This window comes from Spirosoma harenae, assembly GCF_054776975.1.
Window position 1 is genome coordinate 57,672 of record NZ_BAAHBD010000011.1, and the last position, 57,671, is coordinate 115,342.

57 protein-coding genes, 1 tRNA gene and 1 pseudogene (2 of these 59 cut by a window edge) are annotated in these 57,671 nt (G+C 45.7%); 30 read left to right on the forward strand and 29 right to left on the reverse strand.

Annotated features, from left to right (window positions below; translation table 11 throughout):
- From ACYVE4_RS16955 to ACYVE4_RS16990, 8 genes are all read right to left on the reverse strand, one after another.
- Positions 1-375 carry the start of an FAD:protein FMN transferase gene (locus ACYVE4_RS16955; protein WP_461041363.1) on the reverse strand. The gene continues 579 nt to the left of window position 1, outside the view, so 375 of the gene's 954 nt are visible here — the first part of the coding sequence; it begins with the start codon at positions 373-375; the stop codon falls past the left edge of the window.
- Entirely contained in the window at positions 372-809 is a 438-nt protein-coding gene (locus ACYVE4_RS16960) for a thioredoxin family protein (protein WP_461041364.1), read from the reverse strand. Before ACYVE4_RS16960 ends, ACYVE4_RS16955 begins: the two co-directional genes overlap by 4 nt.
- A gap of 21 nt (positions 810-830) precedes the next feature.
- Entirely contained in the window at positions 831-1,346 is a 516-nt protein-coding gene (locus ACYVE4_RS16965; protein ID WP_461041365.1) for a Rieske 2Fe-2S domain-containing protein, read from the reverse strand.
- Positions 1,347-1,420: 74 nt separating this feature from the next.
- Positions 1,421-1,849 carry a hypothetical protein gene (locus ACYVE4_RS16970; RefSeq protein ID WP_461041366.1) on the reverse strand — a complete coding sequence of 143 codons (429 nt, stop codon included), beginning with the start codon at positions 1,847-1,849 and terminating at the stop codon, positions 1,421-1,423.
- 15 nt (positions 1,850-1,864) lie between these two features.
- On the reverse strand, positions 1,865-2,578 hold the full coding sequence (locus tag ACYVE4_RS16975) for a VIT1/CCC1 transporter family protein (protein WP_461041367.1): 714 nt from the start codon (positions 2,576-2,578) through the stop codon (positions 1,865-1,867).
- 1 nt (position 2,579) lies between these two features.
- Positions 2,580-6,950: a CusA/CzcA family heavy metal efflux RND transporter gene (locus tag ACYVE4_RS16980; RefSeq protein ID WP_461041536.1), complete on the reverse strand. Its 4,371-nt coding sequence runs from the start codon at positions 6,948-6,950 to the stop codon at positions 2,580-2,582.
- A gap of 188 nt (positions 6,951-7,138) precedes the next feature.
- Entirely contained in the window at positions 7,139-7,525 is a 387-nt protein-coding gene (locus ACYVE4_RS16985) for a hypothetical protein (protein WP_461041368.1), read from the reverse strand.
- A gap of 355 nt (positions 7,526-7,880) precedes the next feature.
- A complete protein-coding gene (locus ACYVE4_RS16990) occupies positions 7,881-8,111 on the reverse strand; it encodes a hypothetical protein (protein WP_461041369.1) in 231 nt (76 codons plus the stop codon).
- Between the two features lie 500 nt (positions 8,112-8,611).
- On the opposite strand from ACYVE4_RS16990, the gene ACYVE4_RS16995 reads away from it, so the two are divergent.
- Complete coding sequence (locus tag ACYVE4_RS16995; RefSeq protein WP_461041370.1) at positions 8,612-10,225, forward strand: sensor histidine kinase; 1,614 nt, start codon at positions 8,612-8,614, stop codon at positions 10,223-10,225.
- A 90-nt stretch (positions 10,226-10,315) separates the two neighbouring features.
- On the opposite strand, the gene ACYVE4_RS17000 is transcribed toward ACYVE4_RS16995, so the two are convergent.
- The 8 genes from ACYVE4_RS17000 to ACYVE4_RS17035 all read right to left on the reverse strand — a co-directional run bounded on the left by ACYVE4_RS17000 (position 10,316) and on the right by ACYVE4_RS17035 (position 18,875).
- Entirely contained in the window at positions 10,316-10,741 is a 426-nt protein-coding gene (locus ACYVE4_RS17000) for a response regulator (RefSeq protein ID WP_461041371.1), read from the reverse strand.
- A gap of 919 nt (positions 10,742-11,660) precedes the next feature.
- Positions 11,661-11,731: transfer RNA gene (locus tag ACYVE4_RS17005), tRNA-Cys, on the reverse strand.
- Positions 11,732-11,870: 139 nt separating this feature from the next.
- Positions 11,871-13,658 carry a 30S ribosomal protein S1 gene (gene rpsA / locus ACYVE4_RS17010; RefSeq protein WP_461041373.1) on the reverse strand — a complete coding sequence of 596 codons (1,788 nt, stop codon included), beginning with the start codon at positions 13,656-13,658 and terminating at the stop codon, positions 11,871-11,873.
- Between the two features lie 248 nt (positions 13,659-13,906).
- Entirely contained in the window at positions 13,907-14,422 is a 516-nt protein-coding gene (locus ACYVE4_RS17015; RefSeq protein ID WP_461041374.1) for an HNH endonuclease, read from the reverse strand.
- A gap of 196 nt (positions 14,423-14,618) precedes the next feature.
- Entirely contained in the window at positions 14,619-15,080 is a 462-nt protein-coding gene (gene smpB / locus ACYVE4_RS17020; protein ID WP_461041375.1) for an SsrA-binding protein SmpB, read from the reverse strand.
- 236 nt (positions 15,081-15,316) lie between these two features.
- Positions 15,317-15,919, reverse strand: a complete 603-nt coding sequence (locus ACYVE4_RS17025) for an OmpH/Skp family outer membrane protein (protein ID WP_461041376.1) — start codon at positions 15,917-15,919, stop codon at positions 15,317-15,319.
- A gap of 60 nt (positions 15,920-15,979) precedes the next feature.
- Positions 15,980-16,342, reverse strand: coding sequence for a hypothetical protein (locus ACYVE4_RS17030; protein WP_461041377.1), 363 nt, complete (start codon positions 16,340-16,342; stop codon positions 15,980-15,982).
- Positions 16,343-16,433: 91 nt separating this feature from the next.
- Positions 16,434-18,875 (reverse strand): penicillin acylase family protein, encoded by a 2,442-nt coding sequence (locus tag ACYVE4_RS17035; protein WP_461041378.1) that lies wholly within the window; start codon positions 18,873-18,875, stop codon positions 16,434-16,436.
- A gap of 255 nt (positions 18,876-19,130) precedes the next feature.
- On the opposite strand from ACYVE4_RS17035, the gene ACYVE4_RS17040 reads away from it, so the two are divergent.
- From ACYVE4_RS17040 to ACYVE4_RS17050, 3 genes are all read left to right on the forward strand, one after another.
- Complete coding sequence (locus ACYVE4_RS17040) at positions 19,131-19,445, forward strand: sigma factor-like helix-turn-helix DNA-binding protein (RefSeq protein ID WP_461041379.1); 315 nt, start codon at positions 19,131-19,133, stop codon at positions 19,443-19,445.
- A gap of 185 nt (positions 19,446-19,630) precedes the next feature.
- A complete protein-coding gene (locus tag ACYVE4_RS17045) occupies positions 19,631-20,536 on the forward strand; it encodes a glycerophosphodiester phosphodiesterase family protein (RefSeq protein WP_461041380.1) in 906 nt (301 codons plus the stop codon).
- A gap of 71 nt (positions 20,537-20,607) precedes the next feature.
- Complete coding sequence (locus ACYVE4_RS17050; protein ID WP_461041381.1) at positions 20,608-22,131, forward strand: GH3 auxin-responsive promoter family protein; 1,524 nt, start codon at positions 20,608-20,610, stop codon at positions 22,129-22,131.
- Between the two features lie 3 nt (positions 22,132-22,134).
- On the opposite strand, the gene ACYVE4_RS17055 is transcribed toward ACYVE4_RS17050, so the two are convergent.
- Positions 22,135-23,406, reverse strand: a complete 1,272-nt coding sequence (locus ACYVE4_RS17055; protein ID WP_461041382.1) for a hypothetical protein — start codon at positions 23,404-23,406, stop codon at positions 22,135-22,137.
- Between the two features lie 202 nt (positions 23,407-23,608).
- On the opposite strand from ACYVE4_RS17055, the gene ACYVE4_RS17060 reads away from it, so the two are divergent.
- Positions 23,609-24,838, forward strand: coding sequence for a 4-hydroxy-3-methylbut-2-enyl diphosphate reductase (locus ACYVE4_RS17060; RefSeq protein WP_461041383.1), 1,230 nt, complete (start codon positions 23,609-23,611; stop codon positions 24,836-24,838).
- A gap of 2 nt (positions 24,839-24,840) precedes the next feature.
- Here ACYVE4_RS17060 and ACYVE4_RS17065 read toward each other — a convergent pair whose 3' ends face one another.
- A complete protein-coding gene (locus ACYVE4_RS17065; RefSeq protein ID WP_461041384.1) occupies positions 24,841-26,544 on the reverse strand; it encodes a glycoside hydrolase family 10 protein in 1,704 nt (567 codons plus the stop codon).
- A gap of 343 nt (positions 26,545-26,887) precedes the next feature.
- Here ACYVE4_RS17065 and ACYVE4_RS17070 point away from each other — a divergent pair, with 343 nt between their 5' ends.
- Entirely contained in the window at positions 26,888-27,358 is a 471-nt protein-coding gene (locus ACYVE4_RS17070) for an Lrp/AsnC family transcriptional regulator (protein ID WP_461041385.1), read from the forward strand.
- A gap of 97 nt (positions 27,359-27,455) precedes the next feature.
- Here ACYVE4_RS17070 and ACYVE4_RS17075 read toward each other — a convergent pair whose 3' ends face one another.
- Positions 27,456-28,670, reverse strand: coding sequence for a tetratricopeptide repeat protein (locus tag ACYVE4_RS17075; RefSeq protein ID WP_461041386.1), 1,215 nt, complete (start codon positions 28,668-28,670; stop codon positions 27,456-27,458).
- Between the two features lie 131 nt (positions 28,671-28,801).
- Between ACYVE4_RS17075 and hpt the strand changes: the two genes are divergently transcribed.
- On the forward strand, positions 28,802-29,332 hold the full coding sequence (gene hpt, locus ACYVE4_RS17080) for a hypoxanthine phosphoribosyltransferase (RefSeq protein ID WP_461041537.1): 531 nt from the start codon (positions 28,802-28,804) through the stop codon (positions 29,330-29,332).
- 165 nt (positions 29,333-29,497) lie between these two features.
- On the opposite strand, the gene ACYVE4_RS17085 is transcribed toward hpt, so the two are convergent.
- Positions 29,498-30,718, reverse strand: a complete 1,221-nt coding sequence (locus tag ACYVE4_RS17085; protein WP_461041387.1) for an NADH-quinone oxidoreductase subunit D — start codon at positions 30,716-30,718, stop codon at positions 29,498-29,500.
- A 192-nt stretch (positions 30,719-30,910) separates the two neighbouring features.
- Here ACYVE4_RS17085 and rpmG point away from each other — a divergent pair, with 192 nt between their 5' ends.
- From rpmG to rimO, 6 genes are all read left to right on the forward strand, one after another.
- Positions 30,911-31,096: a 50S ribosomal protein L33 gene (gene rpmG / locus ACYVE4_RS17090; protein WP_111346404.1), complete on the forward strand. Its 186-nt coding sequence runs from the start codon at positions 30,911-30,913 to the stop codon at positions 31,094-31,096.
- A 74-nt stretch (positions 31,097-31,170) separates the two neighbouring features.
- Complete coding sequence (locus tag ACYVE4_RS17095) at positions 31,171-31,326, forward strand: DUF4295 domain-containing protein (RefSeq protein WP_461041388.1); 156 nt, start codon at positions 31,171-31,173, stop codon at positions 31,324-31,326.
- 211 nt (positions 31,327-31,537) lie between these two features.
- The gene (gene ftsY / locus ACYVE4_RS17100; protein WP_461041389.1) at positions 31,538-32,494 is read left to right on the forward strand and encodes a signal recognition particle-docking protein FtsY; all 957 of its coding nucleotides are present in this window, start codon (positions 31,538-31,540) and stop codon (positions 32,492-32,494) included.
- A complete protein-coding gene (locus ACYVE4_RS17105) occupies positions 32,491-32,988 on the forward strand; it encodes a hypothetical protein (protein WP_461041390.1) in 498 nt (165 codons plus the stop codon). The genes ftsY and ACYVE4_RS17105 overlap by 4 nt, the downstream gene beginning before the upstream one ends.
- A gap of 5 nt (positions 32,989-32,993) precedes the next feature.
- Complete coding sequence (locus ACYVE4_RS17110; RefSeq protein WP_461041391.1) at positions 32,994-33,665, forward strand: hypothetical protein; 672 nt, start codon at positions 32,994-32,996, stop codon at positions 33,663-33,665.
- A 43-nt stretch (positions 33,666-33,708) separates the two neighbouring features.
- Positions 33,709-35,016 carry a 30S ribosomal protein S12 methylthiotransferase RimO gene (rimO, locus tag ACYVE4_RS17115; RefSeq protein ID WP_461041392.1) on the forward strand — a complete coding sequence of 436 codons (1,308 nt, stop codon included), beginning with the start codon at positions 33,709-33,711 and terminating at the stop codon, positions 35,014-35,016.
- Positions 35,017-35,044: 28 nt separating this feature from the next.
- Here rimO and ACYVE4_RS17120 read toward each other — a convergent pair whose 3' ends face one another.
- A complete protein-coding gene (locus tag ACYVE4_RS17120; protein WP_461041393.1) occupies positions 35,045-35,455 on the reverse strand; it encodes a hypothetical protein in 411 nt (136 codons plus the stop codon).
- A 499-nt stretch (positions 35,456-35,954) separates the two neighbouring features.
- Here ACYVE4_RS17120 and ACYVE4_RS17125 point away from each other — a divergent pair, with 499 nt between their 5' ends.
- Positions 35,955-36,506 (forward strand): RNA polymerase sigma factor, encoded by a 552-nt coding sequence (locus ACYVE4_RS17125; RefSeq protein ID WP_461041394.1) that lies wholly within the window; start codon positions 35,955-35,957, stop codon positions 36,504-36,506.
- A gap of 496 nt (positions 36,507-37,002) precedes the next feature.
- Here ACYVE4_RS17125 and ACYVE4_RS17130 read toward each other — a convergent pair whose 3' ends face one another.
- Positions 37,003-37,389, reverse strand: coding sequence for a LytR/AlgR family response regulator transcription factor (locus ACYVE4_RS17130; RefSeq protein ID WP_461041395.1), 387 nt, complete (start codon positions 37,387-37,389; stop codon positions 37,003-37,005).
- 418 nt (positions 37,390-37,807) lie between these two features.
- Here ACYVE4_RS17130 and ACYVE4_RS17135 point away from each other — a divergent pair, with 418 nt between their 5' ends.
- A complete protein-coding gene (locus tag ACYVE4_RS17135; RefSeq protein WP_461041396.1) occupies positions 37,808-39,199 on the forward strand; it encodes a cystathionine beta-synthase in 1,392 nt (463 codons plus the stop codon).
- Between the two features lie 53 nt (positions 39,200-39,252).
- On the opposite strand, the gene rsgA is transcribed toward ACYVE4_RS17135, so the two are convergent.
- The gene (rsgA, locus tag ACYVE4_RS17140) at positions 39,253-40,179 is read right to left on the reverse strand and encodes a ribosome small subunit-dependent GTPase A (RefSeq protein WP_461041398.1); all 927 of its coding nucleotides are present in this window, start codon (positions 40,177-40,179) and stop codon (positions 39,253-39,255) included.
- 83 nt (positions 40,180-40,262) lie between these two features.
- Positions 40,263-41,507, reverse strand: coding sequence for a 3-deoxy-D-manno-octulosonic acid transferase (locus ACYVE4_RS17145; RefSeq protein ID WP_461041399.1), 1,245 nt, complete (start codon positions 41,505-41,507; stop codon positions 40,263-40,265).
- A 60-nt stretch (positions 41,508-41,567) separates the two neighbouring features.
- Here ACYVE4_RS17145 and ACYVE4_RS17150 point away from each other — a divergent pair, with 60 nt between their 5' ends.
- Both ACYVE4_RS17150 and ytxJ read left to right on the forward strand, forming a co-directional pair.
- A complete protein-coding gene (locus tag ACYVE4_RS17150; protein ID WP_461041400.1) occupies positions 41,568-41,876 on the forward strand; it encodes a phosphoribosylpyrophosphate synthetase in 309 nt (102 codons plus the stop codon).
- Positions 41,877-41,930: 54 nt separating this feature from the next.
- On the forward strand, positions 41,931-42,260 hold the full coding sequence (gene ytxJ / locus ACYVE4_RS17155; protein ID WP_461041538.1) for a bacillithiol system redox-active protein YtxJ: 330 nt from the start codon (positions 41,931-41,933) through the stop codon (positions 42,258-42,260).
- A gap of 55 nt (positions 42,261-42,315) precedes the next feature.
- Here ytxJ and folB read toward each other — a convergent pair whose 3' ends face one another.
- From folB to ACYVE4_RS17170, 3 genes are all read right to left on the reverse strand, one after another.
- Entirely contained in the window at positions 42,316-42,666 is a 351-nt protein-coding gene (gene folB, locus ACYVE4_RS17160) for a dihydroneopterin aldolase (protein WP_461041401.1), read from the reverse strand.
- Positions 42,667-42,729: 63 nt separating this feature from the next.
- Complete coding sequence (locus tag ACYVE4_RS17165; RefSeq protein ID WP_461041402.1) at positions 42,730-43,656, reverse strand: DivIVA domain-containing protein; 927 nt, start codon at positions 43,654-43,656, stop codon at positions 42,730-42,732.
- A gap of 117 nt (positions 43,657-43,773) precedes the next feature.
- Positions 43,774-44,673 (reverse strand): WD40 repeat domain-containing protein, encoded by a 900-nt coding sequence (locus tag ACYVE4_RS17170; protein WP_461041403.1) that lies wholly within the window; start codon positions 44,671-44,673, stop codon positions 43,774-43,776.
- Positions 44,674-44,818: 145 nt separating this feature from the next.
- Here ACYVE4_RS17170 and ACYVE4_RS17175 point away from each other — a divergent pair, with 145 nt between their 5' ends.
- Positions 44,819-45,445 carry a 4'-phosphopantetheinyl transferase family protein gene (locus tag ACYVE4_RS17175; protein ID WP_461041404.1) on the forward strand — a complete coding sequence of 209 codons (627 nt, stop codon included), beginning with the start codon at positions 44,819-44,821 and terminating at the stop codon, positions 45,443-45,445.
- A 38-nt stretch (positions 45,446-45,483) separates the two neighbouring features.
- On the opposite strand, the gene ACYVE4_RS17180 is transcribed toward ACYVE4_RS17175, so the two are convergent.
- Complete coding sequence (locus ACYVE4_RS17180; protein WP_461041405.1) at positions 45,484-46,356, reverse strand: transglutaminase-like domain-containing protein; 873 nt, start codon at positions 46,354-46,356, stop codon at positions 45,484-45,486.
- A 130-nt stretch (positions 46,357-46,486) separates the two neighbouring features.
- Here ACYVE4_RS17180 and galE point away from each other — a divergent pair, with 130 nt between their 5' ends.
- The 7 genes from galE to ACYVE4_RS17215 all read left to right on the forward strand — a co-directional run bounded on the left by galE (position 46,487) and on the right by ACYVE4_RS17215 (position 52,746).
- Complete coding sequence (gene galE / locus ACYVE4_RS17185; protein WP_461041406.1) at positions 46,487-47,536, forward strand: UDP-glucose 4-epimerase GalE; 1,050 nt, start codon at positions 46,487-46,489, stop codon at positions 47,534-47,536.
- A gap of 82 nt (positions 47,537-47,618) precedes the next feature.
- Complete coding sequence (gene rfbB, locus ACYVE4_RS17190; protein ID WP_461041407.1) at positions 47,619-48,686, forward strand: dTDP-glucose 4,6-dehydratase; 1,068 nt, start codon at positions 47,619-47,621, stop codon at positions 48,684-48,686.
- A 104-nt stretch (positions 48,687-48,790) separates the two neighbouring features.
- On the forward strand, positions 48,791-49,651 hold the full coding sequence (gene rfbA / locus ACYVE4_RS17195; RefSeq protein ID WP_461041408.1) for a glucose-1-phosphate thymidylyltransferase RfbA: 861 nt from the start codon (positions 48,791-48,793) through the stop codon (positions 49,649-49,651).
- Positions 49,652-50,024: 373 nt separating this feature from the next.
- Complete coding sequence (locus tag ACYVE4_RS17200) at positions 50,025-50,435, forward strand: hypothetical protein (RefSeq protein ID WP_461041409.1); 411 nt, start codon at positions 50,025-50,027, stop codon at positions 50,433-50,435.
- Positions 50,436-50,458: 23 nt separating this feature from the next.
- The gene (locus tag ACYVE4_RS17205) at positions 50,459-51,115 is read left to right on the forward strand and encodes a hypothetical protein (RefSeq protein ID WP_461041410.1); all 657 of its coding nucleotides are present in this window, start codon (positions 50,459-50,461) and stop codon (positions 51,113-51,115) included.
- Positions 51,116-51,222: 107 nt separating this feature from the next.
- Complete coding sequence (locus ACYVE4_RS17210) at positions 51,223-52,023, forward strand: sensor histidine kinase (protein ID WP_461041411.1); 801 nt, start codon at positions 51,223-51,225, stop codon at positions 52,021-52,023.
- Between the two features lie 63 nt (positions 52,024-52,086).
- Positions 52,087-52,746: a response regulator transcription factor gene (locus tag ACYVE4_RS17215; protein WP_461041412.1), complete on the forward strand. Its 660-nt coding sequence runs from the start codon at positions 52,087-52,089 to the stop codon at positions 52,744-52,746.
- Positions 52,747-52,859: 113 nt separating this feature from the next.
- Here ACYVE4_RS17215 and ACYVE4_RS17220 read toward each other — a convergent pair whose 3' ends face one another.
- A complete protein-coding gene (locus ACYVE4_RS17220; protein WP_461041413.1) occupies positions 52,860-53,648 on the reverse strand; it encodes an SDR family oxidoreductase in 789 nt (262 codons plus the stop codon).
- Between the two features lie 239 nt (positions 53,649-53,887).
- On the opposite strand from ACYVE4_RS17220, the gene ACYVE4_RS17225 reads away from it, so the two are divergent.
- The 5 genes and pseudogenes from ACYVE4_RS17225 to ACYVE4_RS17245 form a co-directional block, all read left to right on the forward strand.
- Positions 53,888-54,469 (forward strand): LemA family protein, encoded by a 582-nt coding sequence (locus tag ACYVE4_RS17225; protein ID WP_461041414.1) that lies wholly within the window; start codon positions 53,888-53,890, stop codon positions 54,467-54,469.
- 72 nt (positions 54,470-54,541) lie between these two features.
- Positions 54,542-54,976, forward strand: a complete 435-nt coding sequence (locus tag ACYVE4_RS17230; protein ID WP_461041415.1) for a TPM domain-containing protein — start codon at positions 54,542-54,544, stop codon at positions 54,974-54,976.
- Positions 54,977-54,983: 7 nt separating this feature from the next.
- On the forward strand, positions 54,984-55,811 hold the full coding sequence (locus tag ACYVE4_RS17235) for a TPM domain-containing protein (RefSeq protein ID WP_461041416.1): 828 nt from the start codon (positions 54,984-54,986) through the stop codon (positions 55,809-55,811).
- A gap of 411 nt (positions 55,812-56,222) precedes the next feature.
- A pseudogene (locus tag ACYVE4_RS17240) lies at positions 56,223-56,585 on the forward strand (carbohydrate binding family 9 domain-containing protein); the annotation flags it as partial.
- A gap of 123 nt (positions 56,586-56,708) precedes the next feature.
- Positions 56,709-57,671 carry the 5' portion of a DUF5916 domain-containing protein gene (locus ACYVE4_RS17245; RefSeq protein WP_461041539.1) on the forward strand. It continues 600 nt past the right edge of the window, so 963 of the gene's 1,563 nt are visible here — the first part of the coding sequence; the start codon lies at positions 56,709-56,711; the stop codon falls past the right edge of the window.

Below are 57,671 nucleotides of genomic sequence, written 5' to 3' on the forward strand. Positions count from 1 at the left end.
AACTAATCGCTTCGCCGTTTCCCGACTTGGCAAGGTGGTCATGGACGTATCGAAATTCCAGAACCGTTTATCGATGGAGCCATACGTAATATCGAAAGCTCCCTGCGTCAGCGCCGATAACCGAAGTGACCGTTCGATCAGGGCAAACACTTCCTGATCTACTTTTACAGGACAAACGCCCGCACAGGCGTTAATCTGTGCGGTCTGACTATCATTTCGATACGTTGTCAGTACTTGCTCGATTCGGCTGATTTCAGCAACGGCTTTATCCAAACAACTATTCGCCCAAACCTCATCAGAACCCACAACGCTTAATTCGAAGCGGTTACCCATCAGCCGCTGAACGCGCTGGTAAATGCGAAGCGATGAACTCATTTAGACCCTACTACCGATTGAATCGATTCGATAAAAGCCGAAGTCGTCAGCGATGGCTTATAGCCGTCCCACTCTTTGAGCACCTTCCCGTCGGCACTCAGCAGCACCGTAAATGGGAACTTACCCTGGCGGTTGTATTTCTCGGCCAAGGCTTCATTGTGAGCGACCTGTTGCGCGTCGAGTTGATTTTTGGCCAGACGAGGAAAATCAGCACGCACCAGCACTAAACGGTCCTGCGCAAACTGGGTAAATTCCTCAGATTCGAAAATATCTTTCTTCAATTTTATGCAAGGAGCACACCAGTCGGAACCCGAAAAATTTAAGAGAATAAACTTGTGGGTTTGTAAGGCTTCGGTTTTAGCCTGATCAAAATTGAGTTCCCACTTGGGCGTAATGAACATCAGGGAGATGATCCCAGTTAAGAGCGTTTTCATGATTAGTTTTTAATAGGTTGGTTAGCTGTAAACGACAAGTGTTGTGCCATCGGTGGCTGTTTTATACACGGCAATTCCTTTGCTGCCAAAGCTGTTTTTTCCTTTACCCGTCAGATCGAATCGGGCGCCATGAACGGTACAGTAAAATTCCGTTTTATTAAAAATGATGTTTTTCTTGGGCTCGTGGCTACAGGTTTGTGTTACCGCTACGTAGACACCTGCGCTTACCTGCGCTACCACAATTCCACTCTGAACCAGATATCCACCAACTGCTTTTAAGGCTGAGGCAGCCGCTGATGTCAAATCAATTGTCAATAATCGATTGGTAATTTTACTCAAATCAACACTTGTCGATGTAGTGTTAGTTGTAGGCGTCGACGTTGTACCAGTCGTAGGGGTCGTCGTAGTACCACCCTGCGTTCCAGATAGTGTCAAGGCGTTTACTACTGTATCTTCTTTATGGATACAGGATGTCATAGCCGCCATAAGCGCTGCCCCTGTAAAACCGATTGATTTTAAAAAATCGTAACGAGTCATCTGAATCAGACTATTTTGTCATTAAGTATTTATACTAGCTTACGCTGGATCTCCTCAAAACGTGGACTTATTAATTATTTTTTAATTTCTTCCTCAAATCCTGCCGGATAGACTTCCTTGAAGTACGTTTCTATTGTGTTAGGGTCGAGGAACTGGACAACTCGTTTGGATGGACTAATCGCGACCTGTAACTGGCGAAACAGACTATCCGGTTTTTTCCAATCGGAAGGCTGTAGTAGAAATGGTTTGATCAGTAAATAAAGATGCTCAAAGATGGCCCCATCGGCGTAAACCTCCCCGTCGATCTGAAGCTGATACGTTGGTTTTAGTCGATTTAGCTTGGTCTGCACTACGTCTAAAATGGGCACGGGAATCCGGCGTCGCTTCGTCAGTAACGACCGGCGCACGGGCCATACTGTCTGGCTTTCCTGAAGCAGCCTGATATAGTCTCCCAAATTATACCAGACCGTGTCCTGATGCCGAAAAAAACGAATGGGTTTCATCTTGTACCGTTTGAACTAACTGAAAAATCGAGCCACGCTAAACGCAGCCAGTGCCGCCAATGCGCCGATAAGCATTACTTTAAAAGCACCCTTTAATGGAGGTTGCCCAGTTACCTTGCTTTTGAAAAACCCGAACAGAAACAGGCAGATCAGGGTCAAACCGCAGGAAAAAAGCAGTGCCGACCGGGGCGGATCAACAAAGAAATAGGGGGCCAGCGGCAGCAATCCACCCACTACGTACGCCAGTCCAATCGTCAGGGCGCTCCGGCTGGCCCGATTCGGGTCGGGTTCGTCAAGCCCCAATTCGTATTTCATCATAAAATCCACCCACTTCACCTTGTCTTTGGCGAGTTCGTCGGCAATGGCGATTTGCAGGGCGGGCGATAAACCCATATTGGCAAATACATCCCGCACTTCTTCTTTTTCCCGTTCGGGCACTGTTTCTACTTCGTTGATTTCGCGCCGACGCTCTGATTCATAGTGGTCTACTTCGGTTCGTCCTGCCAGATAACCGCCCAGTCCCATAGCAATCGAACCGGCCACGATTTCAGCAATACCTGCCGTTACTACCAGCGACGAACTGGCAACGGCCCCACTCAAACCGGCCGCCAATGCAAATGGAACGGTGAGGCCGTCTGACATGCCAATGACGATGTCAGCAATGAAGTCGGAACTCCTCAGGTGTTGTTCGCGATGACGCGGATGATGCTGATTAATAGTCGTTTCCATATCACTCTTCTTCACTGTTATTTAGTTTTGCCAATAAGCTGTAGGCTCCTTTTACCACAACTGGGGTCACGGCAGGATTTATGTCGGGCGGTAACGTAACGGCTACGTAGCCATTTTCGCGAATACCAGTTTTTACTTCTATTTGCCGAAACTGATACGTAGCAGGGCTGGTCTGTTTTTTAGTCAGTACGTAGATGAGCGATTTTCCGACATAGCTCACGATGGCCGATTCAGGCAGGGCCGCCATAGGCTGCGTTCTCACCTGAATCTGAGCCGCTACGTAGCCTCCCGGAATCAAATCGGGCGAATAGGCTTCTGGATGAGCCATTACGCTGATAGTACGATCTTCTGAAATGGATTTCCCGATCAGAAAAATGGTGGCCCGGTGCGTCAACGATGCGTCACCACCCATGCCGAAACGTAGCGATTGCCCAGTCCGAATCCGGCTGATATCTTTTTCGAAAACGCGAAGCTGTACGTGCAAATGATCCAGGCTGACAATTTCAGCCACTACGTCGGCAGGGTTGATAAATCGTCCTTTGTTGACCGGTACGTTCGTGATGAATCCCGAAACGGGCGACGGAATAACAACCGTACGCGTAAGCCGCTCCGGACTCAACGTAGCCGGATTGATGCGAAGAATGGCTAATCGCTGGGCGAGCCCTGCCAACTGCGCCTGCAAACTCTGACGAGAGGAGCGAGTCTGCTGAAAAACTTTCAGGGCCGATACGTTCTCGCGACTCAATTCCTGTTGCCGCGCAAACTCCAGATCGGCAAACTCCAGTTTGGCTTTGGTGTCCAGATAGTCCTGTTGCAACTGGATGTAATCGGGGTTTTCGAGAACAACCAGCGACTGCCCTTTTCGGACCTGCATCCCCGGTTCCAGATTGATCTCCCGAATGTATCCGCCAAACGGAACCGATACCGACACCCGGTTTTGAGCCGGTACGTCGACCGTCCCATTGACTTTAAACGTAGTACTCATCGTTCGGTCCACCGGCGTGCCCAACTCAATGGCCGCTACGTTATACTGAGCCTGCGTCAATGACACCTCGATAGAACCATTCGAAGCCGAGTCGGCCGCCGTTTTGGTAGAATCTGGTTTTGCGTCTGCCCCCTTGTCACTATTCCCATTTTCGTCGGATTGACAAGCTGACAACAGGCTAACAACAAGCACTAAAATGGATATACTGGCGGCACTCGCCGATTTTGTTTTTGATCGGCTTGCCAATTGTGCTTCTTTGGCTACGGCTTTTCGCTCGGAAAGTGAATACAGGATAGGCAATACAATCAGGGTAAGCAACGTAGCAGTAAACAGTCCGCCAATAACTACGGTAGCCAGCGGCTTCTGCACCTCGGCCCCCGCCGAGTTGGAAATGGCCATCGGAATAAACCCAAACGACGCTACCAAAGCCGTCATAATGACCGGACGAAGGCGCACTTCAGCCCCTTGACGGATAATTTCGGTCAGGTCGGTCAGGCCTTCTTCGTGACGGAGCCGGTTGAATTCGGCAATCAGGACAATGCCATTGAGTACCGCCACGCCAAACAGCGCAATGAACCCTACACCCGCCGAAATGCTGAACGGCATGCCACGTAGCAATAGCGAAAAGACGCCACCGATGGCGGCCATCGGAATGGCCATAAAAATCAGCAGACTTTGTCGGACTGAACCGAAGGTGAAAAAGAGCAGCGAAAAGATGAGTGCCAACGCAACCGGTACAGCAATAGACAAACGCTTTTTAGCATCGAGCAGATTTTGAAATTGCCCCCCATACGTAATCGAATACCCCGGCGGAAACTTCAGTTTCTGACTTACTTTTTGCTGTAATTCAGTCACGATGCTTTCCACATCTCGACCGCGTACATTGAAACCCAGTGTGATACGTCGATGCGTATTGTCGCGCTGAATCTGATTCGGAGCCAGTTCCATCGACACCTGCGCAATCTGACTTAGTGGAATTTGCTGCTCCATCGCATTGACGCGGGCTGGTACCGTTACGTACACATTCTGGATATCATCGATGCTTTGCCGTTTGTCGGCGGCCAGACGTACCACCAGATCGAAGCGTTTTTCACCTTCAAAAACCAGACCCGCCGATTGCCCGGCAAAGGCGGTATTGATCACCCGGTTAACATCCGTTACGTTGAGGCCATATTTGGCAATCTGTGCCCGGTCGAGCTTGATCAGAATTTGCGACAAACCGCCAACTTGCTCAATATAAAGGTCTTTAGCGCCTTTGATCGTGCGGGTCAGATTACCCACTTCGTCTGCTAGTTTGGCTAGTTGCCCTAAATCGTCGCCGTATATTTTGAGTGCTACGTCCTGACGGGCGCCGGTCATGAGTTCGTTGAACCGCATCTGCACGGGCTGCTGAAAACCGAACGTAACACCGGGAATAACCGACAAGGCTTCAGCCATTTTGCCCGCCAGCTCGTCGCGCGTTCTGGCCGATGTCCATTGGTCTTTCGGTTTAAGAATGACCATCTGGTCAGCGGCTTCGATAGCCATTGGGTCGGTAGGAATTTCGCCGGAGCCAATTTTAGCTACAACCTGCTCGACTTCAGGAAATTGCTTCAACAGGATTTGTTCGGCTTTTAACGTAGCATCGACCGTTTCAGAAAGCGAACTCCCGGTTAAGGTTCGGGTATCAACAGCGAAATCACCTTCGTCCAACTGCGGAATAAATTCTCCCCCCATCCGGCTAAACAACAGACCCGCCACGACTAATAAAGCCACCGCACTACTTAAAATCAGCAAACGATGCTTCAACGAACGTAGCAGTATGGGCTCGTAAAACCGCTGGATTCGTTTCATGAGCCGGTCGGAGAGGGTGTTTTTGTGTTCGATTTTTTTATCGAGCAGCAGTGCCGAAACCATAGGAACGTAGGTAATCGAGAGAATGAACGCGCCCAGAATGGCAAAGGCTACGGTCAGCGCCATCGGCCGGAACATCTTGCCTTCGATACCCGACAAGGCTAAAATGGGCAGGTACACAATCAAAATAATCAGCTCACCAAACGCAGCCGACGACCGGATACGTCCAGCCGATTGAAACACTTCCTCGTCCATTTCGTCCTGCGTCAACGTTCGGTTCAGGTTACGTAGCGTGATGTGGTGCAGCGTAGCTTCAACAATGATCACGGCTCCATCGACAATCAGCCCGAAGTCGATAGCGCCGAGGCTCATCAGATTGCCCGATACACCGAACAGGTTCATCATGGCGATGGCGAACAGCAGCGCGAGCGGAATGACCGACGCCACCACAAAACCCGCCCGGAAATTGCCCAGTAACAGGACCAGCACAACGATAACAATGGTCGCCCCTTCCAGAAGGTTACGTTCAACGGTGCCGATGGCGCTGTTTACCATCTTGGTTCGGTCCAGAAACGGAATGATCTGTACGCCAGGCGGTAACGTTTGCTGAATCTGAGCGATTTTTTCTTTCACCCGCTTAATGACCGCCGACGAGTTTTCGCCTTTCACCATCATCACAACGGCCCCAACGGTTTCGTCCTGCCCGTTACGTGTCACCGCGCCATAACGTACCGCTTCGCCGATACGTACCTGTGCTACGTCCCGAACCCGGATGGGTAAATTATTCGTATTCAGATGAATAACGATGTCGGCAATATCATCGGGCGAGTGAATCAGGCCGTCCGACCGGATGAAAAATGCGTTGGGTTGCTTATCGATATACGCTCCACCTGTGTTCTGGTTATTCTGCTGAAGCGCCGAAAAAATCTCGGTCATAGTAACCCCAACGCTCCGGAGCCGGTCGGGGTCGACAGCGATTTCGTATTGCTTTAGTTTTCCGCCGAAACCACTCACGTCGGCTACGCCGGGCGTACCGAGTAAGGCGCGTCGAATCGTCCAGTCCTGAATGGTTCGGAGATCCGTTAGCGTGTAGCGCGTTTCAAACCCTTTTTTCGGAACCACCGTATACTGGAATATCTCGCCCAACCCGGTGGTTACGGGGGCCATTGTGGGCGTGCCAACACCGGGTGGAATTTGTCCTGTTACGTTCTGCAACCGTTCACTGATTTGCTGCCTGGCCCAGTAAACATCGGTAGCGTCGGTAAACACGACCGTTACGATGGACAAGCCAAACCGGGAAAAAGAACGTATTTCCGTTAGGCCCGGAATGTTGGACAAACTGACTTCAATCGGGAACGTAACAAGGCGTTCAATATCCTCTGCCGCCAGCGACGGGCTACTGGTAATGACCTGCACCTGATTGTTGGTAATATCAGGAACAGCGTCGATGGGAAGTTGGGTAGCCGACCAGATTCCCCAGCCAATTAAAGCCAGCGTAAACAGACCGATCACCACCTTGTTCCGGATGGAGAAATAAATAATTGCATTCAGCATGAAAGCGTAGAAGAAAAATGGTGCCTTTACATCCTTCTGCACATGGCGCCCGAATCAATTCGTTCGAGGGACGACGTAGCGCAGCCTGGACAGCATCTGGACAATCTGAATTGAGGAAGAAACCTAACGTAGCACTAGCAGCAGTTTGCCTGCCGACTAGGCGCACTTCGCCCATCGGGCAAAGTTTATTAAGCTCGGGGCGGGTTAATCAGCGACGTAACACGGACAAACGAATACAGATTGGCGTACCCGAAGAACGCCCGTCGGCTCAGTAGAAGAATAGTCAGTGCCGCAAGGGTAAAAAATTGGGTAAGCGTGGGCGTAAAGCCCGGAACAGTATGGCCTATTGTCGGTAAATTGTGGTGACTGTGGTTCGGGTGTTTATGATGCTCCGAGTTAACTCCGTAGTGCATCACAATAAAGTCGAGAAAACTTAACGCTGGCTCGGTTTTCCTGTGCTCCTGATAGTGCTGGATCAAATCGACAACTTTATTGGACTGATCAACGCCAAAACCAGGAAACAGGCTGCTTCCCAGCATTAACATCGCCATCCATAAAGCCACTATCGATTTCATAAAATCTATGCTTATACCCCATCTAACGCAAAGATTGTCAGAAAGTTTGCTTCCTGGTTTAAACTCGCTCAATTTAGAAATAGACCAGACAATAGTTAATAACGCATGGCTAAGAAACTGTCCTTTTATGATTTATGAACCGCTTTAATTAGGGATCAGACATTATAGTTTCCATCGTTTCACTTTGGGGTGGGTTAAATGAGACTGTATTTCCTTGAGTTCAAAACCACCTTGAGTCTACTCTACCCTATAAAAACGCTCTGGCTGCTGGCCAGAGCGTTTTTGAACAGGACCAAATAAATCGATCGTTCTCGGGCTACCCAAAGTAGCCCGTTCGAAGCAGGTGTGAGCTGATTTACGCCAACAGCCGACAAGATGGTCGTCCATCGGCCGAGGGTTGGAATATCTTAACGTGCATACCATCGTATCGATATAATCCATTCAAGGTCGCCATCCAGATAATGCCATGCTGATCCTGGGTAATGGCTGGCACAAATGCCTGTGGTAACGTGATGGACTCTGATGCAGGCAGCTGCTTGGCCTTGGCAACCCTACCTACAATTAGTAGCAAAAACTTAGTAAGCAAAAAAATAAACGGGTAGCCGTTTCAAACCCTGCCCTACGTTCTCAAAGCCAATCGGATACAGTGGAATAGGAGGAAAAATACATCCTCGTTTAGCGATTTCCAACAAAAACCGGACGGGTTTAGTAGAAGAATAGCGGGCAGCACAATCTTAATAAAATCACGGATGCCTTGTCTATAGGTCGGAAGTTGACGTAATATGTTTATCTCAGTCGGTTTTGTTTTACGGTTTGTACCTCTCTAGTTCATCTACCAGTTGCCCACTTTCTCCTAACCTCTTTTTCAATTAGCTACCAGTGGGTGGGTTATATCTAGGGAGCCTAGCCTGTACGCTGGTCAACATAAACTCATAGTCCCACCTAAGCCTGATCACAAGCTGATTCATATCTTTACTCTTTAACGATCAGTAATCCCTGAGGCCACCACATACTTAAATAATAAGCTCAGTGGAGCCAACTCTTGCGCTTTTTGATTAGTTTCGCAATGGGTATTCCGACCAACATATGACCTCTCCTTCAATACCCCCGCACCAGGATGGGGAAGCCGAAAACGAACGGTTGCGCTTTGCCCTCCAGGCTGCCGGGATTGGTACCTGGGATGTTAACCTGCGAACCCAAGTGGCTTGGTGGGATCAACGCACTCAGGAACTCTATGGACTAGTCGGTGCAGATACGCGCTCCTTTACCCAACCCCAGGCCTTATTAAGCTATGTCCATCCGGGCGATCAGCTACGCCTTGATCAAGCTATGAAATGGGCGCTCAATCCACAATCTGGGGGAAAGTATGCCATTGAATTCCGCATCAGCCGCCGAGACAATGGCCAGCTACGCTGGCTACAGGCGATTGGACAAGCGTATTTTGATGAGCAGAGCCAGCCTATTCGTCTGTCAGGTACCGCCCAGGATATTACTCAAGCTGTGCTGGAACGGCAACTTACCCAACAAGTTCAGGAAGATCTGCAACGGGCTATTGAATTGGCCCAATTGGGAACCTGGCAATATGAACTAACCACCGGTCAGATTGACTACTCTCCCCGGCTTCGGGCCTGGCATGGCATAGCACCCCATTTGCCTGTTACTCCTGAGCACGCCTTTCGATTTGTCCATCCAGCAGATTGGCCGCGGGTTCGAACCGCCATGCAAGCGGCCACCGCGCCTGGCTCGGATGGCCATTATGAGGTTGAGTATCGAATCCGCCTGGGGCCTGGTGAACCTGAACGCATTTTTTACTCGTTGGGCAAATCGTATTTTACCGCTCAGGGAGAGGCTTATAAGATTAGTGGCATGGTCCAGGAGGTGACCCAGCAACGGCAGGGACAACTGGCCCTTGAGCAGCAGGTCGTTCAGCGAACCCAGCAGTTGGAAGCTTCGTTGGCGGAGTTACAACGTTCCAACGAGAGCCTTCAACAGTTTGCTTACGTGGCCAGTCATGACTTGCAAGAACCCCTGCGCAAGATCCAGCAATTCGGAGACCTGCTACAGCAAAAGTATGGTAGCCAGCTTGGGAACGATAGCGATTATTTGACGCGTATGCAAGTGGCGGCCAATCGCATGTCGCGCTTAATTAAAGATCTGTTGGTTTACTCCCGTATCGGGACTCCCTCACACTATACAAAATCCGTTTGTTTGACCTCACTTCTGGAGGGACTGCTTCAGGAGTTCGAGCTACGTATTCAGGAGACTGGCGCTCAGTTAACGCTAAACGACTTACCGACCGTCCGGGGAGACGAGTCTCAGTTAACGTTGCTATTTCGCAACTTACTGGGTAACGCCCTTAAATTCCACTCGATCTCTGTGGAGGGTGAGTTAGTCGTGCCCCAGATTCAGATGCGGGGGGAGCGGATATCAACCGAACAACTGCCAGCCGAAGTCCATCCGGTTCAGGCCACACTAGCTTACCATCGGATCGATATCGTAGATAACGGGATTGGTTTTGAAGAGAAATACCTGGACCGCATCTTCACGGTATTTCAACGGTTACATACGAGCCGCGACTATGCTGGTACGGGAATAGGGTTGGCCATCTGCCAGAAAGTGGTAGCCAATCATGGGGGAGCTATCACGGCGCAAAGTCAGCTTGGTCAGGGCTCCACCTTTAGTGTTTATCTGCCTGTTTAACCAATCAATCGACAACGATTAGCATGTATCGCCTGATCAGCCGTAAAACCAGGCCCGTCGTTCATCCGGTTTTATTTTTAGCTTTCGGACTCAGGTCTTGAAGCGTTTCGGGTGGTGGCACTCGGTCCAGTAATCAATAATGGACCCTACTTGCGTTTTCCAGGCCGTAAACGATTGTTTTTTCTCGAACATCCCTTGAATCGTCAACTCGTATGCTTCTTCCACCAGGTAATCTTCTACCGGACTGGTCATAAACACAAACGGGATGCACTTTCGGCGCAGAACAGGATCCTGATCAATTTGTCGACGAAGTTCCAGCCCATTCATAGCGGGCATACTAATTTCCGAAATAATAAGAAAAGGTAAGTCCTGAGTGGTTGTTAGGTAATCCAAAGCTGTTTGACCATTAAAGAAAACGATTACTGGATAGTCCACGTCCAACTCTTTCAATGCCTGTTTAAACATGGTGTGGTCGTCTTCGTCGGGATCAATAAATATGATGGGATGCTTGTCCATTGTTTCAGTGTGAATCGAGTAAAAGCCCGGTTTTTACGTTAACGTTTTCTTCTTTATTTTAATGAGAGGTAAACGATCATTCATCCAGGAAAGGCTACGTAGGAAACAGCAAACAACCAAAGAGAATAATACGTCTAAACGGTACTAAGCCTAAATTGTGCCAATAACGCATTGACCTGTAAATAGTTGTCTATGAACAGCTTTCCACTATGGTAAAAGCTAAGCTTTTCGTTAACTGACGGCATTTATTCCCAAGCTGAGGACATAAGCCCACAGTTTGTCAACACCTACACTATTGATAATGCTCCCCCTTTTCTTGAATGGACCCATCAGAAAGGAAGTCGCTGACCATAAATCTTGTGCGGTGAGAGATTCAATGTATCAAGCTGGGAGCGTTTTTATAAGACTCGTCGACTGGGGCCAGGAGCTTATGATAGACGCTGAAGTTGATGTGATACCGATTCTAACTACTCAATCCGACGACCGTACATCCAGCTTAAGTAATGGGAGTCAGTAACAGAACCAGAGTGTATGAATCCAGGTGTACAGCTTTCCCCCTAGGGGTGAGCTCACAAAGGTGTGATTCGTCAGGCAGATCAACAGAATTAAACCACCACAGCCATAGGTCATCAGACATTACCAGCGCATGCTTTGCCGGAAACGCTGAATCGTTTCGATCAAATGGGTGGATAATACTTCAGCAGAAACTTAATGGATTTGTCGGTAACCGTCTCCATCGTTATCCATAATTTGTTCAAACCGAATTTACGATTACAATAATATGGGTGATGGATTAGGTGACGGATCGAGTTTACTAAGCCTTATTAAAAACCAAAAAGTACAATAAACTAAAAAAGGCTAACCCATTGATTTTGAGCATTTACACTCTAAAACGGATTAGCCTTGATTCAGTAAGTTGAGGTTCCGAGCGGATTCGAACCGCTGTACGAGGTTTTGCAGACCACTGCCTAGCCACTCGGCCACGGAACCTTATCAATCCCGAATACATGAAGGGTCTTGCTTTCGGGACTGCAAACATACGATTTTATCCTGTATTGCGAAACGCGCGTATAAAAAAATGCTCCTGAACTATATAGCTCAGGAGCATTTTATCGAACAGTAGTCAGCCTTAGTTACGGCCTTCCATTTGTTCTTTCAAGGCTGCTAGTGCATCAAGATCGCCTAAGGTAGCGCCACGTTCAGCAGCTGCTGGTGCAGAAGCCGCTTTCGTAGCAGACGCTTTTGGTGCTTTTTGCTCTTTAACAGGCTCGTTTTTCTCTTGCCATGCTTTCGTGTGCGAAAGCATAATGCGCTTCTCTTCTTTCGAGAACTCCGTTACTTTGAAATCAAGCGTTTCACCAACTTCAGCAAACGTACCGTCTTCTTTCGCCAGGTTTTTCAGCGATGAGAAGCCTTCGATACCGTAAGGAAGTTCGAGGGTTGCCATCTTGTCGTTTTTGCTCAGGATGGTGCAACGGTGAATCGTACCAACAGCAAATACGGTTTCAAAGGTATCCCATGGGTTTTCTTCGAGTTGTTTGTGACCCAGCGCCAGACGACGGTTGTCAACGTCCAGTTCGAGTACAACTACTTCGAGTTCGTCACCCACTTTGATGAAGTCCGAAGGATGTTTGATTTTCTTCGTCCACGACAGATCCGATACGTGTACCAGACCGTCAATACCTTCTTCCAGTTCGAGGAACAGACCGAAGTTCGTTAGGTTACGAACAACACCTTTGTGCTTCGTACCAACAGCGTATTTCGTACGCAATTCTGGACGAGTCCAAGGATCTTCGGTCAGTTGTTTGATGCCTAACGACATTTTGCGATCAGCACGATCAAGCGTCAGCACAACAGCTTCAACTTCGTCACCCACTTTTAGGAACTCCTGTGGGTTACGCAGATGCTGCGACCATGACATTTCTGATACGTGGATCAGCCCTTCGACACCTGGCATAATTTCGAGGAACGCACCGTAATCGGCTACGTTTACGATTTTGCCTTTTACTTTCGAACCAACCTGGATATCTTCTGGCAGCGCATCCCATGGGTGAGCTTGTAGCTGCTTCATACCCAGAGAAATCCGCTTCTTGTCTTCATCGAAGTCAAGCACAACCACGTTAACTTTCTGGTCAAGGTGCAGTACTTCCGATGGGTGACTGATGCGGCCCCAAGAGATATCGGTGATGTGCAACAGACCATCGACACCGCCGAGATCGATGAACACACCGAAGTTGGTCATGTTTTTGATCACGCCTTCCAGAACCTGACCTTTTTCGAGGTTGTTCAGGATTTGAGCGCGTTGTGCTTCGAGGTCTTTTTCGATCAGGACTTTGTGCGAAACGACTACGTTATCGTTTGCATAGTTGATCTTGACGACTTTAACCTCCATTTTCTTACCAACGAAAATATCGAAGTCACGAATCGGCTTCACGTCGATTTGCGAACCTGGCAAGAACGCTTCCACACTATAGATATCAACGATCAGGCCACCTTTGGTCCGGCGTTTTACGAAACCATCGATAACGAGGTCTTCGTCCAGCGCACGCTGAATTTTCTGCCATGCCGTGATCACTTTCGCTTTCTTACGCGAAAGAACCAGCTGACCATTCGGATCTTCCTGATTTTCTACGTAAACTTCAATTTCATCACCCATCTTCAGTTCAGGCATATCCCGAAATTCCGAAGCAGGTACCAAGCCATCCGACTTAAATCCAATGTTGAGTAATACTTCCCGGTCCGTTATCCCAACGACGGTTCCCATTACTACTTCTTTCTCTTTAACCTCCGACAGTGTATTGTCGTACATTTCCAACATTCGGTTGCGCTCGGCATCCGAATAGCCACTCCCAAACCCTTTGTTGTCTGCACGGTCCCAATCAAATGCCGGCAGTTCGCGTTGCTGCGTTTTGCTCATAAAAAATGGTTTCCTGACCCACTCGGTACATCAGTCCGTAGGTCAATGGCGGACTGACTTTTGGTTATAGTTAAATTACCTTTGAAAAAGGCCTGCAAAGATAGCAATTGCTTTTGGAAAAAAGTTTCGAGCGACTCAAAAGTCTTTGAAATTGAGGGCAAAAAGGCTAAAAAGTCGACAGCGCGAACCGGGGAAGTAGCTATTTAAGCTACTTCCCCGGTTCGCGCTGTCGACTTTGGTCTAAAACGTTATTGAAACGCCTTCTCCTTCTTCGCTAAAAATGGCATCCAGCTTTGCTCGATGGACCCAGAAAATTCGCGTAAAAAAACCAGAAACGTAGGTTTGAACGGTTTCTGGCGGAGTTTCATGTTGGCTTCATCTGGGGTGTAATCCCCTTTCCTCGAATTACAGCGTTTACAGGCCGTAGCAAGATTATCCCAACTGGTTTTTCCACCTCTCGATTTGGGCAGCACATGATCGAGCGTCAGATCATCGGTAGTGCCGCAATACTGACAATGATGACCGTCGCGCTTGAAAATATTTTGCCGAGTGAGCATAACGCCTTTGTAAGGCAGATTGACGTATCGATGAAGTCGGATGACCGATGGCATCGGGTATTCAGCGGAGACTGTTCGGAGCACGAACTGATCCGATTCGGCAACCAGTTCGGCTTTGTCTAGAAAAACCAGCAGGAATGCTTTAGGAACGGAGCAAATGCTGAGGGCACTGTAATCTTGATTTAAGACTAATACTTTCCTACCCATATCGCGTTTAGATGCCTCTGTAAGGTAGCAAGTTACAGAGTTATCCACACAAGGGCAATAGTTAGGAAAAATTTAAATTCTAGTCGATAGCTATATTAATATCCAAGTTCTGTGAGGACACAGACCTATCACCGCCGGCTGTCCGGTAACACGGCCTGTGAGGACACAGGCCGAGGAAATTGGCTATGTATTGACTTCAATACCTCCCCCGCTGCAAATCCCGCTCAACGTCGCGCTCTTTGATGCTTTCGCGTTTATCGAAGAGTTTTTTACCTTTTGCCAGCGCAATCTCGACTTTGGCAAAACCGCGTTCGTTGGTAAAAAGCCGGGTTGGTACAATGGTTAGTCCCTGATCTTTTAGCTTTTCGGTCAGGCGTTTGATTTCCCGTTTTGTTAGCAAAAGTTTACGATCGCGGAGTGGTTCGTGATTGTAATGCGTTCCTTCAGTATAAACCGAAATGCTCATTTGCCGGATAAAAAGCTCGTCGTTCTGAATCAGGCAATAGGCATCCTGCAAATTCACTTTTCCCTGACGAATCGATTTAATTTCGGTGCCTGTCAGCACAATTCCGGCCGTATACGTCTCTAGAAACGAATATTCAAACGAAGCACGTCGGTTTCGAATATCAACTTGTTTAACAATCGATGCAGATGCCATGGATTGAGATAGGATGTAGGATATATGATGTATGAATTTCTGCTATCGACATTCTACATCAGAAAATTAAAACTAGGTTCTCAGCTATATAAACTGGGTAAGACCAACAACGTTGAAATTTTATGAGAGGTTTACCATACTCGAAAAAATTGCCGGGCTAGAGCCAGTAAACCCGACGAATTGAACACTATTGATTCAATCCGTCGGGTTTACGTAATGAGTAAAGCTAAAAAGCCTTATTTCTTTGTTGGGGCTTGTCTAGCCTGATATTCTTTGTTTAGGCCATCCAAAATGGCTTTTGTCTGATCGTTTGCTGGATCGGCAAATAGAATACCACCGCCTTTGGTATAGCCTAGCACAAATTCATATTTATTCTGTGCATTGATTTTCTTCAGGTAATTGTAAATCTCGTCGTACAATTCCTTGTTCTTACTCTGCTCTTCAATAGCCAGATTCTGCGCAGCCCGCTCACGGTAGGCCAAGATATCCTGTTGTTCTTTCTGAAGCGATGCCTCCGTAGCGCGACCTTGTTCCTGGGTCATTGTTGGGGCACGTTGCTGGAAGAAAGCTACTTTGTTTTGCAGATTCCGACCTTTAGCCGCTAAGTCATTTTCCAGTTGGAAACGCTTGCTTTCCAATACTTTCTGCGTGTCTTTAAAAAAATCATATCGGTTCAGCAGCGAATCGACATTTACGTATACAATGTTTTTCCCTTTCGCTTCGGATGGTGCACTGGAAACCGAAGTTGTTTCGGATTGAGGGCCTTTAAAATGTAGGTAGTACAGTACAGCTACGGCAATCGTCAGGACGACGTTTAGAATCAACGAGGCATTCTTCACAGGTAATAAATCAGTTAGTTATCGGTTTATTCTACAAAGGTAGAGGGATTTACGACTTTACTAGCTACGGGCAGCGATTTGATTTCCAGTCGCCTGACGAACAAAGTAGCCAGATAGTCCGGCCATTCCTCCTGCTAAGCCACCTACAATAGCGGTTACGAGCCCCGGAAGAATAGCACTATTTGTCTTAAAGAGCAATTCACTCATCCGGCCTGTGAAAATTCCATCGGTACGGAAATGAATGCTGATCGCATATGCTAACCACACCAGCGCTACCCCATAAAAACCAGCAAAAAACGCTCCTACGGCGCCTGGGCTACGCCACAAGCATACTAAAAAAGCAACAATCGCGAGGCTCCACCAAGGAAGAAATAATTGGGCTAATAAATTTAGAATTGCGATAAGGATGATTTGAATAATCATTTGTTTAACGGCTGTAGTCTGTGGTTTCAAATTGATTGACGTATAAGCATTATTTGACTGCCTGAATGTCAGCCAACTTGAAACCTAAATTCTATTTTAAAACAACTTTCTGCTTAATCCTCGGATGTTTGTCTTGTGGCGTTTGCAGATACAGTAATTCGGATAGTTGGCCGGTTCGCCAGGTTTCCAGCAAATCTTGGTAATGCGGGCTACCCGGATTGCCCGATTGCCCACCCGGATAAATCCCATATGCTTTAGGCTGTGGTCCCAACGCTACGACCATTCGCCACGAAGGGCCTGCTCGTTCGCTCGTTGCGTTAACGATTCCTCCCCCACCACCGATTTGCACATTTAGCGCACTGAATGCATCGACGCCGGGAAGCAAATGGCGAACAGAGGTACTTTTATGCGGCCCCCATGCCCAGGAATTTCCAACAGCACCATGCTTTTTTGCTAATGTATCGCAGGTAGCCTGAAAACTTTGGGTCAGTACATCCGTCATGCGTTCACGAGCCGGGGTTTTCATGTTGTCGAACCAGCGCGCTCCTGAATCGCGCTGCATCATAGTTAGGGTGCGATCGAAAGAAGGGATACGCATGGGTAACGTATCGCCAGTCGTGTTAAAATCATCCGACCAGATCGCATCTAATAATCGCTGGTTCCATTCGGTGAAAATGGTGGGAGCGATTTCAGAAACATCATTATTCAGTTTCCAGGATTTCAGAGCGGCAAAGGCTTTTTTCTGTTCCGCGCTGAGTTTATTCTGATTCACATTGGACAACATTACGGGCAATGCGTCGGCTGCTCTCAAATTATAATTATCATTCTGCAGCATACGTAAGCTATCGATCGTCGCGCGTTGCATAGCTGTCAGACGCTGGTTGATTCGCCGACCTCGCTCGGCAGGGGCAAATTGCCAGTTGATGTAGTACGGATAGGTTTTGTCCGTTGAAAACTGGTTTGCTGAACTTACAAAACCACGTGGCGGATTCTTCACCAACGGATTCTGATCGGCTGGGACGAAACCATGCCAGTCGTCGGCCGGATCAGTCCCATCCAATAGGAATTTTCCCTGATCGATCCATTTGAGCGGAAATCGACCATTGGGCGAAATAGCAATATCGTCCTGATTACTAGCAAATACGAAATTCTGTGCGGGTGCTACGTAATAAGCTAATGCTTTGCGATAATCGTCGAAGTTTTTAGCGCGATTTAACCCGTAAAAACAAGCCATCTCATTCGAGGGCTCATGCGCAATCCAACGGGCAGCATAGCCAACTGGGATATTTTTTCGAAAAGCTTTCGCTCCTGGTTGATAAACAACCGGTCCGTGGTGTGTGTATAAAACCGTATCGATCACATCAGGCTTGCCTTTAACTTTTATGGTTTCAATACGGGTTGTAACAGGCTTCCATTTATTGTCGTGCCAATATTCTTTACGAGAGTTGTCCTTGAATTTTACCGTGTAAAAATCCAGCACATCGGCCCCAACGTTGGTCACACCCCAGGCAATATCTTTATTAAATCCGCTAATCACGTTGGGAGCGCCAGGCAACGTAGCACCATACACATTTACGGTTGGCGAAACCAACTGCATTTGATACCAAATCGACGGCAGGCTTAATGTCAGGTGCGGATCATTCGCTAAAATAGGATGACCCGTTGCTGATTTTTGAGCGCCTACTGCCCAGTTATTCGAACCAATTTCAGGATTAGGGCGCCGGAATCCTAAATCAAATTTCACGATCATGTCATTAATGGTCGTATCATTCGGGGGAGCCGGAATTGGCGATACAGGCTTAAAATTCCACTTTGTGCCCGCCGGAATAATTGGATCTTCGCGCGCTGGGTAATCAGGAAAAAGATCGGTGGTTACGACTGAACCGTATTTCCGCAAAATATTCGTCATCAATAGATCATCGGCTCCGCTGGCTAGTGTATTGGTCATCTGTTTGAGCAGAAGCGCACATTTGATGGGCGCCCACGGCTCGGGAGCATAACCTAACAATTTGTATTCAATCGGGTATTTAGCAGGGGTAAGTCGGCTAATCCAGGCATTCACGCCAGCCGTATACGCTTCCAGTGCAGCGCGGGTCACTGGATCGTTCTGCATTCCTTTCAGCGTTTGCTCGGCTCCATACCCCATCCCCATGTGGCGACTAAACCGATCTAATTCAAGCGCTCTATCCCCTACTAATTCTGATACACGACCAGCAGCAGCGTGGGTCTGAAATTCCATTTGCCACAGCCGATCACGAGCGGTCAGATACCCTTGCGCGAAATACATGTCGTGATCATTCTGCGCAAAAACATGTGGAATCGCTTTATCGTCGAAGATAACCGTTACGGGAGCCTGTGTGCCGTTCAACGTAATTTCCTCATCTGCCGCATTTGCTGATTCTGCATTTTGCCAGAATCCAACGAAAGGACTGAGCAATGGGCCGAATGCGGGAACACTTCCCCAGGGTTTATTTAATGCCCAAATTAGTAGGATGGTCAACAACGAGACACTAATAGCCTTGGCGTAACGCATAATTAAGTCAAGAAATCAGGGAATATTTCCCACAAGTTTACTATTGCACTGAACAAATAAAAAATATTCTTTTCCTCACCAAGCGAAAACTCGCTATATTTGTCTACCCAAGTCAAATCCGGTGATTGATACGCCTACTTTTGTGACACAAGGTAGGGAATTGATTGCGGCAAGCCTAGTGAACAAGGTCTTTAATAGCGTTTAATTCGTCCAGAAAAGATACATCTTAACCTGTCAACAACTTTCGCCATAGCCATGTCTCAGGTACTAAACACAATCAGTGACAACAATCGAATGATTTTAGAGACCGACGAAGTACTTCCCCAAAACGAGTACAGCTCTGTTGTAAGTGCGGGATTACGGCAACTGTCTACCCAACGCCGGTTAGTCTATACGTTGCGTTCTGAACAGGGCCTGAGTACGGAAGAAGTAGCTGATCAACTCCAGATTTCTGTTATGGACGTGAAAGGTCAGTACTACCACGCTTGCCGGTTTCTGCGTGACTACTCGCGTCAACAAGCGGGCGTTCAAGCCATGAGAGCGGTGATGACCACATTTTGCTGCAATTAATTTTTACTGATTTTCTCGCGCATATTCAACGGCATTAATTGGCGTTCGGACGTTCTATCTCCAGTAATATCCAAGGTTGGTCTTGCGGCTCTTGATGAGTCCCTACCTAATAAATACTGTTGACTTAATGCTTTGTAGCTGATACAGGCGAACAAATCAGCTTCATACAGGTTCAAATTCCTGATATGACCCTATACGCAACTCTATTCTTCACCTTTTTAATGACGGCAACCCTTCAAACTCCCTCCAACTTCGACTGGCAGGGACACCGGGGCTGCCGTGGATTGATGCCAGAAAATACCATTCCTGCTTTTCTCAAGGCACTTGATCTCGGAGTTACAACTTTGGAGATGGATGTGGTGATAAGCAAAGATAATCAGGTAGTTGTGTCGCACGACCCCTATTTTAATGCCGCCTTCAGTGTTACTCCCGATGGAAAGTCTATTTCCAAAAAAGAACAGAAAAATCTCAATCTCTATCAATTACCCTACGCAGATATAAAACGATATGATGTTGGATCAACTGGAAATCCAGCTTTTCCAGAACAGGAGAAAGTTAAAACCTATAAGCCGTTATTAAGTGAGGTAATTGATCAGGCTGAAGCATACCAGAAAACGAAGAATTTACCGATTTTTTCCTACAATATCGAAATCAAAAGTGACGCATCGGAATACGGCAAAAGCCAACCCGAACCTGCTGCATTCTGTGATCTCGTGCAGGCCGTCTTAAAAGAGCATATAGGTACAGACCGGGTCAATCCAGACCGGATAACAATTCAGAGTTTTGACTTTGCCGTATTACAACATTGGAAACAAAAGGCGGATTTGGGTATTTACCCTAAAGTTAGGCTTTCAGTTTTGGTGGAAAATCTCCGAAGTCCAGAGAAAAACATTGAAGAGCTTGGGTTCAAACCCGATATTTATAGCCCATATTTTCGACTAATTAATCAGACTAAAATTGCTCGCTTACACGAGCAGGGGATTCAAGTGATTCCCTGGACAGTTAATCAGCAACGGGATATGGTTCGTCTGAAAAAGTGGGGCGTCGATGGCCTAATCACGGATTATCCGGACCGGGCCATTGGTTTATAAATCAACCTGATATATTTGTCGCACCAATAAATTTATATTGATAGCTCAATCTCTACGATTACTTTAGTGTCATGACTGTTCTAAACACCACGCTCAAATGGCTTCTGCAACGGCGCATACCGCGCATTGAAGCGATGATGGAATGCCCTGGCGTGGCGCAGGAACAAATTTTCAGGCAGCTTATTCGATCAGGGCGCAGAACCATTTTTGGAAAAAAATACGATTACAAATCGATCCGGACAATCCAGGATTTTCAGCGGCAAGTACCGGTTTCGAGCTACGAAGATCTCTTCCCTTACATTGAGCGGGTTCTGAAAGGCGAGCAGAAAGTACTATGGCCATCGCCCGTTCGTTGGTTTGCCAAATCATCGGGTACAACCAATGCTCGTAGTAAGTTTATCCCGGTCACGATGGAATCGCTGGATGAAAGTCATTTCAAAGGCGGTAAGGATATGATGGCGCTCTACATTGCGAACAATCCGGATAGTCGGGCATTTGAGGGAAAAGGATTATCTATTGGCGGTAGTCTCCATCCAAATCCCTACAGTACCAATAGTGTCGCTGGCGATGTTTCGGCAGTCGTGATGAAAAACCTGCCAAGCTGGGCACAGTACATCCGTACCCCCAGCCTTCAGGTTGCTCTGATGGACGAGTGGGAATCGAAATTAGAGCGAATGGCTGAAATTACGTCGGCTGAAAACGTCACGAGTATGCTGGGTGTCCCCACCTGGGGTATGGTGTTGATCGACAAAATTCTGGCTCGCACGGGCAAGTCGAATATCTTGGAGGTGTGGCCGAATTTTGAAGTAATGATGCACGGAGCGGTCAATTTTCAGCCGTACCGGGAATTGTTTCAGCATCAGGTTTTTCCCTCGACCAGCGTGCGGTATCAGGAAATTTATAATGCTTCCGAGGGATTTTTCGCGATTCAGGATGATTTGAATCGCGTAGGTGAAATGCTCCTCATGCTCGATTATGGTATTTTCTATGAATTTGTGCCTATTCATGAAGCTGATCAGCCCTTCCCAAAAGCGTTGACCATCGACGAAGTTGAGTTAGATAAAAACTACGCCCTTGTGGTGTCAACCAATGGCGGATTATGGCGCTACAAAGTAGGTGACACCGTTCGGTTTACCTCACTGTACCCTCATCGACTGAAGGTAAGCGGACGAACGAAACATTTCATTAATACATTCGGCGAAGAAGTCATCGTTGAAAACGCTGAAACAGCTATCACACGAGCCAGCGAAGCAACAGGAGCTATTATTTCTGATTATACAGCTGGGCCTGTCTATATGGGCAACGGCGCCAACGGTTGCCACGAATGGGTCATCGAATTCACGCAGGAACCCAATAATCAGCAGCGATTCAACCAGATTCTGGACGAAACGCTCCGCCAGATTAACTCCGATTACGACGCGAAACGCTATAATGATTTAGTACTGAAACGACCTCGCATTCATGTCGTGCCATCAGGTACCTTCTATGCCTGGATGAAACAACGCGGAAAATTAGGTGGTCAGCACAAAGTACCCCGACTGGCCAATTCTCGCGAATATTTGGACGACATTCTAGGGCAGGTTATGGAACTCTGATTACTATCGATTCGCTTCGGAGAGCCAGTGAAACTGTCGTTCTGTTAATTGAAAATGGCGTTTTTGCCGTTTTAGTGCTACAAATACCGAATCATTTCGAATTTTCCCCCGCAATAAAATTTGATTGGTATCAGGCATCGTATAGCCCATTGTGAATAGCGAATTTGTATCCGAAGCGGATTTTTTAAACGCTATGGTATGCGCTGCTGAATCGAGTTTATAGCTGAAATAACCCCGGTGATAACGCTGCCGGAACAACGTATCGGCCGTTTGAATACTTCCTGAATTGTTGGTTTCAAAAACAACATCTTTCCAGCGCAAACTATCAACCGGCGTTCCCTGAAATTGATCAACACTGAAGAATCCAGTAGCCAGTTTTTTAGGCGGAGTACCCTGATCGGAAGAAGTAAAAAATTGAAACAGCGGCATCACGAGAAATAGGATAACAAAAACGACTTTCAACGCGATCTGACTACTTTTCATCCATTTTTTGGGTAAGATAAATCGGGAAGCGGCTGGCGTTGGTTTGTTGAACACAAAGAAATTCAACAACCGCCTGGCATCGCCAATCAGCAGAAAATTACTGAAGAGAAACAGATGAATAGAGAAAAGTTTGACGGGTATATCGTAGCAGAGATTCATCATCATCACATTTAGAAACACGCTGGCTGCGATAAACGCGCCTAATGTGCTTGTGCGACGGAATATCAACAGCAAACCTGCCACCACTTCAACCGCCCCGGAGAAAAACTGGTAAGGCGTTGAATACCCAATAAAATACCAGGAAAAGCGCATCGGCAGGAAATCGCCTAGGGGAGTAGCCAATGCACTTAGCGACGGAAATACCATCTGGAAACCAAACAATTTGATAATTCCATACCGTAAGGCGACCATCGCGACATAATACCGAACCGCAACTAAGAGCCAATAATAGGCTGTATTATAATTTGTACGCTTATCAAAAATTGTCCAGATAATGGTCCCCAAAACCGCTGTCAATAGAAAGAAACACAGTTGAGCGTATCCGTACGACGTATCACCACTGCCATTCAAGGGTACGAGCACATCTTTAACATGGAAAATGAATTTATTAGCCAGATTAACCAGCCATTCTTCAGCTATGCCATAATATTCACCAAGCAAATTCACAACAGGAATATCGCCCAGCCAACCCAGGGGTGACATGTAAAGGAGAATGTAAATGCAGAAAAAGCGAAAGAGAATTTTACGCCACCAGGTCCAGGTGTCAATCAATTGGATGGATGAAGCTGTCATCGACGAATAAAAAGCGTTTGAAGGAAGGTACACAGTTACACTCAAATATAACAAAAGCTAGGTTTGCTTCTTTACAGGTCAATGCGGTTCGTGGTTACCTTTGCACCGAACGAAGGCCAGGAGTCTGCTGTTCTTTATATAAATGCTTCTTACTGAGTTGACAGACATGATTTGTCTTTTCGGCTCTTCACTCGTTGCATCAATGAAATCGTTCGACATACCCGACTACTACCGCAGCCATATTATTACTCCGTTAAAAGAATTTCGTCGGAAACGGGATAAGTTAAAACGCGATTTCACGCCTACACGGCTCGATTTTGGGCCGGTTCAGCTATTGATTGCTCGCCATTTCGGGTTTTGTTATGGGGTTGAAAATGCTGTTGAGATTGCCTACAGAGCTATCTCCGAAAATCCCGACAAACGGATTTTCTTGCTAAGTGAGATGATTCATAACCCCGACGTGAATCATGATTTGCAGAGCCGTGGCGTGCGATTTATCATGGATACGAGTGGACGCCAACTTGTGCCCTGGTCGGAACTGAAGCCAGACGATGTGGTCATTATTCCGGCATTTGGTACTACACTGGAAACCCAGAATAAGTTATCAGCGCTGGGCTTAGACGTGGTAAAGTATGACACGACTTGCCCATTTGTCGAAAAAGTCTGGAATAAAGCGAGTCAGATTGGTCAGAAAAACTATACCGTTGTTGTTCATGGCAAACCTAGCCATGAAGAAACGCGGGCCACGTTTTCTCACAGCAAGGAAATGGCGCCTACGGTTGTAGTGAAAGACATGGATCAAACACAGCGACTGGCAAAGTATATATCGGGAGAAATCTCTCTTGACAATTTCTTCATCGAATTTGCCGGTCAATATTCCACAGGGTTCGATCCGGCCCGTGATCTGGAGCGCATTGGGGTTGTCAATCAGACTACTATGTTAGCATCTGACACACAAAGCATTGCGGATTATCTGAAGCAAATCATGATTCAGAAGTACAACCTAACGGATGCATCAGCCGAAACCCATTTTGCCAATACCCGCGATACGCTCTGTTACGCTACTAACGATAATCAGGACGCGACCTACGCTTTGTTAACCTATCCGGCTGATTTTGCCATTGTCGCGGGTGGCTATAATTCGTCCAATACATCGCATATTGTCGAACTCTGCCAGGAAAAACTAACGACGTATTTCATCGAATCGGAAGAAAAAATTCTGTCAGAAGGCCTCATCCGCCATTTTGACGAGCATACGCATCAGGAAATTATCACGGAGAATTTTATCCCAACTCATCGACCCGTTACGGTATTACTCACTTGCGGAGCTTCCTGTCCCGACGCTGTTGTCGAAGGTATTTTGCTTAAAATCACCAGTTTTTTCCCGGATGCGCGGCCCGTCAATGAAGTGATAGAAGCTGTTATGCAATAGCTTTACTGCACTTTGACAATGACTTCCCGACTTTCGTTGCGAAGCCGATCAAGGGCGGTTACAGCATACATGTATTTCTTTTTCGGGTCAGCCGTTTTATCGACGAAGCGCGTCGTGGATTCGCCAATACAATGGGCCACGATATAACGGGGATCATCCAATCTCAGAGCTGGTCGGCGCCCTTCAAAGCGATACACCAGATACGCTTCGGCAGCATCGCCATCCGGTGCTTCATTAGACTGTTGCCAGAATAATTCAACACCTTCTGAGGTTATAGCCGCTTTCAAATCGCGGGGAGGCATTGGCGGTATGCTATCCAGCCAGGGCATTGTTGGTGCTAAGGCCATATGCCGATAAAAATTGTTTTGTAACGAATCTCGAATCGCCATTGGATTTGACTTTAAATCCCTTGCGCTAAATAAAACGCTACCCTGCACAGCCCGTTGCTGCCGATTGTATCGCATCTGATTGGGAAACTCGGTAGGGCGCCACCAACCCGGATCTCGTTCGGACCCCCTACCGACGCGGTAAGCGCCCTGCCCAATGTATAAATGCACTTTACCCGCGTTGCGGCACCACCACTCGACCAACGTTTTATACGGTACTCGGTTAAATTCCGAACTAAAATAAACCTGCGGAACAATGTAATCGATCAGTCCATCACGTACCCATTTCCGCGTATCGGCATAAATTTCATAGTAGGCTTGCCCGCCGTTCGTAGCCGAGCCTTCCGGGTCTTTAGCCTGATTTTTCCAGATCGCAAATGGGCTTATTCCGAACTTCACCCAAGGCTTGTTTGCCCGAATTGAATCGCGCAACTCGGCTACTAGTTTGTTTACATTATCGCGTCGCCAGTCGGCTTTGTTCATGCCGTTATAATTCGCCTGATAAGCCTCATCATCGCGAAAAACCTGTCCTGGTTCCGCCCAGGGGTAGAAATAATCGTCGAAATGAATGCCATCAATATCGTATTCCCGAACCACATTGGCGACAATTCCGGCCACGTACGTACGCACTTGGGGTATACCGAGATTGAACAATTTTTTTCCGCCGTAAGTCAGTACCCAACCGGGTTTCTGGTAAATAATATTAGTCGACGCGACACTTGAATATTTACTATACGTGGCCCGGTCGAGATTGAACCAGGCATGAAATTCCATTCCTCGCTGGTGGGCCTGTTCAATCATAAACTCCATTGGGTCGTAAAACGGCGTAGGCGCTAATCCTTGCTGTCCCGTAAGCCACTCCGACCAGGGCTCGGAGCTTTTCGCGTAAAAAGCATCGGCTGCCGACCGAATTTGAAAAATTACTGCATTGAGGCCCGTTCGTTGGTACATATCGAACATCTCCACAATTTCGCGTTGCTGATCAGCTACCGGTAACCCTTTTTTGCTGGGCCAGTCCATATTGTTAATGGTAGCGACCCAAACCGCCCGGAATTCCCGTTTTGGTGGCGCTGGTGTTTGAAAAGCAACCTCTATTGGTCCAAACACAGATGAGTCAATTGGCGTAGTCACAACCACTGTGGCTGGTTTAGGCGGTGTCGCCTTTGTAACTACTGGTTTTTGCGGAGCTGGTCGATTGGGCGTCGCTGGAGCAGGACGGACGGGAACTCTACGATTCGCTACCGGAACGGGCTTTGCCTGACGACAACTAGCCCATCCAACCAAAATAAAGAAGAGAAAAGAATAAGCAATCAGGCGCATTCAGAATGGTGGATTAACCGACAAAAATAGCGAGAGTAATTCGATCTGAGTTCGTTAAAAGACATTTCAAGGCTTCATCAACCGCATCCGTACTACTAACGGTATTTCTGGATAGAGCCGTCAATCAAATCATTAATTTTTTCAATTCGCTTACAGTAAACCGTATACTAAAAGTGTATTTGGCACTGAGTAGAATTCACTTAATTTTGTGCCGCATATAAGAATTATATATTGCATTTGTTTCGAATTTTTTCAAAAATCAGTATCTTTTAAGAATTTTCTATTGTAAAAGATGATAGATTTGCATCATCTTACAATTAGAGATCAACACACTACTTCGTTTATGTCGAGCCAGAAATTAGATCAAATAGATCGCCACGTTTTAGAGATTCTGCAAGCCAACGCAAAAATCACAAACGCACAACTTTCTAAGGAAATTGGCCTTTCGCCCGCTCCTACCCTAGAGCGTGTTAAGAAACTAGAAACGTCGGGCATTATCCAGAGTTACCACGCTCAATTAAACCGAGATAAAATCGGTCTTGGCGTTACTACGTTCGTTATGGTTACCCTAGTAGGCCACAAAAAAGATACCACAATGTCGTTCGTGGACCGAGTTAACCAAATTCCCGAAATCATTGAGTGTCATCACATTACGGGCTCAGGAGATTTCTTATTAAAAGTGATTGCCAAAGATATTTCGTCGTATCAAGCTCTGATGCTTGATGTGATCAACGAAATCGACGAAGTAGCCAGCACGCAAACCATGGTCATCATGTCGACCTTCAAAGAAAGCAAAGTGTTGCCGATTCCTTGATGAGTGATGAATTCTAAGTGATGAACGATGAGTGGGCTGATGCATAATCATAACTCATCGTTTATCACTCATAACCGCTCCGGTGGCCCGGTCATCGTTACCCCCGTTTTCTCCTCTCCTCCCGTCTGGCTTTTTTCGCGTCGTCCAGCGCTTTTTTCGCTTCTTTATATTGGCTAGATTTCCGCTCGGCTTTGTCGATTACTTCATTGAAATAGGTCTGCGCCAAATCGTAATTTTTTTCATCAGTAGCGATCTTCGCTAATCCCAAAACCGACGACCAATAATAGCCCGCATTGGTTGAATTCGTTTGTTTAGCGAAATCAATAGACTGTTGATAATACTTCTTCGCTTCGGGCAAATTCTTGTAAAACAGGTGGTTTATGTAAGCAAGAATATAAGCCGCCGTTCGTCCACTTACCCCTTCATAACCCGACTGCGATCGGCTTATTTTTTCAAGAATATCTTTCGAAATGCGCTCTGCATCATTTAGCTTTCCCGTTACAAAAGCGGATCGAGCATAATACCGCTCGAAGAATGGATTGTCGGGATACTGCTCATTCATGTACTTCGACAATTGAAGCGCTTTATCGTACTGATTCTCCATACTGTAGATCTGAACCAGAAAATAGCGTGCTTCTACACGGGTATAAAAAGCAGTATTGGCCGTTTTCTCCAATTCTTTAATACCGCTCGCTTTATTGCCTTTTGGGAAAAAGATTAAAATTGGCTTTAGCAGTGGGTAATTTTCAGGAATCCACTGGGCGTAATAATTGTACATCCCGTCGCCAAAAAGCAATTCGGGACTGAAATCAGCATTTCCTTTACATTTCTCGAAGTATTTCAACGCGTTTTTACCAGCAAACGTGGCTTTCGTCCATTTTTTACGCTCCGAGTAAAGGCGACTTTTGAACGCATACGCTGCGGCCAGGAAAAAAGCGGGCTCCAGTTTATTCTCGCTATTGTCGTACAGTTTTTCGGCCAGCGTAATGGTCGAATCCATGTACATCAAGCACTTATCATCGTAGTCCGTTACGTCGGTATTCGGTACAATTTTCCACCATTCAGACAGTCCCAACAGAAAGGTTGGCATCGGATGATTAGGGTACCGAATTCGCAGCCATTTAAATTCTTTATCGGCCTCGTAAAATTTAAAATTATACATCTGGTTGATGGCTTCTGCCGACTCAATCTGAACACCAGGGTGCTTCAGCAGGCCATCATATTTTTTATCGAAAGCCGACGGATCATAGAGTTGAGCCTGCGCTATCATAGCTGCACTCATCATCCATATCGTCAACAGTAACTTCTTCATTTCGTCCAAATTGATTAGTTGGTATATCAACGTATTCTGGGGGCAGTCCGTTTGCTAATCTGTATTTTTCCCTTGTTTTTTTGTCCACGACCTCCGGATCGGCGTATCTTTGCCGCCCCAAAGACATTGCAATAATGACTGTAAAAGACAAGACGTTCGTGCCGTTCATCGCGGAAGATGCCATACAAACGCGTATTCAGGAACTTGCCCAGCAAATTAATCAGGATTATGCTGGAAAAAATCCGCTATTGGTCGTCATTCTGAATGGGGCTTTTCTGTTCGCAGCGGATTTGATGAAACGCCTGACGATTCCCTGCGAAATTACATTTCTACGAGTCTCGTCTTATCAAGGAACAGAATCGACCGGGCAGCTTAAAGAAGTCCTGGGTCTTACCGAACCGATACAAGATCGGGATTTGATTGTTGTTGAAGATATTGTGGATACGGGTCGAACGCTAAGCGATATATGTGCTCAACTTTTAACGCAAAAACCTACATCGCTTGCTATTGCCACGTTATTGTTTAAACCCGAGGCCTTACAGAAACAGCTAGATTTAGGCTACGTAGGTTTCGAGATCGAAAACCGCTTCGTACTTGGCTACGGCCTTGATTATGATGGCTTGGGCCGGAATACACCGGATATTTTAGTGCTAGAGAGTTAAAGAATGGATGAGCGAATTAAATAGATCAGTGCTCTTTCACTTTTCCTAGGTCTGTGTCCTCACAGACCCCTTACCGGATGGCAGCGCACGCTGACGCAAAATTGTCCTCACAGACACGGGAAGTTGGGCATCTACTGTAAGTCAATAAGCGGTGGCCAGATAAGATTATCGATCTACCTCTCCCATTACGACGTCAATTGACCCAATCACGGCAACTAGATCGGCCAACATGGCTCCTCGCGTGATTTCACTGATTACAGAGAGATTGTGAAAACAACACGAACGCGCTTTGCAACGAACAGGCACATCTGATTTACCATCCGTACGAAAGAAGAAACCTAATTCTCCCTTTGCACTCTCGGCCCGAACGTAAAAATCCATCGCCTTGGGCCGGATTTTTTTCGGAACAACCGTTTGCGGATCGTAGTCACGCGTACGGCGATGGTCGGTTGTCAGTTTATCAAGGCACTGCTCAATAATCCGGATGGATTCGTAGCACTCCAGCACCCGAATATTATTACGATCCCAGCAATCACCCACCGTTCCCATTTTACCTTCGCCAATCGGAATATCAAAATCCAGTTCAGGATAAACTGAATAGCCATCTATCCGACGCAAATCATATCGCAATCCTGACCCTCGCAACATGGGCCCGGTACAACCGTAACTGATAGCAACTGCTAGCGGCAACACACCTACGTTAGCTGTACGCTTTACAAAAATTTCGTTTTCAATAACTAATTGTTGTAATTCAACCAGTTTTGGTTTCAGGTATTGAATAAACTCCCGACAACGTTCCTCAAAACCAACCGGAAGATCGTAAAATAAGCCACCAACCCAAATGTAATTGTAGAGCATCCGGGCGCCACTCACCCATTCAAGCAAGCGCAGAATATGCTCCCGGTCGCGCATGAGCCACAGAAAAGGTGTATATGCACCAATATCAAGCGCATACGTACCAACGCCAACAAAGTGGGCCGCAATCCGATTCAATTCAGCAACCAGCACCCGGATGTATTCAGTCCGTTTCGGAATATCGTTTTGAATACCCAGCATTCGCTCAACGCCCATCACAAACGCATGTTCGCAATTCATAGCTGCCACATAATCAAGTCTATCCACAAATGGAATCGTCTGGTTGAATGGCAACGATTGAGCATGTTTCTCGAAACAACGGTGCAAATAGCCTACGTGCGGAACAACATCAACAATAATTTCTCCGTCCGTAACCACTTCTAGCCGCAACACACCGTGCGTTGATGGATGTTGCGGCCCCATATTCAAAATCATTTCTCCCTCATCGAGCATATCGGGCCGATACACGTTCGGTTCCGATGCCCGAAAATGGCCAGGAGCGTATTCGTATTGAATCGTTTGCGTCGTCATTAATTCGTTCAGGTCGGTTGATTTTGCCTGTCAGATAACTCCAAAGGTCGAAAGTCAACTAACGAAAGCCAAACATCTGGAAATTTTATAGGCTAATTCGCTACAAATCATCTGTTTTTCTTAATTGGCTATTGGCTTAATAAAAGTAATTCCGTACCTTTGCGCTCCTTATCGAGAAAACAGACTTTAGCAATGGCAAAGAAAGGCGCCAATAGAATCCAGGTTATTCTGGAATGCACCGAGCAGAAAGACAGCGGTGTACCCGGCATGTCCCGGTACATTACCACGAAAAACCGGAAAAATACGCCGGCTCGTATCGAACGGAAGAAATACAATCCGTTCCTCAAAAAAGTAACGGTACACAAAGAAATTAAGTAATCAGTCGATAGTCGTTAGTCAAAAGTTAGTAACTTGCTATTGACTGACGATTGACTATTAACGATTAATACATCATGGCAAAAAAGGTAGTTGCAACCCTGAAAACGAAGGATAACGGTAAGGCATTTGCCAAAATCATTAAAGCCGTTAAATCGCCTAAAACTGGCGCTTATACCTTCAAAGAAGAAATGGTTCCAGTTGACGAAGTACAGTCTGCGCTGAAAGGCTAGACTTTGCCTATTCAACTTTATCGACAACTCGTCGCTACGACGAATGGTCTTTGGATAAGAATTCTTGTCCCACAGCCTACAAAGGGTTCTGTGGGACTTTTTTTGTTCTAGTTTTGTTGAAAGTAGTCGATAGTCCATTGGTCGATAGTCAACAGACTGATCGGCAAACTGAAACTTACGACTATTGATTTACGACTATTGACTACACAAGATGGCTTTATTCGGCTTATTCTCGAAAGAAAAGAAAGAAACCCTCGACAAGGGCTTAGAGAAAACCAAAGACAGTTTTTTCTCAAAACTAGGTCGTGCCGTTGTTGGTAAATCAACGGTTGACGAAGAAGTACTAGACGAACTGGAAGGCGTTCTGATTTCGTCGGATGTAGGCGTTGAAACGACCGTTAAGATCATTCAGCGGATCGAAGAACGTGTAGCTCGTGATAAATACATGGGCACCGACGAACTTGACCGAATCCTCCGCGAAGAAATTGCCGCCCTCCTCTCCAACAATAATACGACGGATGTATCAGACGACTTTGAGTTGCCTGCTAACAAAAAGCCGTACGTAATAATGGTCGTTGGTGTTAACGGTGTTGGCAAAACTACAACTATTGGTAAACTGGCGGCCCAATTCCATAAACGCGGCAAACAGGTTGTATTAGGTGCTGGCGATACCTTCCGGGCGGCCGCTGTCGATCAATTAAAACTCTGGGGTGATCGTGTCGGTGTACCAGTTATTTCGCACGGTATGAATACCGATCCATCGGCGGTAGCGTTTGATGCGGTAAAAAAAGCCACCGACATGAATGCCGATGTCGTCATCATCGACACCGCTGGCCGGCTTCATACGAAAGTCAATTTGATGAATGAGTTGACAAAAATTAAGCGCGTTATGCAGAAAGTTACGCCCGATGCACCACACGAAGTACTACTCGTATTGGATGGCTCGACAGGTCAAAACGCATTTATTCAGGCAACTGAGTTTACAAAAGCTACCGAAGTTTCCGCTTTAGCTATCACCAAGTTGGACGGAACGGCTAAGGGTGGAGTAGTTATTGGTATTTCTGATCAGTTTAAAATTCCGGTTAAGTACATTGGTGTGGGCGAAAAAATTGAAGATTTACAGACCTTCAATAAGATGGAGTTCGTGGATTCGTTTTTTAAGAAATGAAACTACTTTGGCTCCATAGTACGACAAAATACCTGACGTTCAGCCTAGTTTTACTACTGACTTCTTATTCAGCTTTTGCCCAAAAATCAAATAAGAAGTTAATTAAACCTGTTGTCTTTCAAGGCATTTGTGGGAAAGTCGTTGAGAAAAAAGGTAATCAGATGCCTGGCCCCGGCAAACCGGCTTCAACAGGTCAGCCTATCGAGCGGGAAATACTTATTTTTCCGCTGCTCAACATGAGTCAGGTAGAAACAGGCGATGATGGATTCATCAATTCTGTTGGCGAGGCAAAGCCTGTTAAAACCGTCAGATCGTCTAAAGACGGCAAGTTTTGTGTTGGGCTCCCGGTTGGTCGGTTTTCGGTCATTGTTCAGGAACCGAAAGGGTTATATGCCAACTCATTTGACACTCAAAACAATATTTTTCCTGTTATTGTCCAGAAAAACCGTCGATCAACTATCCAAGTCGAGATTACGCATCAGGCTGTATTTTAAGCCTTATGAAAAACGCGCTGATTTTACTGGCAGTCATTTTTACCCCGTTCATCTGGTTTATTTACAAGATGATACGGTATACTCAAAGAACGATTGGCGACGAATCCCCTCTCTATTCGGAGCAATCGTATGAGTTTTCGGCGTATGATTATTTTTGCCAGTTTTTGAAGCTACTATACGCCTTACTGTTTGCGCAGATGCTTCTGCTGGTTTACGTAATGACAAAAGTAGCTTTTCAACAGCATGAACCGCTAGTCCTTCTATTCGTTCTATGTTTTGCTGCGTTTGCGGGCTTTCTAGGTTTTGTTTTTTACTTCGATTGGCAATATTGGACCATCACTCGTAACGTACACGTCACGCTTAGCCCGGACCAACCCAGCATTACCATTAGCAACCCCGATCAAATTCGCATTCTTACCCCATCGAATGTAGTCCGCATCGAGCACCACATTAAGAAAACCTCAAACAGCAAAGATCCTCTTGGCGGTTACGGCTTTTTTCTATTTTATGAGGCTGATGGAACAGTTACCCAATTAAATAACATCTTTCTGATTCATGTCGAATTTCTGGAACGGTTTTTCAAAAATGTCCCACAAATAATTGTCCAGCACAAGTATCCGTGGGTTACGCTACTCGAAAAATACGAAAAAGCTATTTCTCAGAACTTTGCCGACTAAAATTGACGTTACCTAGTACTGATTCGCAGAAATTATATTCGTTTTGAAAACTAAAGGTACACGTTCTAATAAAATCAATATCGTCACGCTGGGCTGCTCGAAGAATCTGGTTGATTCAGAAGTGTTGTTTACACAATTAAAGGGCAACGGCATGGATGTGACGCATGAATCGAAGAAAGACGATGCTAATATCGTGGTTATCAATACGTGCGGCTTCATCGATAATGCGAAAGAAGAATCGATTAACACTATTCTGCGCTACGTAGATGCCAAAGACGCAGGCATGGTGGATAAAGTATACGTAACGGGCTGTCTTTCACATCGCTACAAAGACGAACTCGAAGTAGAAATTCCTACCGTCGATGCGTGGTTTGGCACGAACGAAATGCCTCGGCTACTAAAAACGCTTCGCGCCGATTATAAACACGAGCTCGTTGGCGAACGCTTACTCACAACGCCTGCTCATTTTGCTTACCTTAAAATTGCCGAAGGCTGCGATCGTCCCTGTTCCTTCTGCGCCATTCCTCTCATGCGGGGTGGTCATGTATCGCGTCCAATAGAGGAATTAATTACAGAAGCTAGATCACTGGCGCGACGAGGCACAAAAGAGCTAATTCTGATTGCGCAGGATTTGACGTATTACGGCCTTGATCTCTATAAAAAACGGAACCTCGCCGATCTGATCAATCAGTTAGCTGATGTTGAAGGAATCGACTGGATTCGGTTACAATACGCATATCCGTCGGGCTTTCCCCTGGAAGTACTGGACGTTATGCGCGAACGCCCGAATGTTTGCAATTACCTGGATATGCCTCTGCAAACTGGTTCAACAGAGTTGTTGAAACTTATGCGTCGGGGCATCACGCGTGAAAAAACGGAATCATTGATTTATACTATCCGCGAAAAAGTACCGGATATTACACTTCGCACAACGCTCATTGTTGGCCACCCTGGCGAAACAGACGCCATGTTTGACGAAACGTATGCGTTTGTCGAGAAAATGCGTTTCGACCGGATGGGGGTGTTTACGTATTCACACGAAGAAAATACGCATTCGTTCTCTATGCCCGACGATATTCCAGCCGATGTGAAGCAGGAACGGGCTGATGAACTAATGGAACTTCAACAGGGCATTTCGCAGGAATTAAACCAGCTGAAAGTTGGGCAAACCTATAAAGTACTGTTCGACCGAAAAGAAGGCGGTTATTTCATTGGTCGTACAGAAGCTGACTCGCCCGAAGTCGATAATGAAGTACTGGTTCCAGCAAGTCAGTATGTGCGAGTTGGTGATTTTGCTAATGTCCGAATCAATCGAGCCGAGGATTTTGACTTATATGGTGATGTAGTATAAATCGAAATCACATGTACTCTGGCAATCCCTACTGCTTTCCGTTATCAGGTGATAAGGCTGGTAGCGAGGCCAGATGAATCATAGCTTGCGCCTGATTGTTAAGCTGATCCAGGCGTATTGTATGAGCTACTAGCTTTTTGAAATACTGTCTGGCTCCAGATTGTTCCATTGGATTTTCCAGATCCATCTCCAGGAGTAACTTTTCCAACTCTCCCCGCATTCGATTCGTTAACAATATGCATTGCCGAATCGGGCAGCGACCCAAGGATTTAGAAGGCCTTGTTGATCGTGCATGCTGTTGATTATACGTAGCGATCGTGCAAATAAGCTGAGTGTAGTGCATATGGAGAGCAGCAACAGCTGCCGACCACTTCGCCAACACGCACTCTGGCGTCGAACTATTTATCAAAATAGTTTCTTTTGACTGTACGGCCTCCATTTAATTTCTGTTTAAATAAGTAAAACAATTCTCACTAAAAAGTTAAACAAACATAGTCTCAACACGATTTTAAGTCCATTTTTTTTACTTAGTGGAGACTTTAGTCAAAATAGTCTAAACTATATATGACAAAATAAAGTCAGGAAGTAGCCAGTTGTTGTAAATCGAAAGATCTCCCTTCGTGCGACATTAAAATCATTAATAATAGACTGGCGACTTTTAATTCCGTCACTAAAACCCTGTATTTACTACTGTACGAGTACAACTTAATATGGGTTGCGCCGGATTTGTTTTTCATTGATTTTCTACGATTTAACTAAACTTTACAGTCATTAAGACAACTGTAAAATCATATAACCTATAGGTGTTTTTGGACCTAATGAACCGTTTAATATATTTAAATAGTTTATAGTTATGAAAAAAAGAATTTTATTAATAGATAATCAACTATTTGTTTAATTTTATAAATTATAATCTAACCCATTGTTACTATTTACAAATGAATAACTCCTTAACTGATGAGGAGATGATTCGTCATTATTTACCTCATCAACCCAATGAGTGCTTCGAAAAGCTTTACAATCGCTATGTAGGAAAGGTTTATCGACGTTGTTTGTCGATGACGAAAAACGCTGAACAAGCTCAGGACTTTACTCAGGATATCTTCCTCAAAGTATTCCATAAATTAGATGCTTTTCAGCAGCGATCCAGTTTTTCAACCTGGCTTTACGCCATTGCTTATAATTATTGCGCTGACCAGATTCGTGTAGCGAAACGGCTACCAACGGTTGCTTTAGCGACAAGCCTGGAACAAACCTGGACTGAATCGATGGATGCGCAGATTCACGAAGACACGCTTCAGCTCGTGCAGCAGGCAATGGACCGGCTCTCTTCTCAGGAGCGGATTTTTCTTCGGTTAAAGTATGAGGATGGCCTCAGTGTTGAAGAAATTGCGCAACTCTACGATCTTAAATTGAGTGCCGTCAAAATGCGATTGAAACGCAGTCGGGAGCGGCTACAACTCATATGTTCTTATCAATCTGGGCGTTAACAAATGTATTGGTGAAAGTAACTTTGTTTTCGAACACCAGGCAGGTGCATTTTGACTAGCCTATCTAACAAAAAAACGCTGACTCAATTGAGCCAGCGTTTCCCATATACCCATATATGTGATTCATTACAGCCTGTTCCCAGGTCGTAACAAACGTACGCTAACACTAGCAATAATTAGGCCAATTTAAAGGCCGACGGTCAACGTATTGACCTTTATACGCTAGTCTTAGTACACAAATATAATTTATACGACCTTACTGAAGACGTATTGTATGTATCCAATAGAGCATTTTTACGTAAAAAACGCTGGAACCAGGAGTACCAGCGTTTCGACCTAACCCATAAGAGCTTGTAAGCCGATGAACCGTCGACCTACAATCTCTGTGTTTTGTACAAAAACTGCTCCAAGAAAATCGGAACGCTTAGGCATACACGTTATTTTGTAAGATCCTTTATATACACAGATTAGTAATCCCCTCAATTGATTTGGTGGATTATGCGTGAAAAGTCAGTTGCTTACGAAGAATTACCCAACGCCGACGCGAAACGGGTAAAGCCGCTCCTGTGGCCAGATGAACTACCGCGCCCGTAGGTGTATGTTCAATCCATTCCACAAATCGACGATTGACTAAATAATGGCGATGGAGCCGAATAAACCAATTAGCGGGTAATTTGCTTGCAAACCGTTTAATCGTATAAGGCATCAGTATACGTTCGCCATCAGCCCATTGCAACCAAGTGTAGTTGGCTTCGCCTTCCAGATAAACTAAGTCCGCTATTGCTCGCCATTGCGCTCCCTGATCGGAATCATAAACACGTAAAGGAGGCCACGCCACCAAATCGGATGTACTCACGGCTGGCGTGTTGAAACGAAATACCATTTTTTATAACAGAGTCTGAGTAAATCAATATTCACCAGACAGGTCAGAACGATATTGTTCAGGTATATCCGAAAATACCAGTCGGATCATCAACAAAAAAAGCCGGTAAAATCAATCCGATCTTCTAGTGTGGTCTATAACAGTATCAGCTAACTGCCTGTAACTGAACTGTAACAATAATTGAGCCAAAGCAAATAGGCCCAATTTTATGATGATGAACAACTAACCGACTACCTAAAACAAAAGCGAAACAATTGGCTAACTTCATTCAATTCAAGGAAACCCAACGGTCTTTCTAGTAGTCAGTTTATTTCTCGTTCTTCTTAACAAGTCCACTAAAAAAATGAAAACAATAGTTACATTAATCAGATTATTCGTCCATTAGAGCTGTTGAAGCAGTACAACAAAACGGAAGACAATGAATTACTACGATTCGATTATTGATACTATTGGCAATACTCCTCTCGTAAAACTCAACAAAGTCACGAAAGGAATCCGGGGAACGATTCTGGCGAAAGTCGAATATTTCAACCCTGGTAATTCGGTAAAAGACCGAATTGCGGTGCGTATGATTGAGGATGCTGAAGCCAAGGGAATGTTGAAACCAGGAGGCACTATCATCGAGGGGACAAGTGGTAACACAGGCATGGGATTAGCTTTGGCGGCAATTGGCAAAGGATACCGATGTATTTTTACGATGGCCGATAAACAATCGCAGGAAAAAATCGACATTTTACGAGCGGTAGGTGCCGAAGTTGTGGTGTGCCCAACTAATGTCTCGCCCGACGACCCGCGTTCGTATTACTCTGTGGCTAAACGACTTAACCGAGATATCCCTAATTCGCTTTATCCCAATCAATACGATAATCTGGCGAATACAGCCGCTCACTACGAAACTACTGGTCCTGAAATATGGCGGGATACGGATGGCAAAATCACGCATTTCGCGGCAGGAGTCGGAACGGGCGGTACGATTTGCGGCACATCGAAATTCCTGAAAGAACAGAATCCATCTATTGTATCGATTGGATTAGACACCTATGGTTCTGTCTTTAAAAAATACAAGGAAACGGGCCTATTCGATGAAGGTGAAATTTATCCGTATCTCACTGAAGGCATTGGCGAGGACATTCTCCCGCAGAATGTCGATTTCAGCCAGATCGATCAGTTTATAAAAGTTACCGACAAGGATGCGGCTATTATGGCACGTCGTTTAGCCCGCGAAGAAGGCCTGTTTGTAGGCTGGTCGTGTGGTACGGCGGTACATGGAGCATTGGAGTGGGCCAAAGAACACCTTACCGAGAACGACCTCCTGGTGATTCTTCTCCCTGATCACGGGACACGATATCTTGCCAAGATCTACAACGACTCGTGGATGAAAGATCATGGTTTTCTGGAAGATCGGGCATTTAAAACGGCCCGCGATATTATTCATCACAAAAATGGCGGTGCGAAAGGCCGACATGATCAGTTAACGACAATTGGATCAGGCGTTTCGGTGAATCAAGCGATTCATGTTTTAAATCGCTACGGCATTTCACAAATTCCCGTTACTGACGATACCGGCCATATTGTTGGTAGCCTAACCGATTCATCCATTCTGAATAAGCTAATTGAAGACCCATCCGTAAAAGACCATCCTGTTAGCGAAGTGATGGACAAGCCATTTAAGTTTGTTGGCTTAGACAATACAATCGACGCTTTATCCTCACTCATCGACCGCGATAATAAAGCATTACTCGTTCGCGATGAAAAAGAACAGGTGCATATCATCACACAAGCCGACTTGCTGGCCGCCATGACAAACTGATAGGATGTATGAATTGATTGTCGAAATCATACATTCTATATCATACAAGTTATCTACCGTCTATTATCGCTGCCTTCCATCATGCTTAAATAGCTCATGTAGCGAGTTTCGGCTATTTCGCCTTCAGCGACGGCTTCTTTGATGGCACAACCCGGTTCGTTGATGTGCAGGCAGTTATTAAATCGGCACTGGTTTAGGCGGTCGCGCATTTCAGGGAAGTAATGACTGATCTCTTCTCGTGATGTATCGATCAAACCTAGTTCTTTAATCCCCGGTGTATCAATGATATACGTATCGGGAGCAAGTTCAAACATCTCGGCAAAAGTAGTCGTATGAACACCTTTATTGGCAAATGTTGATACCTCGTTCGTACGCAGATTCAGGTCGGGCGCAATAGCATTCACAAGCGATGATTTCCCAACGCCCGAATGACCTGATAGCAGTGTCACCTTATGATCGAGCAATTGGCGGAACGCATCAACGCCTTCACCTTCTGTAGCGGACGTTGATAAACATTGATACCCAATCTGTTCATACATATCCATGATTTCCTGCTGATACGCCAGACCTTCCTCGTTTAGAATATCCGTTTTGTTAAATACAACAGCCGTTGGAATCCGAAACGATTCGGCCGTGACTAAAAAACGGTCAATGAAGCCTAGTGACGTTCGCGGTAGCGTTAGCGTTGCCAATAAAACCGCCTGATCGATATTGGCAGCCAGAATATGGCCGTGCGCCGTTTTATGAACCGACTGACGGATAATGTAATTCTCGCGGGGAGCAATGTCGGTAATGACAGCCGTATTCTCCCCTTCATCCTCTACCTCAAAAGTCACCCGATCCCCTACCGCAATTGGGTTGGTGACTTTCAGTCCTTTTATTTTAAACTTGCCCTTAAGCCGTCCCTGATAAATGTGTCCGTCGACATCACGAATGTCGTACCAGGAGCCGGTAGAGCGAATAATTAATCCGTTTTGCAATGTTTAAAGATTGAAAGATGATGAGTGATGAACGATGAGTGATGAACGATGAGTTAACTATTCGCTTTCTCATCACTTATTACTCATCGTTCATCGCTCTTTAATTGCTTGACTATCTGCATAACCTTCGCCGTTGCGCCAATGTTCCGTTGCACATACTGGTGACTAATCTGAGCAGCCTCTGTTGAATTTTCGTACTGACGATTAAATGCGGCTTGTAATTCGGAAGTATTGCTGATCGGAAAGGCGGCTCCTTCGGCGACTAAATCAACCGCTTCCTGAAATTTATCATAAACAGGGCCGAAAAATAGCGGCATCCCAAAAGTAGCGGCTTCCAGAATATTGTGCAGACCCTGCTTAAACGCTCCGCCAATGTAGGCATATTCACCATATTGATAAAGCGATGAAAGCATACCTACGTTGTCGATAAAAAGGATTTCTGCTTTACCGACAGAAGATTCAGTTGCCATCGAAAAACGAATCGATGGTTTTGTCAACTGCGTTTTCCAGCGTTCAAATTCCGCATCATGAATTTCGTGTGGCGCAATGATTACCTGTAGTGGTTTCTCAAACTGATTGATAAACGGGATAAGAACAGCCATATCTTCCGGCCAGGCGCTTCCTACAACCAATAACGGCCGTCCATTTTTAAACGCCTGCGCAATGGCAATCTCTTTTTTAACACTGGCAACCTGCGCTACTCGGTCGAAACGGGTATCGCCAGCCAACGTTGTGTTGGTAATCCCGATGCTCGTTAATAGCTCTACTGACTCCTGATTCTGGACGAGAATGTGATCAAAATACCGCAGCATATTTCTGTAGAAACCGCCATATGATCTAAAAAAAAGTTGATCTGGGCGAAAAATAGCAGAAAACGAAATAATGGGTATGCCAGCCTTTGTTAGCTCACGGAGGTAGTTATACCAGAACTCGTATTTTATAAAAAAGGCAAGTTTCGGCTTCACTAGATTAATAAATTCTTGGGCATTAGTGGGTGTATCAGCAGGCAGATAAATAATATAATCAGCACCCTCGTAATCTTTCCGGACTTCGTAGCCGGATGGCGAAAAAAACGTCAGTAAGATTTTATACGTCGGATATTCGTTCCGAAACGCTTCGATGACAGGCCTTCCCTGTTCAAACTCGCCTAGTGAAGCGGCATGAAACCAAACTACAGGGTTCGTGTTGTTGGCCAGAAGCTTGGTTAATCGATTTGCCCAATCGTGCCGCCCTTCCACCCACAGACGCGCTTTTCGGTTAAATAGCCCAGTTAGTTGAGCCAATTTCTGAAAAACGAAAATACCTGCGTTATAAAATCCCGAAAACAAGCTATTATGCGATTGGTTATACAAACAAAGCTACACACTCAAACGCAAACCACCTGATTCATGCAATCGTACGATACACTTACCGAAGCGTTAGACGACCTTCGCCAGCAAGGTTATATCAAGGATTACAACCTAAAATCAGATAGTCTCTATTGTCAAACAGATTCGATTGAGTTACAGCCTGATGATTTTGATATTGTGGGTGTTTATCGGTTTGAGGGCATGACTGACCCTGATGATGAAGCAGTTCTGTATACTGTTGAAGCGAAAGATGGGAGCAAGGGTACAATCGTTGATGCCTATGGGGCTTATAGCGACGCGATTTCGCCTGAAATGGCGGAAAAGCTAAAGTATTCCCCGGAAAAATGAAGAACTTTTTATTTATAAAAATGCTTTTAGGTCAACAGAATGTATGTTGATACAATGAACTGGAATAAGTTAACGAGTGACGATCAGCTTGATGCTATCAAAGAAGAGTCGATTAAGCGTCCAGTAATGATCTTCAAACACAGCACCAGCTGTTCCATTAGTCATATGGCCTTGAACCGCATGGAACGTAACTGGAACGATCAACTTGGCGTTAAGCCATATTATCTCGATCTGTTGGCCAACAAGCCATTATCCAATAAAATAGAAAATACGTTTGGAGTTGAGCACGAATCTCCTCAGGTATTGCTTATTCGGAATGGCACCTGCATTTATGATGCATCGCATATGGCGATCTCATTTGCCGGTTTGCAGCAAGCGGTTTAAAATCATATCAGGAGCGAATTCTTAACCTAGTTTAAAAATTCGCTCCTGAGTTTTTTTATCCCTTCATCGTAATCTTAGCGCGATGACAAACTCCGCCTATGGGTGGATTGAATTTTGATACGCTGACCTCAACTCCCTGCAATCCAGCGTATTTACTCCGAATTTCCTGAATAATCTGATGAGCAATATGCTCAAGTAATCGGGCTGGTTGTTTCATGACAGCAGCCGTAATATGGTACAGGTCTTCGTAACTAACCGTATCACTCAGGCGATCCCGACGCGCGGCTTCCAAAAAGTCAGTAGTGACAATAATATCGACCGAATATTTATTGCCAATTTTTTGCTCTTCATCATAAAAACCATGATAAGAGAAAAACTCAAGTCCTTCTAACGCTATTGTTCCCATAGATAAAATAATAAAGCGCGAACTTACTAAGGAAGTAGTTCGCGCTTTACAGAATTGTAATCCTTAAATCTGATCGAAAAATGAACCGCCTTTTTTGGGAGGAGCTTCTTCATTAGCTTCACTTACACTCGATTCTACTTCGGCTGTTGTCGCTTCTGCCAATACCGATTCGCCCGTATTTTCCTCACTAATAGACTCAGCTTCTGCAACAGGTTCAGTGATTTCGGACTGGGTCTCTTCAATCGCTTCATCTAATTTTTCTACGACCTCAGAATCTTCCGGGATGGCTTCTGGAATAGACCCTTCTCGCTCCACGAGTGGCGGCAAGTCAGTAGCATTGCTTACAACCGGTTCTGAAACGGCTCCCCCCCCAGCCTCTGAGTCGGCTTTAGTTTTCTTCTCGTCATACTCTTTCAGGTCTTCTTTAACCTGGGTAGCAACTTCGTCTATTTTCCCTTTCAGGTTCTGCTTGTGGAATTTCTTCTCAAATCGCTCTACACTATCAATCGCATTGCTCGCCAGAGTCCGAATTTGCGTCGCCAGGCTCTCTTTATATCCTTCCAGCGCCTTAAAGTCGTGTTCCAGTGATTTTAAGTCATTAACAATATTTCCTTTCAGGAACCGAGCCTGATTTTCAGCGTCCTGCACCATCAAGGCTGAGCGTTTCTTTGCATCAGCAATAATTTCGTCGGCTTTTTGCTGCGCATCCGCAATATATTTTTCACCCGCTTTATTGGCCTGCTCAGTGATCTGGACACTGTTATCTTCGGCCGTTTTTAGCGTTCGAAATAAGGTCATTTCAATTTCTTTGAGCTTGCCTAGTTCTTTTTCAGCTAGTTCAAGCTGCATTTTCAACATTTTATGCTCGTTATTCACGCGCTCCCATTCCTGAGATAACGAACCCAGAAATGCGTCAACGTCTTCGGGTTTATAGCCGCGCAACCCTTTCTCAAATGTGTGCTGCCGGATTTCAATGGGCGTAATTTTCATTGGTGCGCTTTACGTTAAATTCGGTTACTGATTTTCAGATAAAGGTGAAATAACAGCCATTCTACGGATTTTACAAAAAATAGCAAGAAAAATAGGAGTTTCCTATCTTGTTGAATCTTATTCTCCTATTTTCCAGACAGAAATCGTTCGATCATCGCTGGCGGAAATAAGTTGATTTTGATCTACCCAAAGCAATTTATTGACCGATGTTCCGTGGCCGGCATGGCGGGCCCGATCCACTACTTTTAACAGGCGATACGTTTTAGCATCCCAAATCTTAATCGATTTATCCATACTTGCCGTAGCTAGTAAATTACCGCCTAAATTAAATGCCAGGTGATTGATCGCAAACATATGAGCTACGATATCCTGCTGCAACATATACGATTTCTCAACATCCCACACGTTCAAATGCGCATCACGACCAGCTGAAAGCAATGACTCAAAATCGGGCGAATAGGTCACTGTAAAGACAGAATTTGTATGAGCCTGCAGACTATTCTTTAGTGTATAACTTTCTAAATCAAAAACACGAACGGTATTGTCGCTATACCCTACAGCAACTTCACGTTCAACGGGATTAACAGCAATGCATCGAGCCGATTGGTCAGATGCTTTCAAATGTTTTCGTACCACTAATTGCTCAGTATCCAGCACAATGACCACACCATCGCTCAGAGCAATAAACGCATCATTCTTATAAATTTTTATATCGAAAATAGCCGCCGATGTAAGTTTAATCGAATTTATTTCCCGTTTCTGAACAGGATCAATCAAGTGAATACCTTCATAGTTCTGCCCAACCCATAATAAACCTGTTGCGGCCTCAAAAGCGAGTGCATAAATTGACGCAGGTACTTTGGCAACTAACTCGCCTAAATCAGGGCGATCCAGTTGCCATCTCACAATTTGCCCATCTCCTCCAGCCGAAAAAAACTGATTGGGAACAGCGCTTCGCTCTAATGTATATACGCAGTCTCGATGACCACCAAACGTGTCAATTTTTTCTACAATCACTACAGAATACGTTTTAATGTTTCCGATTTGACATGTCAGCCGAACCGCCGAAGTGGTCTCAAGTCGGCTGAAACTCAAACCTGAAACTAATCAATCAAAGGTCGTAAACCTTTCTTTTTGTTCAGCTACTTCCGACTTTTGATCTGTGACTTCGCTTATACACATTACAACTGACTGCATTGCCACGCTTCAGGCTATTACGGCAGATGAACCGGCCCTTCGGGACTATCTTCCATTAACATCTTCTGAAGAAAGTGAACTTGCGCTGATTACGCACCCCGCCCAACGGGTTGAGTGGCTGGCGTGTCGTGTAGCCATCCAGCAACTGACCGAAAATCAGGGATTATCGTATATCGGGCTACAGAAAGACGAGTTTGGGAAACCGCATTTATTAAATTCGCCCTGGCATATTTCGCTATCGCATACGAGCGGTTGGGCAGCAGCCGTACTGCATAAGTCACGACCAGTTGGTATTGATATTGAGCCAATTCGGGACCAATTTACCCGAGTTGTCCCTCGCGTTTTATCTGCTGATGAAATTGCTCACGCGGCTAATAATCCCAATCGTCTGGCTGTATACTGGTGTGCTAAAGAAGCACTCTATAAACTTTACGGAAAACGCCAGCTTACTTTTCGGGAACATCTCCAGATCGAACCTTTTTCAGATAACCCCAGCCATCTGATTGGTCATGTACGTCTACCCGATCATGAAGAGCAGCTCACTATCCGCTGTTTTCAGACGGGTCCCGGTTTGTTGGCGGTGGCATTTTAATTATGTAGAGACGCGACCCTTCGCGTCTCTACATAGAATTATCGTTGCGTGTAATCCGACAGGGGCAACCCATCACCATCTTCACGAACGGCGGCTAGGATTTGCTCTACTTCGCGAACGCGGTCGGTATCACCGTTTTTCTCGAATGCGAGCATCAAATTGCGCAGTACCCGCCGAACGATATCAGTGTTCGTACAGGGTTGATAAAATGTATCCAACCGCTGAATATTGAGCTGATCAATATACTGGTCAATATCTTTGGTTGTAAACACCAATCCTCGGTTAAAAACATTGATGTAAAACTGAACGCCGTTATTTTTATACGTCAACACAAACAGATTCGGCAGATTCACCCCGTAAACAGGGAGATTCAAACGTCTGGCAATGAGCATATACAGCACACACAAGGTAATCGGGTTGCCCCGACGCGATTCGAGCACCTGATTAATCATTGAATTGGCTGGCGAATGGAAATGCTTGGTATTCGGCGCAAATTTCAGTTTCGAGAAAAAAACGGAATTCATCGCTTTGATCTGTTCATCTGGGTGCATATCCATCTTAAAATCTACCCAAACTTCATAAAACAACTGCTCGACATCCGCCTTCAGTTTGGTCAGCGACAGATCAGGATATTGGTAGGTCGCAACGACCCAAAGCCCTTCCAGCAGGTCCATCGCTCCTCCATTTTTCCAATCCCGGATTCGCTCTAATACTGATTCATATTGAAGATCATGAATAATTTCTTCAATACGTTTTTGCAAATTGGCATTAAAACTCCCCTCCCATTCTGTCTCTAAAAGCGGAATCATTTGCCCGCCCATTTGTCGAATTCGCTGCTCAACATGCTCAACTACTTCCGGGTCTTCATCGTCCAGGAGCGATATAAGCGCTTTCAATTCGTTGTCGTTCATTTATTTATATCGCTTTTTATAAGTACCTCAGAATAAAAACTCCTTTCGTAAACCTCCTGAATATACTACTTTTGTCTGGTTTTACGAGTTGCTATACTAATGTAGCAACAAAATTTTCCTATAATACGGTTTGGCCTCTACAGATAATTCTCCTAAAATTCTGGTCACTGGTGGGGCTGGTTTTATTGGCTCCCACACAGTCGTCTCCCTGGTTGAAGCTGGCTTTGAGCCGGTTATTGTCGACGATTTTTCGAATTCGGAACGCTCAGCACTAGATGGTTTACGGGCTATTTTGGGACGGGATGTCACCTGCTACGCAGTCGACTGCAACGACGCGGCTGCTATGGATGATATTTTTCAGAAAGAAGCTCCGCTTGGCGTTATTCATTTTGCCGCGTTTAAGGCTGTAGGCGAATCGGTGGCAAAACCGCTGAAATATTATCGCAACAACCTCGACTCGTTGATGCTGCTGCTGGAGTTGATGCCGAAGTATAACATACGCAATTTTGTGTTCTCTTCGTCGTGCACAGTCTATGGCCAGCCTGAGCATTTGCCTGTTACGGAGGAAACACCCCGGCTTCCAGCACAGTCACCTTACGGCAATACCAAATCCATCGGTGAAGACATTATTCGCGATGCTGTTCGTGCACAAATACCGGTTAAAGCTATTGCCCTTCGGTATTTCAATCCGATTGGTGCGCACCCCTCGGCCGAAATTGGTGAACTCCCGCTAGGTGTCCCGGCCAATTTGGTGCCGTTTATTACGCAAACAGCTGCGGGTATTCGTTCTAGCCTAACCGTACACGGAGCTGATTACAATACTCCAGATGGAACCTGTGTTCGTGACTACATTGACGTGATGGATCTGGCAGATGCGCATGTGCAAGCGCTTCGGAAGTTGATCGAAAGTAACGAAACGTCCAGTTACGACGTCATCAATGTCGGAACCGGGCGTGGCGAAACGGTTCTGAACGTGATCAAAACGTTTGAACAAGCAACTGGAGTTAACTTGAATTATGTACTTGGTCCCCGCCGACCTGGGGATGTTGAGCAAGTTTATGCCGATGTTACGAAAGCACAGCAAGTGTTGGATTGGACAGCTCGTCGTTCGTTGGCAGAGTCACTTCGGGATGCCTGGCAATGGCAGCAAAAAATTAGTTCTAACATTATAAAGTCGTAGAATTGTATAGTTTCCAGGCTATTATGCTTCGAAATTCTACTTTTATAATACTATAACTATACAACTGTATAACTAAAAAAAGATGAAAATTCTGATCACCGGCGGTGCTGGTTTTATTGGGTCACATGTTGTGCGGCTCTTCGTCACAAAATATCCGGAATATCAAATTTATAATCTCGATGCGCTGACCTACGCCGGCAATCTGGCCAATCTAACCGACATCGAGAATGCCCCTAATTACACCTTCATCAAAGGCGACATTACCGACGCGAAATTTCTGGAGGATATGTTTGCTGAACTGGAGTTGGATGGTGTCATTCACCTGGCTGCCGAATCCCATGTTGACCGCTCGATTACCGATCCGATGTCGTTTGTGATGACCAATGTCGTTGGCACGGTAAATCTGCTCAATGCGGCTAAAAATAGCTGGAAGGCCGGGGTCGCGTCCGACGCCTATGAAGGCAAACGCTTTTATCACGTTTCGACCGATGAAGTGTACGGCTCCCTTCACAATCCAGAGGATTTCTTCACCGAAGAAACGTCTTACGATCCACAATCGCCTTATTCAGCCTCGAAAGCGGCTTCCGATCACTTCGTGCGAGCCTATGGCAACACATATAAGCTGCCGGTTGTGCTGACCAACTGCTCGAACAACTACGGCCCCAATCACTTCCCTGAAAAGCTGATTCCATTGATGATTCATAACATCCAGACGAATAAACCTCTGCCTGTATATGGTAAAGGCGAAAATATTCGCGACTGGCTGTTTGTGGTTGACCATGCCCGGGCTATCGACACCGTTTTCCATAAAGGACAACTGGGTGAAACCTACAACATTGGTGGTTTTAACGAGTGGAAAAACATTGATCTGGTGCACCTGCTTTGTGCAATTATGGATCGCAAGCTGGGCCGTCCCGAAGGGACATCAGCACAACTGATTACCTACGTCACCGACCGCGCTGGGCATGACCTTCGCTACGCTATCGATGCCCACAAGATCATGAATGAACTGGGCTGGCAGCCTTCCCTTCAGTTTGAAGAAGGCCTGGAAAAAACAGTCGATTGGTTCTTGGACAATCAGCAGTGGCTGGACAACGTCACCTCCGGCAATTACCAGAGTTATTATCAGGAAATGTACGCGAATAGATAAATTGTGAATGAGTGAATGAGCGAATGAGTGAATAATTGGCGGATACTTATCTGCCGTATGATATTTACTCATTCGCTCATTCACTCATTCGCTCATTCAATATCATGAAAGGAATTATTCTTGCCGGGGGCTCCGGCACACGACTTCATCCGCTTACGCTGGCCGTATCCAAACAGTTGATGCCTGTTTATGACAAGCCGATGATTTATTACCCCTTGTCGATTCTGATGCTGGCGGGTATCCGGGAGATTTTGATCATCTCGACGCCCCACGATCTACCGCATTTCGAGAAACTTTTGGGTGATGGTGCTCGACTGGGCTGCCAATTTACTTACGCTGTTCAGCCAAGTCCCGACGGTCTGGCCCAGGCCTTTATCATCGGTGAAGAATTTATTGGTAACGATAAAGTAGCGCTGGTTTTGGGCGACAACATCTTTTACGGGTCGGGTCTATCGAAACTACTGCAAGCCAACAATGATCCGGATGGTGGGGTCGTGTACGCTTACCAAGTACATGACCCGGAACGATACGGTGTTGTAGAATTCGATAACGATTTTAACGTACTCTCGATTGAAGAAAAACCGACAGAGCCTAAATCAAATTACGCGGTTCCTGGGCTGTATTTTTATGACAATGACGTAGTAGACATTGCTAAGAATATTAAGCCATCCCCCCGTGGTGAACTGGAAATTACGGACATCAACCGGGTTTATCTGGAACGAGGTAAGCTGAAAGTTGGTGTACTGGATCGAGGAACGGCCTGGTTGGATACAGGTACGTTCGAATCGCTGATTCAGGCTGGCCAGTTTGTTCACGTGATTGAAGAGCGGCAGGGACTAAAAATTGGCTGTCCTGAAGAAATCGCTTATCGAATGAAGTTTATCACCGCCGATCAACTAGCAACTATTGCGCAGCCATTGGTAAAAAGTGGTTACGGCGCTTATCTGCTGAATTTGCTGAAGTAATCAGACTTAATCGAAACATAAAAAACGCCGACGCAACTGCATCGGCGTTTTTTGTTATACCTAACCTATGAGAAATATCGGCGCTACTCTTGCGAGACTAGCTACAGTACAAAGGTAAGTCCGTAGCGATCGGACATTTGAGCGCAGAAACACCGATTTTAATCATCTTATCCGAAACAGGCAAAAGTCCGTAATTTGACACGTAGAACTACGTAATAAGGAGTCATTAAATTAGATTAATTCATTGATTATCAATGAATTAATCAATATAAGTACTGTTAAACACCTCTTGTATACTCTTCTGAATATCGTAAGTTCGTATTGCTTTCCGATTTTATCCAACCTACTCAATCCGATCATTACTCACTGTATTATGTCTGATAACGTATTCAATGAAAACGCGGGGCGCTTTCTTCGTTCGAGAGAAAGTCGTGCTATGAAGGAAGCTTACCGTAATGCAAAACTGGCCTGCGGTCAGAAAGAAGAGGAATACACTCGTTCGGAATTTTTTGGCATTGCCAAAATCAATCAATTACTAAAGCAGAAGGGTTGCGTGGGTATTCGAGTTCACTACGCCAATCGATGGGAAGATGACAATGAGCGACCTACGGAAGTAGGAAAAGGTCAGCTGAAAGCTCGAGTTCTACTTACTGGCGTCGATGTCAGAGGAAGAGATTTACCTAGTTCGGTTAGTGATGGCGGCCTGAAAGACGATGGAGGTAACGAGGATATGACGTTAGGCGAAGGCTGGACATGCCCCAGACACTGCGCTGACAATCAATAATTTACCCTCTATATAGTTTAAAAATGAATGCCCTGTTAGGCATTGCGGAAAAATATCCCATTGATGCCATCAGTTATCTAGTTATTCTTTTGCCCATACTAATTGGTCTGATTCGCTATAGTTATCTAAGACAGGAAAGTCGAATTTTCTGGATCTATTTTATCTGCGTTTTTGCCAAGGAGTCGGTAGCACTTTATACTTCCTTAAACGGTATTTCTAATTTATACCTACATAACACTCAGTCAATTATCGATATTACAATTTTGGGAATTGCTTATCATATAGGTCTAAATGAGGCAAAATTGCGCCAGTATTTAGTAGTCTTGCTTGGGAGTTGCTTATTGATAGCTACTATTTTTTTCAGAATTACCATTATCTCTCCGATCAATCAGATCGCCGGGAAGGTTTTTTGTATTAGCGCAGCTTTGTTGTTCTTTAACGACACCCTAAAAGGGCTGCGCGTGGTGAGTTTAAGTCGTCATGCTATGTTCTGGTTAAGTTCGGGCGTTCTGTTGTATGGTGCCGGGACTTTTCTAATTGCTTTATTCGGTCAACTGCTGATGTCAAATTCTACTCCAGAAGATACCTTTGACCTATTCTGGAATATTCAGCAATTTATCTACGTAGCTTTCTGTCTCTTAGCTTCGGTTGGTTTTTGGGTCAGCCGTTATGAAAAATAGTAACCCGGCCGACCGTTTACTAACTCCTTCACCTAAACATTAAATATACTCACTACCTTTCTATTACTCTTGATTATCAGCCCCTTATTGCTGTGGAGCCAAATACAATGAAACTGTATATTGCCGTTGGTACGGCTGTGTTGCTGATGATGGCGGTGTTCATCATCATCTTCGTGGCGTATTATCAGCAAAAACAGGCGAAACAGCAACTTGCTTTCCAGGAATTACAGGCCCAACATCGGCGAGATTTGATGGAAGCAACGTTTCGCGGCCAAGAAGAGGAACGCCGGCGATTAGCGGAGGATATGCACGATGGCATCGGGACCATGCTATCGATTACGAAAATGAGTCTCAACCAATTGGAGAAACAGTTGGGTGGTGAAGTAACGGTTGGTTTTCAGTTTCAGAAAACGCGTTCCATGATCGACGAAACGATGACCAACGTTCGGCGCATCAGCCGAAATCTGGTCCCCACAACATTGGAACGATTTGGTCTGTTAGCCGCTCTTGAAGAACTAGCCGACCGGGCAACCGATGACCAATTAGAAGTTTCGCTAGATTACCCTGAATCCGAAGTTCATTTCTTACCGGCTCTGGAACTGATGCTGTACCGAATTGTACAGGAATTAGTTAACAATGCGATCCGCCACGCCCGCGCCCGGCACATTACGATTCAATTGCTTCGTTTTCACGGCGAGATTCGATTATCTGTGATCGATGACGGCGTAGGCTTTGATTTCGATGCTGTAATGGAAAATAAGAAGGCTGGTTTAGGGCTTCGTAACATCGAAAGCCGCCTGAACGTGGTCAACGGTCATGTCACATTCGATGTAGCTCCTGGTCGTGGTTCAAAAGTCTATGTGCAAGTTCATCTACATGATGCACAGCCTGTTGATTTATTAAGTTAATTTGTTATCCTGATGGGCTATTCTAACGACTCATCAGGTATTCGCCTTAACTCCTCTTCTTCCATGCGAAAAATTAAACTTGCGCTCTGCGACGATCATACGTTGTTCCGTGTCGGGATGGCAACTATTCTCGGTCAAATTCACGATTTTGAGTTGATTCTGGAAGCTGGAAATGGACAGGAATTGATCGATAAAATCACCCGAAAAACCCCGGATGTCGTCCTGCTCGACTTACAAATGCCAGTTATGGACGGCACCGCCACGGCAGATTATCTCCGGGATAATCACCCGCTCGTTAAAATTGTGGTGTTAACCATGCACGACGAAGATCGAATGGTACTACATCTGCTTGAGAAAGGCGTCAGTGGCTATTTGCTGAAAGATGCCGAAGCGGGTGAGGTCGAAAAGGCTGTCAGGAAGGTGATGGATGAAGGGGTATACCTAAACGAGTTCGTGTCGAAAGCCATGCTTCGGAAAATGACAAATAAACCAACCGTCAATAAACCCGCAAACCCATTCTATAACAGCAAGATTTTACTTTCCGAACGAGAAAAAGAAGTATTGGTATTGATCTGCGAAGGCTTATCTACCAATGAAATCAGCGAAAAAATATTCCTAAGTCCTCGAACGGTCGAAGGTCACCGCTTACGTATTCTTGAAAAAACCGGCACTAAAAATACGGCTGGCATGGTAGCGTATGCGTTTAAGAATAATCTGGTTTGACAGTAAACAATAATACTTTTGTCATGCTGACGAAGGAAACATCTCAAGGCATCATTACTCACTAATAGAGCCGCTTTAAGATGCTTCGTTCCTCAGCATGACAAAATTGATAACTAAAGACTTCCCGTTTTCCCGCCATCTACCGGCAGATTGATTCCGTTAATCGACGCGGCTGCGGGCGAACATAGAAAGGCAACAGCAGCCGCAACCTCGCTCGCGGTGGCGAATCGTCCAATCGGAATTTCCCGTTCCATCTGAGCAGCTATTTCTTCTTCCGATTTGCCCAATGTTTTGGCACGCATCGCTAAGGTCGATTCCAAACGGGCGGTTTGTGTGTAACCCGGCAAAACATTATTAACGGTAATCCCGAAATGCGCAATTTCGAGCGACAACGTTTTAGCCCACTGAGCCACCGCTCCTCGAATCGTGTTCGAAACGCCTAGCCCGACGATTGGTTGTTTCACCGATGTTGAAATAATGTTAACAATTCGGCCAAAGCCAGCTTCTTTCATTCCCGGCATAACCAGTTGCACCAACGCATGATTGTTCAGCAAATGGTTATGAAACGTTTGCACAAATTCTTCGGGCTTAGCATCAACTAAAGGACCGCCCGGAGGACCACCTGTGTTATTCACCAATATGTGGATAGTTGGCGTTTTCGACAAATAGTCCGAAACAGCTTTTTGCACAGCATCTGGCTGGCTGAAATCGGCCACTAAATACTGATGTGTTTGCCCTTTTGTCGTATCTAATTCATTCAATACGGTCTTGAGTTTTTCTTCATTTCGAGCAATCAGAACAACATTAGCCCCTAAAAGCGCCAGTTCTATAGCCGAAGCTCGGCCAATCCCCTGCGTACTTCCACCAACAAGAGCTGTTTTACCAGTTAAGTCAAGATTCATCTGTCAAACAAATTAAGTAGGTTAATTCCGTGGTTCCGATCAACAAAAACCTCTCTCAATCGTAGAAGGCAGGCTATTGATAGTAGAACAACTTTGTCCGAATTGCGTTAAAACCACCAGTCATCAATACAAACCATAGGCAAAGATGATAAAAAGACCGTTGGCGTAGTTTTGCTTAAACAAATTAGTAGCTTTGGCCAACTTTGAATCCAATAAAAACCTTTGCAATTCAGGAAACCATGTCAAAATCGTTAATTATCGGGGTAGTGATTGCCCTTATTCTGGGCATGTACGGCTGTAGTTCCTACAACGGCCTGGTTCAGAATGATACCAATGTACAGGAAAAATGGGCCCAGGTTCAGACGCAGTATCAACGTCGCTCTGATCTGATTCCGAATCTTGTGCGAACAGTACAGGGAGCGGCTAATTTTGAAAAAAGTACGTTGACCGCCGTTATTCAGGCGCGCGCCAACGCAACGGGCATAAAATTGAACGCCGATCAGTTGACGCCCGAAAATATTCAGAAATTTCAGGCAGCTCAGGATCAATTGAGCGGTTCGCTATCGAAACTGTTGGCTGTAGCCGAGGCTTATCCTCAACTTAAAGCCACCCAAAATTTTTCGGAATTACAGGCGCAACTGGAAGGAACTGAAAACCGAATTTCAGTTTCTCGAAATGACTTCAACGCAGCCGTTAAAGTCTATAACCAGTCGGTTCGTTCGTTTCCGAACAATATCTTCGCTGGTATTTTCGGCTTCCCGGTAAAAGGCTTCTTCGAGGCATCGCAAGCCGCTCAAAGCGCGCCAACGGTTCAGTTTTAATAGCATGGGTCAGAGGGGTAAGGGCATGGGTTATTTGCTCTTCCCAAACCCCCTGCCCGATGCCCCTGCCCTATGCCAACGAACCCTTTTTCTTCCGACGAGCAAAAACGAATTATTGATGCGATTCGACAGGCTGAAAAGGCCACGTCGGGTGAAATTCGCGTGCATGTGGAAGCACACTGCCCTACGGCTGATCCTGTACAACGAGCGATCGATATGTTTGCCCAATTAGGGATGCAACAAACGAAAGATCAGAATGGCGTGCTGTTTTACCTGGCGCATACCGATCGGAAGTTTGCCATCGTTGGCGACAAAGGCATTAACGAGAAAGTACCTGCCGATTTCTGGGAAAGCACGAAAGATCTGATGCGCAGTTATTTTGTTGCCGGAGCGTATACGGAAGGACTTAGTCAGGGAATTTCAAAAGCTGGGCAACAATTGAAGCAGTATTTTCCCTACGCCAGCGACGACACTAACGAGCTCTCCGACGACATTTCGTTTGAATGATACTACCGTGAACGTAATTTCTTTTGTTAATCAACTCATCCGAAGTTTTCGTCTTGGATTAATCGCGGTCTTACTGATTACGGTGAATCAGGTATGGGCGCAGGATACGACCAATGACGTTATTCCCGATAAACCAAATCCGCCCCGATTGGTCAATGATTTTGTGGGGATTTTAAGCAGTAGCGAGCGCTCTCAGCTCGAACAAAAACTACGCGCCTATAATGACTCGACTTCAACCCAAATTGCCGTTGTTATCGTTAAGACGACGGAGCCCTACCCGATCGGTGATTTTGCGTTTCAGGTGGGCCGGAAGTGGGGAGTCGGTCAGAAGGGCAAAAACAACGGTTTGATACTGGCGTGGGCTACTCAGACACGCAAAGTATATATTGCAACGGGTTATGGCCTGGAAGGGGCTATTCCTGATGCCATTTCGAAACGGATCATTACAAATACTATTGCGCCCGCGTTTAAGCAGGAACAATGGTTTAAAGGGCTGGATGACGCCACAACCGAAATTATTCAACGAGCTAAGGGAGAATACGAGGCAGAACCGAAGTCGAACGACGATGGTGGCGGCAGTGTATTTTTCATTGCCCTCATCATCTTTATCATCATTATCTTCATTATTTCGCGACGAAACCGGGGCGGTGGTAGTAATGGCAATCGCGGTGGTGGCTGGGGTCCTATTTTTCTGCCGACACCAGGTTGGGGTAGCTCAGGTGGAAGCAGTTGGGGTGGTGGTAGTAGCTGGGGCGGTGGCAGTAGCGGAGGCAGCGATTTTGGCGGTTTCGGGGGCGGTAGCTTCGGTGGTGGTGGCGCCGGTGGCGATTACTGATCCATACAACTCATTCACAGTTTGCTACCAATGAGCAGTCAGAACTGGCCGTTCAACGAAAAACAGGCGGCTATCTCTGATGACGCTAGTTATTTTGCCTGATAAGTTGTCATCAGTATGTTGCCCCTTTCTATACGTTGTTATCTTTTCGCCCTCTTTTTCCCATTTTATTCGCTAGGACAAACGATCCCGACTGTTCCTAATACAGCGCAGTCTGATGTTATTAAGCCAGATACAGTTCGTAAAAATGCAGTTGAACAGCCTCAGAATATAACTGGTCAGGCTGTGGTTTTTGCGCCGTCGAAAAACCGTAGACGCATTCAGGCTATTGAAATCAGTGACAAACTTAAAATTGATGGTCGCCTGGATGAACCGGACTGGCAACGCGCCAAAGTCGTTAATCGGTTTGTACAGGTAGAGCCCAAACAAGGCCGTCCGGTTAATTTCGATACGGATGTACGTGTTCTGTTCAACCGTCAATTTCTGTACATAGCGGCTTTTAATCATGATTCTTTAGGCCGTAAGTCAATCCGAACCCCAAACTTCAAGCGTGATTTTTCGGCAACGGCTCATGATCTGTTTGGCATCGTTATCGATGGATTCAACGACAAACGTAACGCAATGACGTTTGCCACAAATCCGTACAGTACGCAACGCGATTTACTCTCCTTCGATGATTTTCTGAATGATATTGATTGGGACGGATTCTGGAAAGTTCGGACCAGTCGTTCGGATTCGGGTTGGGTGGCTGAAATACAGATTCCCTGGAATACGTTGCGGTATGCCCGTTCCACCGATTCGACGCAGTCGTGGGGAATCAATTTTTTTCGCAATCGGCGTCATTCCAACGAATTATCGGCTTGGTCACCGTATCCAAGAGCGTTCACGGCCAATCGAGTGGCTTATGCAGGTTTGGTCACTGGCCTAAAACCTCCCCCTCCTTCGACTAATATCCGCATCCAGCCCTATATGTTGGTTAGCGATGATCGGTACAATGGCACCGAGGTCGGTCATGAGCAAAAAACAAACCTCAAGTTAGGTGGCGATTTGAAATGGGCCATCAATCCGAATACAGTTCTTGACCTAACGTTTAATACCGACTTTGCCCAGGCGGATGTTGATCGGCAAGTGAATAATCTGACTCGCTTTTCTGTGTTGTTTCCCGAACGTCGTGCATTTTTTCTTGAAAATGCCAGTTTGTTCGGCGCTGGATTACCCGGCAACACCGGTACGGGCGAAGGGGGTAGTATGGTCATTCAACCTTTTTTCAGCCGAACGATTGGGTTGGCCACCCTTTCTAATGGCAGTACTACACCTGTACCGATTGATGCGGGCGCCCGCCTGGTTTATCGATCACTAAATCGCAATTATGGCGGAATGCTGATCCGGCAACGTGGGATTCCGGGTAGTCCAACAACTGATTTTGTGGTGGGTCGCTATAGTGAAAACATTGGCCGACAGAATCGAATTGGTGGACTGGTAACGGTCAAAAATGTACATGCTATCGATAGTATTCATAGCCGACAGTACGGCACAGTAGCTCTTGATGGTTTCTTCCGGTTGAATCAGAGTTTATCCTATAGCGCGATGGTAATCGGTACGTTTGGCTCAAATCAGTCCAATCAGGGCTTATCGGCCTACAGTCAGCTATCGTTTCGCACGAATCAACTGGTAGCCTGGTGGACAGAGTCTCTTGTCACGAGGAACTTTAATCCGGCTATGGGATTTGTATCGCGTACCGATGTGATTGCAACAACACCTGGATTTTTTCTGGTGAATCGGGGCAGTTGGCTACCTAAATGGATACGTGGTTTCGAACCTGGCGCTTTTTTTGAGTTTTATCACAAAGCCTCGACGGGT

What these genes read in the sequence shown, in the direction of transcription:
- rfbB (WP_461041407.1), top strand. Translation starts at nt 47,619, where the DNA reads ATGAAAATTCTGATCACCGGCGGTGCTGGTTTTATTGGGTCACATGTT.
- ACYVE4_RS17110 (WP_461041391.1), top strand. Translation starts at nt 32,994, where the DNA reads ATGAAAAACGCGCTGATTTTACTGGCAGTCATTTTTACCCCGTTCATC.
- ACYVE4_RS16960 (WP_461041364.1), bottom strand. Translation starts at nt 809, where the DNA reads ATGAAAACGCTCTTAACTGGGATCATCTCCCTGATGTTCATTACGCCC.
- ACYVE4_RS17075 (WP_461041386.1), bottom strand. Translation starts at nt 28,670, where the DNA reads ATGAAGAAGTTACTGTTGACGATATGGATGATGAGTGCAGCTATGATA.
- ACYVE4_RS17105 (WP_461041390.1), top strand. Translation starts at nt 32,491, where the DNA reads ATGAAACTACTTTGGCTCCATAGTACGACAAAATACCTGACGTTCAGC.
- ACYVE4_RS17200 (WP_461041409.1), top strand. Translation starts at nt 50,025, where the DNA reads ATGTCTGATAACGTATTCAATGAAAACGCGGGGCGCTTTCTTCGTTCG.
- ACYVE4_RS17135 (WP_461041396.1), top strand. Translation starts at nt 37,808, where the DNA reads ATGAATTACTACGATTCGATTATTGATACTATTGGCAATACTCCTCTC.
- ACYVE4_RS16980 (WP_461041536.1), bottom strand. Translation starts at nt 6,950, where the DNA reads ATGCTGAATGCAATTATTTATTTCTCCATCCGGAACAAGGTGGTGATC.
- folB (WP_461041401.1), bottom strand. Translation starts at nt 42,666, where the DNA reads ATGGGAACAATAGCGTTAGAAGGACTTGAGTTTTTCTCTTATCATGGT.
- rfbA (WP_461041408.1), top strand. Translation starts at nt 48,791, where the DNA reads ATGAAAGGAATTATTCTTGCCGGGGGCTCCGGCACACGACTTCATCCG.
- ACYVE4_RS16965 (WP_461041365.1), bottom strand. Translation starts at nt 1,346, where the DNA reads ATGACTCGTTACGATTTTTTAAAATCAATCGGTTTTACAGGGGCAGCG.
- ACYVE4_RS17120 (WP_461041393.1), bottom strand. Translation starts at nt 35,455, where the DNA reads ATGGAGGCCGTACAGTCAAAAGAAACTATTTTGATAAATAGTTCGACG.
- smpB (WP_461041375.1), bottom strand. Translation starts at nt 15,080, where the DNA reads ATGGCATCTGCATCGATTGTTAAACAAGTTGATATTCGAAACCGACGT.
- ACYVE4_RS17040 (WP_461041379.1), top strand. Translation starts at nt 19,131, where the DNA reads ATGTCTCAGGTACTAAACACAATCAGTGACAACAATCGAATGATTTTA.
- ACYVE4_RS17055 (WP_461041382.1), bottom strand. Translation starts at nt 23,406, where the DNA reads ATGACAGCTTCATCCATCCAATTGATTGACACCTGGACCTGGTGGCGT.
- ACYVE4_RS16985 (WP_461041368.1), bottom strand. Translation starts at nt 7,525, where the DNA reads ATGAAATCGATAGTGGCTTTATGGATGGCGATGTTAATGCTGGGAAGC.
- ACYVE4_RS17165 (WP_461041402.1), bottom strand. Translation starts at nt 43,656, where the DNA reads ATGAAAATTACGCCCATTGAAATCCGGCAGCACACATTTGAGAAAGGG.
- ACYVE4_RS17130 (WP_461041395.1), bottom strand. Translation starts at nt 37,389, where the DNA reads ATGGTATTTCGTTTCAACACGCCAGCCGTGAGTACATCCGATTTGGTG.
- ACYVE4_RS17220 (WP_461041413.1), bottom strand. Translation starts at nt 53,648, where the DNA reads ATGAATCTTGACTTAACTGGTAAAACAGCTCTTGTTGGTGGAAGTACG.
- ACYVE4_RS17015 (WP_461041374.1), bottom strand. Translation starts at nt 14,422, where the DNA reads ATGGGTAGGAAAGTATTAGTCTTAAATCAAGATTACAGTGCCCTCAGC.
- ACYVE4_RS17050 (WP_461041381.1), top strand. Translation starts at nt 20,608, where the DNA reads ATGACTGTTCTAAACACCACGCTCAAATGGCTTCTGCAACGGCGCATA.
- ACYVE4_RS17225 (WP_461041414.1), top strand. Translation starts at nt 53,888, where the DNA reads ATGTCAAAATCGTTAATTATCGGGGTAGTGATTGCCCTTATTCTGGGC.
- ACYVE4_RS17070 (WP_461041385.1), top strand. Translation starts at nt 26,888, where the DNA reads ATGTCGAGCCAGAAATTAGATCAAATAGATCGCCACGTTTTAGAGATT.
- ACYVE4_RS17030 (WP_461041377.1), bottom strand. Translation starts at nt 16,342, where the DNA reads ATGATTATTCAAATCATCCTTATCGCAATTCTAAATTTATTAGCCCAA.
- ACYVE4_RS16995 (WP_461041370.1), top strand. Translation starts at nt 8,612, where the DNA reads ATGACCTCTCCTTCAATACCCCCGCACCAGGATGGGGAAGCCGAAAAC.
- ACYVE4_RS16970 (WP_461041366.1), bottom strand. Translation starts at nt 1,849, where the DNA reads ATGAAACCCATTCGTTTTTTTCGGCATCAGGACACGGTCTGGTATAAT.
- ACYVE4_RS17065 (WP_461041384.1), bottom strand. Translation starts at nt 26,544, where the DNA reads ATGCGCCTGATTGCTTATTCTTTTCTCTTCTTTATTTTGGTTGGATGG.
- ACYVE4_RS17000 (WP_461041371.1), bottom strand. Translation starts at nt 10,741, where the DNA reads ATGGACAAGCATCCCATCATATTTATTGATCCCGACGAAGACGACCAC.
- ACYVE4_RS17045 (WP_461041380.1), top strand. Translation starts at nt 19,631, where the DNA reads ATGACCCTATACGCAACTCTATTCTTCACCTTTTTAATGACGGCAACC.
- ACYVE4_RS17085 (WP_461041387.1), bottom strand. Translation starts at nt 30,718, where the DNA reads ATGACGACGCAAACGATTCAATACGAATACGCTCCTGGCCATTTTCGG.
- rpsA (WP_461041373.1), bottom strand. Translation starts at nt 13,658, where the DNA reads ATGAGCAAAACGCAGCAACGCGAACTGCCGGCATTTGATTGGGACCGT.
- ACYVE4_RS17125 (WP_461041394.1), top strand. Translation starts at nt 35,955, where the DNA reads ATGAATAACTCCTTAACTGATGAGGAGATGATTCGTCATTATTTACCT.
- ACYVE4_RS17150 (WP_461041400.1), top strand. Translation starts at nt 41,568, where the DNA reads ATGCAATCGTACGATACACTTACCGAAGCGTTAGACGACCTTCGCCAG.
- ACYVE4_RS17095 (WP_461041388.1), top strand. Translation starts at nt 31,171, where the DNA reads ATGGCAAAAAAGGTAGTTGCAACCCTGAAAACGAAGGATAACGGTAAG.
- ACYVE4_RS16975 (WP_461041367.1), bottom strand. Translation starts at nt 2,578, where the DNA reads ATGGAAACGACTATTAATCAGCATCATCCGCGTCATCGCGAACAACAC.
- ACYVE4_RS17180 (WP_461041405.1), bottom strand. Translation starts at nt 46,356, where the DNA reads ATGAACGACAACGAATTGAAAGCGCTTATATCGCTCCTGGACGATGAA.
- ACYVE4_RS17060 (WP_461041383.1), top strand. Translation starts at nt 23,609, where the DNA reads ATGAAATCGTTCGACATACCCGACTACTACCGCAGCCATATTATTACT.
- ytxJ (WP_461041538.1), top strand. Translation starts at nt 41,931, where the DNA reads ATGAACTGGAATAAGTTAACGAGTGACGATCAGCTTGATGCTATCAAA.
- ACYVE4_RS17230 (WP_461041415.1), top strand. Translation starts at nt 54,542, where the DNA reads ATGCCAACGAACCCTTTTTCTTCCGACGAGCAAAAACGAATTATTGAT.
- ACYVE4_RS17035 (WP_461041378.1), bottom strand. Translation starts at nt 18,875, where the DNA reads ATGCGTTACGCCAAGGCTATTAGTGTCTCGTTGTTGACCATCCTACTA.
- ftsY (WP_461041389.1), top strand. Translation starts at nt 31,538, where the DNA reads ATGGCTTTATTCGGCTTATTCTCGAAAGAAAAGAAAGAAACCCTCGAC.
- ACYVE4_RS17210 (WP_461041411.1), top strand. Translation starts at nt 51,223, where the DNA reads ATGAAACTGTATATTGCCGTTGGTACGGCTGTGTTGCTGATGATGGCG.
- ACYVE4_RS17215 (WP_461041412.1), top strand. Translation starts at nt 52,087, where the DNA reads ATGCGAAAAATTAAACTTGCGCTCTGCGACGATCATACGTTGTTCCGT.
- rpmG (WP_111346404.1), top strand. Translation starts at nt 30,911, where the DNA reads ATGGCAAAGAAAGGCGCCAATAGAATCCAGGTTATTCTGGAATGCACC.
- ACYVE4_RS17205 (WP_461041410.1), top strand. Translation starts at nt 50,459, where the DNA reads ATGAATGCCCTGTTAGGCATTGCGGAAAAATATCCCATTGATGCCATC.